Annotated in this window: 52 protein-coding genes and 2 pseudogenes (2 of these 54 only partly in view); 18 read left to right on the top strand and 36 right to left on the bottom strand. The window is 63.9% G+C overall.

The features are described from left to right. Positions 1-561, top strand: partial view of a sigma-70 family RNA polymerase sigma factor gene (locus MKZ91_RS01105; RefSeq protein ID WP_336167117.1) — the 3' portion only. Its footprint begins 297 nt before the window's first position; 561 of the gene's 858 nt are visible here — the last part of the coding sequence; its start codon lies beyond the left edge, outside the window; the stop codon is at positions 559-561. A gap of 71 nt (positions 562-632) precedes the next feature. Here MKZ91_RS01105 and MKZ91_RS01100 read toward each other — a convergent pair whose 3' ends face one another. Then, positions 633-1,055 carry a RidA family protein gene (locus MKZ91_RS01100; protein WP_336167116.1) on the bottom strand — a complete coding sequence of 141 codons (423 nt, stop codon included), beginning with the start codon at positions 1,053-1,055 and terminating at the stop codon, positions 633-635. 170 nt (positions 1,056-1,225) lie between these two features. Between MKZ91_RS01100 and MKZ91_RS01095 the strand changes: the two genes are divergently transcribed. Beyond that, the gene (locus MKZ91_RS01095) at positions 1,226-1,816 is read left to right on the top strand and encodes a TetR/AcrR family transcriptional regulator (RefSeq protein WP_336167114.1); all 591 of its coding nucleotides are present in this window, start codon (positions 1,226-1,228) and stop codon (positions 1,814-1,816) included. A 26-nt stretch (positions 1,817-1,842) separates the two neighbouring features. Here MKZ91_RS01095 and MKZ91_RS01090 read toward each other — a convergent pair whose 3' ends face one another. The 6 genes from MKZ91_RS01090 to MKZ91_RS01065 form a co-directional block, all read right to left on the bottom strand. Then, positions 1,843-3,747, bottom strand: coding sequence for an adenylate/guanylate cyclase domain-containing protein (locus tag MKZ91_RS01090; protein WP_336167112.1), 1,905 nt, complete (start codon positions 3,745-3,747; stop codon positions 1,843-1,845). A gap of 148 nt (positions 3,748-3,895) precedes the next feature. Continuing rightward, positions 3,896-4,501, bottom strand: coding sequence for a nucleoside deaminase (locus MKZ91_RS01085; RefSeq protein WP_336167110.1), 606 nt, complete (start codon positions 4,499-4,501; stop codon positions 3,896-3,898). A gap of 143 nt (positions 4,502-4,644) precedes the next feature. Continuing rightward, positions 4,645-6,168 (bottom strand): nucleobase:cation symporter-2 family protein, encoded by a 1,524-nt coding sequence (locus MKZ91_RS01080; RefSeq protein ID WP_336167108.1) that lies wholly within the window; start codon positions 6,166-6,168, stop codon positions 4,645-4,647. A gap of 350 nt (positions 6,169-6,518) precedes the next feature. Continuing rightward, on the bottom strand, positions 6,519-6,959 hold the full coding sequence (locus MKZ91_RS01075) for a hypothetical protein (RefSeq protein WP_336167107.1): 441 nt from the start codon (positions 6,957-6,959) through the stop codon (positions 6,519-6,521). A 171-nt stretch (positions 6,960-7,130) separates the two neighbouring features. After that, positions 7,131-7,469 carry a hypothetical protein gene (locus tag MKZ91_RS01070; RefSeq protein ID WP_336167105.1) on the bottom strand — a complete coding sequence of 113 codons (339 nt, stop codon included), beginning with the start codon at positions 7,467-7,469 and terminating at the stop codon, positions 7,131-7,133. Positions 7,470-7,576: 107 nt separating this feature from the next. Continuing rightward, entirely contained in the window at positions 7,577-8,215 is a 639-nt protein-coding gene (locus tag MKZ91_RS01065) for a glutathione S-transferase family protein (RefSeq protein ID WP_336167103.1), read from the bottom strand. Between the two features lie 231 nt (positions 8,216-8,446). Here MKZ91_RS01065 and MKZ91_RS01060 point away from each other — a divergent pair, with 231 nt between their 5' ends. Together MKZ91_RS01060 and MKZ91_RS01055 are read left to right on the top strand one after the other, a co-directional pair. After that, positions 8,447-8,803, top strand: a complete 357-nt coding sequence (locus tag MKZ91_RS01060) for a hypothetical protein (protein WP_336167101.1) — start codon at positions 8,447-8,449, stop codon at positions 8,801-8,803. Positions 8,804-8,949: 146 nt separating this feature from the next. Then, positions 8,950-9,369 (top strand): annotated as a pseudogene (locus tag MKZ91_RS01055) (LysR substrate-binding domain-containing protein); the annotation flags it as partial. 37 nt (positions 9,370-9,406) lie between these two features. Here MKZ91_RS01055 and MKZ91_RS01050 read toward each other — a convergent pair. Continuing rightward, positions 9,407-9,583: pseudogene (locus MKZ91_RS01050) on the bottom strand (efflux transporter periplasmic adaptor subunit); the annotation flags it as partial. A gap of 159 nt (positions 9,584-9,742) precedes the next feature. Between MKZ91_RS01050 and MKZ91_RS01045 the strand changes: the two are divergent. Beyond that, positions 9,743-10,756: an aldo/keto reductase gene (locus MKZ91_RS01045; protein WP_336167100.1), complete on the top strand. Its 1,014-nt coding sequence runs from the start codon at positions 9,743-9,745 to the stop codon at positions 10,754-10,756. Between the two features lie 113 nt (positions 10,757-10,869). Here MKZ91_RS01045 and MKZ91_RS01040 read toward each other — a convergent pair whose 3' ends face one another. After that, positions 10,870-11,802 carry a LysR family transcriptional regulator gene (locus MKZ91_RS01040; protein ID WP_336167747.1) on the bottom strand — a complete coding sequence of 311 codons (933 nt, stop codon included), beginning with the start codon at positions 11,800-11,802 and terminating at the stop codon, positions 10,870-10,872. Between the two features lie 213 nt (positions 11,803-12,015). On the opposite strand from MKZ91_RS01040, the gene MKZ91_RS01035 reads away from it, so the two are divergent. Beyond that, on the top strand, positions 12,016-13,308 hold the full coding sequence (locus tag MKZ91_RS01035; protein ID WP_336167097.1) for an MFS transporter: 1,293 nt from the start codon (positions 12,016-12,018) through the stop codon (positions 13,306-13,308). 104 nt (positions 13,309-13,412) lie between these two features. Here MKZ91_RS01035 and MKZ91_RS01030 read toward each other — a convergent pair whose 3' ends face one another. Continuing rightward, complete coding sequence (locus MKZ91_RS01030; protein ID WP_336167095.1) at positions 13,413-13,571, bottom strand: hypothetical protein; 159 nt, start codon at positions 13,569-13,571, stop codon at positions 13,413-13,415. Here MKZ91_RS01030 and MKZ91_RS01025 point away from each other — a divergent pair. After that, positions 13,570-13,746 (top strand): hypothetical protein, encoded by a 177-nt coding sequence (locus MKZ91_RS01025; protein ID WP_336167093.1) that lies wholly within the window; start codon positions 13,570-13,572, stop codon positions 13,744-13,746. The two genes, MKZ91_RS01030 and MKZ91_RS01025, sit on opposite strands and share 2 nt — an antisense overlap. A 115-nt stretch (positions 13,747-13,861) precedes the next feature. Here the strand turns inward: MKZ91_RS01025 and MKZ91_RS01020 are convergent, their stop codons facing one another. The 3 genes from MKZ91_RS01020 to MKZ91_RS01010 form a co-directional block, all read right to left on the bottom strand. Further along, positions 13,862-14,176 carry a hypothetical protein gene (locus MKZ91_RS01020; RefSeq protein WP_336167092.1) on the bottom strand — a complete coding sequence of 105 codons (315 nt, stop codon included), beginning with the start codon at positions 14,174-14,176 and terminating at the stop codon, positions 13,862-13,864. A gap of 105 nt (positions 14,177-14,281) precedes the next feature. Then, positions 14,282-15,856, bottom strand: coding sequence for a M81 family metallopeptidase (locus MKZ91_RS01015; RefSeq protein ID WP_336167090.1), 1,575 nt, complete (start codon positions 15,854-15,856; stop codon positions 14,282-14,284). 504 nt (positions 15,857-16,360) lie between these two features. Further along, positions 16,361-17,152, bottom strand: coding sequence for a transporter substrate-binding domain-containing protein (locus MKZ91_RS01010; protein WP_336167088.1), 792 nt, complete (start codon positions 17,150-17,152; stop codon positions 16,361-16,363). Between the two features lie 242 nt (positions 17,153-17,394). On the opposite strand from MKZ91_RS01010, the gene MKZ91_RS01005 reads away from it, so the two are divergent. Continuing rightward, the gene (locus MKZ91_RS01005) at positions 17,395-18,348 is read left to right on the top strand and encodes a LysR family transcriptional regulator (RefSeq protein WP_336167086.1); all 954 of its coding nucleotides are present in this window, start codon (positions 17,395-17,397) and stop codon (positions 18,346-18,348) included. A 30-nt stretch (positions 18,349-18,378) separates the two neighbouring features. Here the strand turns inward: MKZ91_RS01005 and MKZ91_RS01000 are convergent, their stop codons facing one another. Continuing rightward, the gene (locus tag MKZ91_RS01000) at positions 18,379-20,337 is read right to left on the bottom strand and encodes an elongation factor G (RefSeq protein WP_336167084.1); all 1,959 of its coding nucleotides are present in this window, start codon (positions 20,335-20,337) and stop codon (positions 18,379-18,381) included. Positions 20,338-20,691: 354 nt separating this feature from the next. On the opposite strand from MKZ91_RS01000, the gene MKZ91_RS00995 reads away from it, so the two are divergent. Further along, positions 20,692-21,372, top strand: a complete 681-nt coding sequence (locus tag MKZ91_RS00995) for a glutathione S-transferase family protein (protein WP_336167082.1) — start codon at positions 20,692-20,694, stop codon at positions 21,370-21,372. Between the two features lie 379 nt (positions 21,373-21,751). On the opposite strand, the gene MKZ91_RS00990 is transcribed toward MKZ91_RS00995, so the two are convergent. After that, a complete protein-coding gene (locus tag MKZ91_RS00990) occupies positions 21,752-22,729 on the bottom strand; it encodes a SphA family protein (protein ID WP_336167080.1) in 978 nt (325 codons plus the stop codon). A 231-nt stretch (positions 22,730-22,960) separates the two neighbouring features. On the opposite strand from MKZ91_RS00990, the gene MKZ91_RS00985 reads away from it, so the two are divergent. After that, on the top strand, positions 22,961-24,010 hold the full coding sequence (locus tag MKZ91_RS00985; RefSeq protein WP_336167078.1) for an aldo/keto reductase: 1,050 nt from the start codon (positions 22,961-22,963) through the stop codon (positions 24,008-24,010). Positions 24,011-24,083: 73 nt separating this feature from the next. On the opposite strand, the gene MKZ91_RS00980 is transcribed toward MKZ91_RS00985, so the two are convergent. Both MKZ91_RS00980 and MKZ91_RS00975 read right to left on the bottom strand, forming a co-directional pair. Beyond that, the gene (locus MKZ91_RS00980; protein ID WP_336167076.1) at positions 24,084-24,896 is read right to left on the bottom strand and encodes an isochorismatase family cysteine hydrolase; all 813 of its coding nucleotides are present in this window, start codon (positions 24,894-24,896) and stop codon (positions 24,084-24,086) included. Between the two features lie 139 nt (positions 24,897-25,035). Then, on the bottom strand, positions 25,036-25,734 hold the full coding sequence (locus MKZ91_RS00975) for a TetR/AcrR family transcriptional regulator (protein ID WP_336167074.1): 699 nt from the start codon (positions 25,732-25,734) through the stop codon (positions 25,036-25,038). Positions 25,735-25,927: 193 nt separating this feature from the next. Between MKZ91_RS00975 and MKZ91_RS00970 the strand changes: the two genes are divergently transcribed. The 3 genes from MKZ91_RS00970 to MKZ91_RS00960 all read left to right on the top strand — a co-directional run bounded on the left by MKZ91_RS00970 (position 25,928) and on the right by MKZ91_RS00960 (position 27,630). After that, complete coding sequence (locus tag MKZ91_RS00970; RefSeq protein ID WP_336167072.1) at positions 25,928-26,416, top strand: RidA family protein; 489 nt, start codon at positions 25,928-25,930, stop codon at positions 26,414-26,416. A gap of 123 nt (positions 26,417-26,539) precedes the next feature. Then, positions 26,540-26,944: an antitoxin Xre-like helix-turn-helix domain-containing protein gene (locus MKZ91_RS00965; RefSeq protein WP_336167070.1), complete on the top strand. Its 405-nt coding sequence runs from the start codon at positions 26,540-26,542 to the stop codon at positions 26,942-26,944. After that, positions 26,941-27,630 carry an RES family NAD+ phosphorylase gene (locus MKZ91_RS00960; RefSeq protein WP_336167068.1) on the top strand — a complete coding sequence of 230 codons (690 nt, stop codon included), beginning with the start codon at positions 26,941-26,943 and terminating at the stop codon, positions 27,628-27,630. Before MKZ91_RS00965 ends, MKZ91_RS00960 begins: the two co-directional genes overlap by 4 nt. A gap of 308 nt (positions 27,631-27,938) precedes the next feature. Here MKZ91_RS00960 and MKZ91_RS00955 read toward each other — a convergent pair whose 3' ends face one another. Both MKZ91_RS00955 and MKZ91_RS00950 read right to left on the bottom strand, forming a co-directional pair. After that, positions 27,939-28,709: an adenylate/guanylate cyclase domain-containing protein gene (locus tag MKZ91_RS00955; RefSeq protein ID WP_336167066.1), complete on the bottom strand. Its 771-nt coding sequence runs from the start codon at positions 28,707-28,709 to the stop codon at positions 27,939-27,941. A 112-nt stretch (positions 28,710-28,821) separates the two neighbouring features. Further along, complete coding sequence (locus tag MKZ91_RS00950) at positions 28,822-29,709, bottom strand: LysR family transcriptional regulator (protein WP_336167745.1); 888 nt, start codon at positions 29,707-29,709, stop codon at positions 28,822-28,824. A 125-nt stretch (positions 29,710-29,834) separates the two neighbouring features. On the opposite strand from MKZ91_RS00950, the gene MKZ91_RS00945 reads away from it, so the two are divergent. Then, a complete protein-coding gene (locus MKZ91_RS00945) occupies positions 29,835-30,191 on the top strand; it encodes an antibiotic biosynthesis monooxygenase (protein WP_336167064.1) in 357 nt (118 codons plus the stop codon). Positions 30,192-30,342: 151 nt separating this feature from the next. On the opposite strand, the gene MKZ91_RS00940 is transcribed toward MKZ91_RS00945, so the two are convergent. The 10 genes from MKZ91_RS00940 to napE form a co-directional block, all read right to left on the bottom strand. After that, on the bottom strand, positions 30,343-31,782 hold the full coding sequence (locus MKZ91_RS00940) for a DUF1254 domain-containing protein (RefSeq protein ID WP_336167062.1): 1,440 nt from the start codon (positions 31,780-31,782) through the stop codon (positions 30,343-30,345). A gap of 346 nt (positions 31,783-32,128) precedes the next feature. Beyond that, on the bottom strand, positions 32,129-32,977 hold the full coding sequence (locus MKZ91_RS00935; protein ID WP_336167060.1) for a hypothetical protein: 849 nt from the start codon (positions 32,975-32,977) through the stop codon (positions 32,129-32,131). 538 nt (positions 32,978-33,515) lie between these two features. Beyond that, on the bottom strand, positions 33,516-33,938 hold the full coding sequence (locus MKZ91_RS00930) for a YciI family protein (RefSeq protein ID WP_336167058.1): 423 nt from the start codon (positions 33,936-33,938) through the stop codon (positions 33,516-33,518). 262 nt (positions 33,939-34,200) lie between these two features. Then, entirely contained in the window at positions 34,201-35,190 is a 990-nt protein-coding gene (locus MKZ91_RS00925; protein WP_336167056.1) for an alpha/beta hydrolase, read from the bottom strand. A gap of 128 nt (positions 35,191-35,318) precedes the next feature. Next, a complete protein-coding gene (locus tag MKZ91_RS00920; RefSeq protein WP_336167055.1) occupies positions 35,319-36,011 on the bottom strand; it encodes a NapC/NirT family cytochrome c in 693 nt (230 codons plus the stop codon). A 4-nt stretch (positions 36,012-36,015) separates the two neighbouring features. After that, on the bottom strand, positions 36,016-36,552 hold the full coding sequence (locus MKZ91_RS00915) for a nitrate reductase cytochrome c-type subunit (RefSeq protein ID WP_442892169.1): 537 nt from the start codon (positions 36,550-36,552) through the stop codon (positions 36,016-36,018). After that, entirely contained in the window at positions 36,519-39,026 is a 2,508-nt protein-coding gene (gene napA / locus MKZ91_RS00910) for a periplasmic nitrate reductase subunit alpha (RefSeq protein WP_336167050.1), read from the bottom strand. Before napA ends, MKZ91_RS00915 begins: the two co-directional genes overlap by 34 nt. Next, positions 39,016-39,306 (bottom strand): chaperone NapD, encoded by a 291-nt coding sequence (locus MKZ91_RS00905; protein ID WP_336167049.1) that lies wholly within the window; start codon positions 39,304-39,306, stop codon positions 39,016-39,018. The genes napA and MKZ91_RS00905 overlap by 11 nt, the downstream gene beginning before the upstream one ends. After that, the gene (gene napF / locus MKZ91_RS00900) at positions 39,299-39,793 is read right to left on the bottom strand and encodes a ferredoxin-type protein NapF (protein ID WP_336167047.1); all 495 of its coding nucleotides are present in this window, start codon (positions 39,791-39,793) and stop codon (positions 39,299-39,301) included. The genes MKZ91_RS00905 and napF overlap by 8 nt, the downstream gene beginning before the upstream one ends. A gap of 8 nt (positions 39,794-39,801) precedes the next feature. Next, positions 39,802-39,987, bottom strand: a complete 186-nt coding sequence (napE, locus tag MKZ91_RS00895; RefSeq protein ID WP_336167044.1) for a periplasmic nitrate reductase, NapE protein — start codon at positions 39,985-39,987, stop codon at positions 39,802-39,804. Between the two features lie 389 nt (positions 39,988-40,376). Between napE and MKZ91_RS00890 the strand changes: the two genes are divergently transcribed. Beyond that, on the top strand, positions 40,377-40,742 hold the full coding sequence (locus MKZ91_RS00890) for a DUF4180 domain-containing protein (RefSeq protein ID WP_336167042.1): 366 nt from the start codon (positions 40,377-40,379) through the stop codon (positions 40,740-40,742). A gap of 109 nt (positions 40,743-40,851) precedes the next feature. On the opposite strand, the gene MKZ91_RS00885 is transcribed toward MKZ91_RS00890, so the two are convergent. Next, a complete protein-coding gene (locus MKZ91_RS00885; protein ID WP_336167040.1) occupies positions 40,852-42,300 on the bottom strand; it encodes an MFS transporter in 1,449 nt (482 codons plus the stop codon). A 324-nt stretch (positions 42,301-42,624) separates the two neighbouring features. Here MKZ91_RS00885 and MKZ91_RS00880 point away from each other — a divergent pair, with 324 nt between their 5' ends. Continuing rightward, positions 42,625-43,566 carry a LysR family transcriptional regulator gene (locus MKZ91_RS00880; protein WP_336167038.1) on the top strand — a complete coding sequence of 314 codons (942 nt, stop codon included), beginning with the start codon at positions 42,625-42,627 and terminating at the stop codon, positions 43,564-43,566. Between the two features lie 180 nt (positions 43,567-43,746). Here the strand turns inward: MKZ91_RS00880 and MKZ91_RS00875 are convergent, their stop codons facing one another. From MKZ91_RS00875 to MKZ91_RS00865, 3 genes are all read right to left on the bottom strand, one after another. Then, positions 43,747-44,100: a response regulator transcription factor gene (locus MKZ91_RS00875; protein WP_336167036.1), complete on the bottom strand. Its 354-nt coding sequence runs from the start codon at positions 44,098-44,100 to the stop codon at positions 43,747-43,749. Between the two features lie 88 nt (positions 44,101-44,188). After that, positions 44,189-44,875, bottom strand: a complete 687-nt coding sequence (locus MKZ91_RS00870) for a response regulator transcription factor (protein WP_336167035.1) — start codon at positions 44,873-44,875, stop codon at positions 44,189-44,191. An 11-nt stretch (positions 44,876-44,886) separates the two neighbouring features. Then, positions 44,887-46,716 carry a sensor histidine kinase gene (locus MKZ91_RS00865; protein ID WP_336167033.1) on the bottom strand — a complete coding sequence of 610 codons (1,830 nt, stop codon included), beginning with the start codon at positions 46,714-46,716 and terminating at the stop codon, positions 44,887-44,889. A 368-nt stretch (positions 46,717-47,084) separates the two neighbouring features. On the opposite strand from MKZ91_RS00865, the gene MKZ91_RS00860 reads away from it, so the two are divergent. Further along, the gene (locus MKZ91_RS00860) at positions 47,085-48,731 is read left to right on the top strand and encodes an arylsulfatase (protein WP_442892168.1); all 1,647 of its coding nucleotides are present in this window, start codon (positions 47,085-47,087) and stop codon (positions 48,729-48,731) included. A 250-nt stretch (positions 48,732-48,981) separates the two neighbouring features. Here the strand turns inward: MKZ91_RS00860 and MKZ91_RS00855 are convergent, their stop codons facing one another. Then, positions 48,982-51,288, bottom strand: a complete 2,307-nt coding sequence (locus MKZ91_RS00855) for a rhodanese-like domain-containing protein (RefSeq protein WP_336167031.1) — start codon at positions 51,286-51,288, stop codon at positions 48,982-48,984. 218 nt (positions 51,289-51,506) lie between these two features. Then, positions 51,507-53,243, bottom strand: a complete 1,737-nt coding sequence (locus tag MKZ91_RS00850) for an adenylate/guanylate cyclase domain-containing protein (protein ID WP_336167029.1) — start codon at positions 53,241-53,243, stop codon at positions 51,507-51,509. Positions 53,244-53,586: 343 nt separating this feature from the next. Between MKZ91_RS00850 and MKZ91_RS00845 the strand changes: the two genes are divergently transcribed. After that, positions 53,587-54,510, top strand: coding sequence for a bifunctional helix-turn-helix transcriptional regulator/GNAT family N-acetyltransferase (locus MKZ91_RS00845; RefSeq protein ID WP_336167027.1), 924 nt, complete (start codon positions 53,587-53,589; stop codon positions 54,508-54,510). 42 nt (positions 54,511-54,552) lie between these two features. On the opposite strand, the gene MKZ91_RS00840 is transcribed toward MKZ91_RS00845, so the two are convergent. After that, a protein-coding gene (locus tag MKZ91_RS00840; RefSeq protein WP_336167025.1) for a Na/Pi cotransporter family protein crosses the window boundary here: on the bottom strand, positions 54,553-55,441 show its 3' portion. The gene runs 794 nt beyond the window's last position; only the last 889 of its 1,683 coding nucleotides appear in the window; the start codon falls outside the window, past its right edge; the stop codon is at positions 54,553-54,555.

Genomic DNA, 55,441 nt, shown 5'->3' with positions numbered 1-55,441 from the left:
GTCACCCTGCCGCTGATGCTGGCGCTGGAACGGCTGTCGCCACTCGAGCGCGCCGCCTTCCTGCTGCACGACGTTTTCGGCCAGAGTTTTGACGAGGTCGCAACAACGATCGATCGCGACGCCGCTGCCTGCCGGCAACTGGCTGCCCGCGCCCGCACCCATGTGCGTGACGAACGGCCGCGCTTTGAGATCGAGCAGCAACGCGGGCTCGAACTCGCCAACGCCTTCTTTGCCGCATCGAGAAGCGGCGACATGAGGACGCTTGGCGCCATGCTCGCAGCCGATGTCAGCGTGCATTCCGATGGCGGCGGCAAGCGCCCGGCCGCGATGCAGCCGATCCTTGGATTCGACGCCGTGATGAAGGTGCACGAGCAACTGGCGGCCCTCTTTGCCAAGCACGGCTCGACGCTGGTGCGAGCCGGCTTCATCAACGGCCTGCCCGGCTTTGTGACCCGGGAAGCCGATGGCGAACTGCAGACGACGGCACTGGAGATTAAGGACGGCAAGGTCGTGGCGATCTACGTGGTGCGCAACCCGGACAAGCTTACGCATCTGCATTAGCCCTCCGCCATCATGGTGGCCGCGCACTGCTTCCAAACGGAAGCAGTGCGTCCGGGTACCGGCGCCTGAGCTCAGGCCGCCTGCTCGCGCCCGGCGCCAGCAGCTTGCGGGATCCGCGCGATCACCTTGATCTCGAAGTCGAAGCCGGCGAGCCAGTTGACGCCGATCGCGGTCCAGTTGGGATAGGGCTTTTCCGGGAAGATGCGGTTCTTGACGGCCATGAAGGTCTCGAACTGGTTTTCCGGATCGGTGTGGAAGCTGGTGATGTCGACAATGTCGTCGAATGTGGCGCCAGCCGCCTTCAGCGTTGCCTCGAGATTGTCGAAGGCGCGCTCGACCTGGCGCTGGTAGTCCGGCTCGGGCGAGCCGTCCTCGCGGCTGCCCACCTGGCCGGAGACGAAGAGCAGATCCTGTGACTGGATGGCTGCGGAGTAGCCGTGCGCCTCATAGAGCGCGTGGCGGTTTGCCGGGAAGATTGCGTTTCGTGACGTCATCGGTCTGGTCCTTTCTAAAAAAATCCGGGGCGCAGAAACGGGCGCGCTCTGCCGGCTCGGCAACGCTTCACAAAACCCGCTTCATTTGATATACGCCGCGTATATGAACTAACCAAATACGACGTGTATGTCAAATTCATATACGTGTCGTATGCGAATTTGAGGACAGCATGGCCAGACGTCGCCAGGAGACGATGGAAGAAAACCGGGTGAAGCTGATTGCGGCCGGCCGCAAGGCCTTCGCCGAAAAGGGCTATGCGGCCGCCTCCATGGATGAGCTGACCGCCGATGTCGGGCTGACCCGCGGCGCGCTCTATCACAATTTCGGCGACAAGCGCGGGCTGCTTGCCGCCGTGGTCACTGAGATCGACGGCGAAATGGCCGCACGCGCCAAGGAGATCGGCGCAGGCGCTGGGGATCACTGGCAGGGCATGCTTGCCGAGGGTGCCGCCTATATCGAGATGGCGCTCGACCCGGAGGTCCAGCGCATCGTGTTGCTCGATGGCCCGGCCGTGCTCGGCGATCCCTCGAAATGGCCAAGCCAGAACAGCTGCCTGGTGGCGACGCAGCGCTCGGTCGAGCAACTCCTGGAAAAGGGCGTGCTGAAGCCGGTCGATCCGGAGGCGGCAGCCAGGCTCTTGAGCGGTGCCGCGCTCAACGCCGCCCTCTGGGTCGCTGCCAGTGACAATCCCAGCGACGTGCTGCCAAAGGCAATCGACGCCTTTCAGACTTTGGCTTCGGGCTTGCTGGCGGCTCGCTGAACCGGGGGCCGCCGACGTCAGCGCCGCTACCCGGCCCTTTCCCCCACCAGCTCCCAGAGATCGATCTTCGCCGCGCGGCCCTTGACCTGCACCGGCCCGATCGCACGGAAATCGAAGACGTCGGCGGCGGCCTGATGCACGTCGCCGCTGACGAGGATCGAGGTGTTGTATTCCTTGTTCAGCCCTTCGAGCCTTGAGGCGACGTTGATGGTGTCGCCCATCGCCGTATATTGCTGGCGCGAAACCGCGCCGATGCTGCCGACGACGGCCGGGCCGGTGTGAAGCCCGAAGCGGGTGAAAAGCTCGGGCCGGCCCGCCTGGCGATTGCTCGCATTCAGGCGGTCCACACCCGCCTTCATCGCCAGCGCGCAACGACAGCCATTCTCGATGTGTCTTGGATCCTCGACCGGCGCGTTCCAGATGACGAAGATGGAATCGCCGAGATACTGCACCACGGTCCCGCCGTGCTCTTCGGCAATGGCGTTCAAGAGCTCGAAATAGGCCGAGAGAATATCGACCACGTCCTCCGGCGAATGCTGCTCGGAAATGGTGGTGAAGTCGCGGATGTCGGTGAAGAGCGCCGTCACCTCCTGCCGCCTGCCCTTGACCACCGCCCCGCCTTCGGGGTCGATAATCCGCCGCACCACTTCGCGCGGCACGTAGAGCGCAAACTGCACGATGGCGCGGCGACTGGCGGAAAGTGCCGCCCCGAGTGTGTTGATCTCGGTGATCCAGGAATGCGCTACGCCCTTGCCGGCAAAGTTCAGGTCGCCGATCCGCCGCGCCTCGTCGGCCAACCTGTAGAGCTTCTGGCTGACCACCCGCGACAGCATCAGCGAGCCGAGCACGCCGGCCACCAGAAAGCCGGCGGCAATCATGAGGTTGCGCACGAGCAGGCGGTTCGCCTGCGACACGAGATCATCAAGCGGCACGACGATGGCGACCGAACTCCCCTTGAACAGGCCGTCAAGGCTGACCGGGGCGACCTGCGCAAGATAGCTCTCGCCATCCAGATCGATCTCGGCAAGGCCGCCATTGGCGTAGCGCGGATCCTTGCGCAGGCGCGCCACAGCTTGCACCTCCGAGTCGCGACTGCCTGCATCGGCACTGCGACCGCCTGACCAGGTTCCGAGGATCCGGCCCATGATCGACGGATCGGAATGGGCAACCAGCATGTCGCCTTCGCCGATGATGAAGGAGCGGGCGCGCGGCGAGATCTCTCGCGGATCGAGCAGCCGGCTGACGGTCTGCAGGTGGATGTTGACGCCGACGACGACCCGGCGGTCATCCTTCATCGAGGCCGCCAGTGCAAGCGTCGGAACCTTCACCGTGCCGGTGACGAAGGGCCCGACGGAGACCGGCCCGCCACTTTGCAGCGCGGCCTGATACCACGGGCGCTGGCGCGGATCGAAAGATGTCGGTTCGGACTTCGGCTCGCCGATCGGCCTCGTCTCGCGGTCCAGGAACTGAAGGGTCGACAGAGCTTGCAAACCCTGCCTCGGCGTGATCGTCCTGATGGCAAAGTTCGCCTCTGCCGGCGCTGAAAGGCTCTGGCGGACATAGTCCCTGCCGGTGTTGATCAGCTGCAGGTAGGAGCCATCGGGATAGCCGGCATAGATGCTCGTCGCGTTCGACACGCTGCGCAGCACCTCCACGAAGAACTGCCGCTTTTCCATGAGATCCGCAGGCGGCGCGGAAATGAGTTGCGGCACCGTCGATCCGAGCCCCACGGCCTCATGCCCGCCTTCGAGTGCGTTTCTGTAGCCCTCGATCAGCCGGAAGCTCATCTCGCGCATGTGCTTGGCGCCGGCAAGGACTGCCGCCTCCCGGCCCTGGCTGAACGCCATCCAGATGATCGGCATCGCCGTCATGAGAAGCAGCGCCACGACGAGAACGCTGAGATGCACTCTAAGGGGCCTGGACCACTGCACGCGACGTTCCCCAAACGCGACCTTGTTTTCAGGGACCGTATCACCGGAAGCTGCCGGCAGGAATGTGCAATGTTTCAAACAAATAGGCCATTTCGTTTAATCAGGGAGACCACGAAATGGCCCGATACGAGAGGTGGATTTCCGGGTCTTAGTTCAGCGGGATGGCGTTGCCGTCCTTGCTGTCCTGGTAGACGGAGGAGAGTTCGTCATATTTCGCCCGGATGGCATCGGCGCGGGCCTTCAGCTCGTCCCGCTGCGCCGCGGGCAGACCGTCGATCAGCTTGTGGATCGACTGGCCCTTCCAGAAGGCGTTGGTGCGGTTGTAGCCGCCCGGCTCCAGCGTGAAGACCTCTTTCAGGATCTTCAGGTCGTGCGGGATGGAGAATGCGTCACGCGAATCCTCGTGGCTGAAGAAGTAGTAGAAGTTATCGAAGCCCGCCCAGGTGATGGCTGACAGGCACATCGAGCAGGGCTCGTGGGTGGAGAGGAAGATGAGGTCGCGGCTCTCCGGCCGCTCGGTGCCTTCGATTTCGTAGAAGCGCTTCAGCGTGTGCACCTCGCCGTGCCAGAGCGGGTTTTCCGTCTCGTTGTTGGTTTCGACGAGCACGGTCGAAAGATCGGATTTGCGCATCAGCGCGGCGCCGAAGATCTTGTTGCCGGCAGCAACGCCCTTCTCCGTTGCCGGGATGATGCCGCGCTCCATGGTGGCAAGCAGCGCGTCGAGCAGTTGGTAGTTGTCGGTCTCTTGTGTCATTCCCAATGTCCTTTTGTTGGGTTTTTCAATCAACGCCAGGAAAAACAGGAAATGGCTTCCTGCCCGGAATGGCGGGGGTTAAATCAGCCCCAGAAGGCGCCTGAAGCGACGCCTGCCGGGGATTGCGCGACAAGGCGACGGGTCTAGTGCGCCTCCGCCGCAATCAGCGGCACCTCGGTGCCCTTGGCATCGTAGAGCTTGCCGTTGAGGAAGTAGTCGCCGTCATGCAGCCGGGCGATGTCCTGGTAGCGGATCGTGCGCTCGGTTGCAGCGACAAACACCGACTGCTGGTCGGAATTGCCTGTCGTCAGGTGGTTGAAGAGCAGGTTGAGCGCGATCGCCATCAGGGCTGCCGACGAGATGCCCGAATGGAAGATGGTTGCGACCCAGGCCGGGAAGTGCTCGTAGAAGCTCGGCGCTGCGATCGGGATCATGCCGAAGCCGATCGAGGTCGCGACGATGACGAGGTTCATGTTGTTGTTGTATTCGACCTTCGACAGCGTGCGGATACCGCTTGCTGCCACCGTGCCGAAGAGTACGAGGCCGGCGCCGCCGAGAACCGAGGTCGGAACCGAAGCAACGATGCGGCCCATGATCGGTAGCAGCCCGAGCGCCACCAGGAACATGCCGCCGGTCGCCACCACATAACGGCTCTTCACGCCCGTCACCGCCACAAGGCCGACATTCTGGGCAAAGGCGCTCTGGGTGAACGAGCCGAAGATCGGCGCCAGGATGCTCGACAGCATGTCGGCGCGCAGGCCGTCGCCGAGGCGGCGCGAGTCCACCTTGGTCTCGACGATCTCACCGACGGCGAGAATGTCGGCAGACGTCTCGACCAAGGTCACCATGATGACGATCAGCATCGAGATGATGGCGGCGAGTTCGAAGGTCGGGTAGCCGAAGTGGAAAATCTTCGGAAACGCAAAGACCGGACCGTTTGCGACCTGCGAGAAATCGGTCATGCCGGCGACATAGGCGATGCCGGTGCCGATGACGATTGCAAGCAGGATCGAAAGGCGCGAAATCGACGCGCTGCCGAGCTTGCTCAAGAGCAGCACGATGATGAGCGTGACGGCTGCAAGCTGGATGTTGGCAGTGCTGCCAAAGTCAGGTGCGGCCTTGTTGCCACCCATGGCCCAGAGGGCTGCGACCGGCATCAGCGTGAGCCCGATGGTGGTAATCACGATGCCGGTGACGAGCGGCGGGAAGAAACGCGTGACCCGCGAAAAGACCGGCGTGATCAGAAGGCCGATCAGCGATGCGGCGATGACCGCTCCGAGGATCGCCGGAATGCCGCCATTGCCGGAAATGGCGATCATGGTCGCCACGCCCGAGAACGAGACGCCCTGCACCAGCGGCAGGCGGCTGCCGAAGAACGGCAGGCCGATCGTCTGCAGGATGGTGGCAAGGCCGCCGGCAAAAAGCGAGGCGGTAACGAGCAGGCCGACATCGGTGGAATTCAAGCCCGCCGCCTGGCCGAGGATCAGCGGAACGGCAACGATGCCGCCATACATGGTCAAGACGTGCTGCAGGCCATAGGCGAGGTTCGCGCCGATGCTCAGCCGTTCGTCTTCGGGGTTCTGGACGGGGTTCTGGGCCGGATTCTGGGCCAAATTCTGGGTATGCGTAGTGTCCTCTGAAATGCTTGCCAAGGGTATCTCCTCCATACCATTGCGATATGTCCCGTCTCCAGCGGGACAACCAGAAGGGTAATGAAGGGCGGCAAATCTCGCTTTCCTAAAAAAGGCGAAACACCTTTCGTTTTTTCGGCGGGAATGGTTGGAGCGGAAAAATCGCAGAAATCGGCCGATTTTCGGCGTTTTCAACCGCAATTGGTCGCCTGAAAGGCACTCGCGGTGTCGTCAACGGTACATAGAGAGGAGAGCAGAGATGATTGCATTGCGCAATAGCCGCCTGGTCGCAGGCGCCTTCGTTCAGAAGGCGACGCCTGTCGAATAGGCAGAGTCCGGGCACGAACTGGCGTCAGCAGCCAGGCGAGAGCGGCACGTCTTCGCTCTCACTTGGCGGCGTTCACGGCGCCAAGCAGGTAGCCGCCGTCCCAGTGCCAGATCTGCTTGTCGTCGACCGTGACCTTGACGATCGCCTGGAAGCCGGCGAGCGTCCCGCTGCCGGCATGGAACGCACAGGTTCCAAGCGGCGGGCTGGCCGTGTCGTAGACCACGCAGTAGCCGACCGCCGAGTCGCCGTTTCCAACAGAGATGACCGCCGTGCTGCTGCTGAAGATGGGATTGGTGAGCACCGGCCCGTAATAGAGGATCTTGGTGCCCACCGGGATCGCCGCGAGGTTCGATTCCGTAATGGTGCAGAAGCTCGGGGTTTCGCCGCTGAACTGGCTGCATTCCTTGGCGATTTTCAGGGGTTGCGTGGCCGGTGCAGCAAACGTCACGGACGTTACTGCCAGGATCGCACCAGCCGACAGGATCAAGAGTCTGCTCATTGCCTACTCCCTACGGTCGAGTTGAAGCGCGGGATTCTACTCTCTGTCCCTCACCCCAGCAATTCGCCCTTCCGGGCAAGGCCGTGCCGTCGCCTCGCCGCCACCGGCAAGGTTCAGCCGACCCGAACCGAGACGGCGACGATCACCTTTTTGTTGTTGCTAAGCTGGCCGCTAGAGGCTGCAGCCCGGATGTTTGTAGAGATCGGCCTGCGAGAGATCCGGCGGGCATTCCGTGGTCTTGCCGCCTGCTTGCCCGCAGGCCGAAAGCTTGATCTGCGAGATCGCCGAATAGTGCCCCTGCGACACATGCACCCGGACGCAGGTCTTGGTGCCGTCGTTCCACCAGGTATTGTTGCCGCCGACGTCGACATAGCCGCGCGACTGCATTTCGCTTTCGGCGCCGGGGGCCCGCGCACCGACGAGATCGGCGATATCGGCCGGTGATTTGGCAAGGGTGGCGGTTGGCAGCAAAATCGAGGCTGATGCGATGATCATGACACTGATGCGCATGAGATCAATTCCTTCCGTGGCAAGAAGACCCGGTTAGCACGTCGATGTGGCAGTCTTAGCAGAGACGAAAGAGAAGTGCGACAGGTCACACTACTTCAAGATGCACCTCACCCTGGCAGCGGCGGCAGTTCCGGCGCCACCAGCCCGCGGAAGGGATCGCGCCAGGCGGCAATCTCTTCCAGTTGCGCGTTCCAGCGTGAAAGCGCCGGATAGTCGCCGATCGGCAGTCGCGCGGCGTCGTTATAGGGCAGGAACGTGCCCATGCGGAAATCGGCAAAGGAGACCCGGTCGCCGACCAGCCATGGGCGATTTGCAAGCTCGCGCTCGAGAATGGCCGCGGCCTTGTGGAAGGCGCGCAGCCCCTCCTCCGCCATCTCCTCGTCGCAAGGGCCGATGCCGTAGCGCAGCTTGGTTCCGCGCTCCCAGTGCACCATGTCGCAGGCCCTGACGAAGTTCTCCTTGCCCCAGCTGATCCAGCGGATCATGTCGGGCTCGTCGTCATCGGTGCGCCAGAAGGTCGAGCAAGAAGCGCGCGAGAGAAAACAGGCGATGGCATCGCATTCCCAAAGCGAGCGGGAGCCAAACTCCAGGATCGGCAAGAGCAGGTTCGGGTTGAGCGCCTCGTAGCGCGCCCGCTCGCTCGCCGCCTGTGGCGCGGCAAATTCGAACTCGACCTTAGCCTTCAGAAATCGGGCGGCGGCGACCGCCAGGCGAGGATTGGGGTTACGGCTGAAATAGAGCTTCATTCGGTGAGCCTCCGTTCGTGACCTTCCAAGGACGAACGAAGGCGGTTGATCCCGACACCAGAAAAAGCAACGCACAATACATGGCCGTTTAAGCCGGACTCACCTATAGCGAGGCGCACATTGCCTGATGATCGACGCTACCCGGCATCTTTCGTCGCGTGAACAATTCCGTTCTGGCTGCGTTCATAAATACGAGCGCTAGATAAGACCGCCGCTTAGGAGGTGACATACATGAAGAAGTTCGTTGCAATCAGCCTGCTGCTCGCATCGTTGATGCCGGGCGCAGCACTGGCCCAGGGCGTAGAGCTCTACATCGATGGCGGTGGCCCACGGTACGACGATGGGCGGCGGTATTACGACGAGGACTATCGCGACCGCAATTATCGCGACCGCTACTACCGCGATAACCGCGCCGATCGCCGCTATTGCACGCCGCGCCGCGCGCTGGCGATCGCACAGGCAGAAGGCCTGCCGGGCGCACGGGTTGGCCGAACCACCAATCGCTGGATCGAAATCCGCGGGACGCGCGGACGATCAATCGTCTTTGGCCTGTCACCGCGCTGCCCGATCCTCGGCTATAACGACTGACACTGAGACTGGGACTGGCACCCGGGCCCTTCCGGGTGTTTCCGTCGACGGTTTGGGCGATCCCCGCCCTCACCGTGGCGGCGCCTCTCCCTCCGCCCCGCCCGATTTCGGGAGCAACACGGGGGCAGTAGCATGAGCCTGGACTACGACATGATCGCGGCCCGGACCGGCGGCTCGTGGCCGTGGCATCGCCTGGATACTTCGCCCGGCATCCGGCCCCCGAGACCCCACAGGATCTGGTGCGGCACAATTGCATCAACCACCGGCAGGCCGGATCCGGCGGGCTTTGCGCCTGGGAGTTTACCAAGGACGAGCGCGACCTTCGGGTGCGCGTCGACGGGCCGCTCACCTTCAACACCTCCTATGCCATGGGCGATGCCGCAATCTCCGGCTACGGCATCGCCTATGTGCCCGAAGATCTGGTGGCGGACCACGTGCGTTCGGGGCACCTGGCGCAGGTACTCGATGAGTGGTCACCCAAATTTTCGGGCTACCACCTCTACTATCCGAGCCGGCGCCAGAATTCGCCCGCGTTCAGGATCGTGGTCGAGGCCCTTCGCGTCTGAGCGCGCCGCCGCCAGACCTGCCGCCCGCTTTGCCGGCTCAGAACGGAACCATGTCGTTGGTGATCGCGATCTGGCGCAAAAGCACCCGACGGATCACATGCGTCGCCTTCACCCGGTCGGTCAAGATCGCAGCATCTCCCGCAGCACCGGCCGGCAACCTTGCGGCAAAGGCCTCACTATCCAGCTTGATGCGCACGACGAACGGTGCACCCGACGTCGCCGCTCCAGCAGGCGTGCCTTCCCGGCATCTGTGAATTCGCTTCCCATATCCTGCGAAACCGATCCGGCTACCGCTCTCCCGGGTCTGACCTATTTGTTTGTGCAACGGCGATGCGACCAACCGCTCATCGCTTCGACCAGAAAGGACAGGACTATGGCACTGAAAGACATCCTCCCCGGCAAGCTTGGTTTTGGCGCAGCCCCACTCGGCAACATGTTCCGCGACATCCCCGAGAAGGAAGCGCTCGGCACCGTCGAGGCCGCCTGGAACGACGGCATCCGCTATTTCGATAACGCCCCCTTCTACGGCGCCGGCCTTGCGGAGATCCGCATGGGCGAAGCGCTTGCCGGCCGCCCGCGTGACCAATACGTCATCAGCACCAAGGTCGGCCGGGTGATCCTTGACGAGATCGAGGATGTCAGCGCCCGCGATCTCGGCGAAAAGGGCGATGTCTTCCGCTATGGCCGCCCCAACAAGATCGTCAACGACTATTCCTACGACGCGACGCTGCGCTCGATCGAGGACAGCCTGAAGCGCCTGAAGACCGACCGGATCGAGATCGCCTTCGTCCACGACGTCGCCCAGGATTTTTACGGCGACGAATGGCTCAATGTCTTCGAGACCGCCCGCAAGGGCGCCTTCAAGGCGCTCGACGGCCTGCGCGACGAGGGCGTGATCAAGGCCTGGGGCTTGGGCGTCAACCGGGTCGAGCCGATCGAGCTGCTGCTTGCGCTCGAAGGCCCGCGCCCGGACGGCTTCCTGCTTGCCGGCCGCTACACGCTGCTTGACCATGACCGTGCGCTGCAGCGCGTCATGCCAGCGGTTGCCGAGCGCGGCCTCGGCATCGTCGTCGGCGGCCCCTACAGCTCGGGCGCGCTGGTTGGCGGGCCCAACTTCGAATATGCCCCGGCCACATCAGCCATCATTGAGAAGGTGGCAAACATCAAGGCAATCGCCGACCGCCACGGCATCTCGATGAAGGCGGCCGGCCTGCAATTCGCGCTTGCCAATCCGGCCGTTGCCGCCGTCATTCCCGGCGCCAGCCAGCCGAGCCGTATCGCCGAGGATCGCGCCGCGCTCAACGAGGTCATTCCCGCCGACTTCTGGCGCGAGCTCCGCGAAGCCCGCCTCGTCAACCCGGCGGCTCCGCTGCCGGTTGCCGGCTAAACCAGTCCCGACGGTGGTTGTCCTTCGGAAATTGTCGCTGCGGGCATGTCGCGCAAAAGTGCTTGAGCGGTCTCGACAGGCAACACCTCAACGGGAACCACCGGCCCTGCCTGTCATGCGACAGGCGGGGCCGCTTCTGTCGGCTCCTCGGCCAGAAAGCGCTGCAGCCGCGGCACGACGAAATCGAGGAAGGCGCGCACGCGGGCGGGCAAAAGCTGCGCACCGCGAAACAGCGCATGGATCTCGTCGGCCTCGGTGATCGCGCTGTCGGCCAGCACCTCGACCAGTTCGCCGCGGGCGATCGGGCCGCGCACGTGATAATCGGCAATGCGCCCGATGCCGACGCCGGCGAGCGCCATGCGGCGGATGGTTTCGCCATTGTTGGTGAGCAGCGAGCCGCTCAGCATCCGCTCGACGATCCGCCCGCCCTCGCGCATCGGCCAGACCGGATTGGCCCGGCGAAAATTGAAGCCAATGCAATTGTGATTGAGCAGGTCCTCCGGCGTTTGCGGCACGCCGCGCCTTTCGAGATAGGCGGGCGAAGCCACGATCCGGCGCTTGGTCTCGCCGATCTTGCGCGCAACGAGGTTGGAATCCGGCAGCCGCCCCACCCGGATCGCCACGTCGGTGCGCTCGAGATAGAGGTCGACCACCTCGTCCGACAACGAAAGGTCGATGACGATCTTGGGATAAGCCTCCCAGAAGGCGGGCAGGATCGGCTCCAGCGCCGTCGCGCCGAAACTGACCGACGAATTTACCCGGATCAGCCCCTCGGGCTCCGCGCCCCCGTGGGCGATCTGCTGCTCGGTCTCGTCGAGATCGGCCAGCAGCCTTTGGCTGCGCTCATAATAGAACTCGCCTTCCCGCGTCAGAAGCAGCCGCCGCGTCGAACGCTCGACCAGCCGGATGCCGAGGCGGCTTTCCAGCCGCGCGATCAGCTTCGACACGGTCGACGGCGTCATCATCAGTTGGCGCGCGGCTTCAGAAAAGCTGCCGGCCTCCACCACCTGGACGAAAACCATCATCTCGCCTGCCCGGTTGTCCATGACGCCGCCTGATTTGAATTCATAGATCTGCCGCCAGATTAGCGCGGAAAACCCGGCTTGTCGCGGCGCTGCAGCGTGTCTGCGGCCCATCTGTGAATTTTCTTATCAGATCCTGGGAAGCCTCGCCGTCTACTGCCGAACCGCCCGTCGTGAGATCTCTTGTCTCAAGCAAACCGTCCAGTCCCGCTTGAGCGACAAGAAAGGATCACCGAGATGTCCAGCACCGCCGAAGCCACCCTCGCCCCGCAGACCGCCGCATTCGATTTTTCCAGCCTGCGCCAGCAGATCGGCGGTGCGAAGATCGTGACCCGCAAGCGCGTCACGCCGCCGGTCGCTAAGACCTCGACGAAGCAGAACAACCGCCTGACGCTGCTCGCCCTGGCGCTGGGCAGCTTTGCCATCGGCACGTCGGAATTTGCCAGCATGGGCATCATCCAACTCTTCTCGCAAGCGATGAACATCGGCGTGCCGGAGGCAACCAGCGCGATTACCGCTTATGCCTTCGGCGTCGTCATCGGCGCGCCGCTGGTGACACTGGCGTTAGCGAGGATGAACCGCCGCACGCTGCTTCTGGCGCTGATGGCACTCTTTATCCTCGGCAACGTGCTTTCGGCGGTCGCCGCCAACATGGGCATGCTGATGGCCGCCCGCTTCATCAGCGGTTTGCCGCAGGGCGCCTATTTCGGTGCCGGCGCGGTGGTCGCATCCTATGTCGTCGGCCCCGGCCAGGCCGGCAAGGCCTTTGCCATCGTCATGACCGGGCTCACGGTCGCAACCATCGTCGGCTCGCCGCTTGCCACCTTCCTCGGCCAGACGCTCGGATGGCGCGAGACCTATCTGGCGATCGCAGCCTTTGCCGTCCTCGCCTTCCTTGCGATCTGGGCCTGGGTGCCGCGAACCAGGGCGCTCGACGGCGTGCCGGTCGTCCAGGAGCTCTCGTCGCTCAGCAAGCCGCACGTCTGGGGCGTGATGCTGGTCGCAGCCACCGGTATCGCCAGCATCTTTGCGGTCTATACCTTCATCGCCCCTGTCGTAACGGATGTCACCGCCCTTTCGCCCGCCATGATCCCGGTGGCGCTGGCTCTCTTCGGCATGGGCATGACGGCCGGCAACCTCTTGGGCGGCAAGCTCGCCGACCTCTATCCCGCCCGTGGCATCGCCCTTGGATTTGCCGCCGCCCTCGTCACGCTCGCCGTGCTCGCACTCGGCGCGGCAAACCCGTGGGTGCTCTTCCCCACCCTCTTCGGTGTCGGTGCCGCAACCATGGCCGCCATCCCGACGATCCAGGTTCGCCTTACCCGCTTTGCGCCGGAAGCCCCGAGCCTGATGGGTGCCATGAACCTTGCAGCGCTCAATGTCGCCAATGCCGTGGGCGCCGAAGCCGGCGGTGCTACGATCGCCGCCGGGTTTGGCCTGCTCTCGGCCGTCTGGGCGGGCTTTGCGCTCACTCTCCTCGGCCTGATCCTCTTCGGCCTCACTTTGTTGTCGAAGAAGGCGCGGCAGTAAGCAGATCCAGGAAAGGTGTGAAGCGGTTTTCCTCCGAAGGCAGACACAGGATCGGTGTGCCGGCGGTCTCATCAGACCGCCGGCACATTTCGCGTTTGCCGATGTCAAAAGTTCATTGCTCCGGTGATCCGTTCGCCTGTTCCCAACGTAATGTGGCCAAGCGAAAGGACCGGCCACGTGCTTGGAGAGATCGGCAGGAAACGGCTGATGTTGCGATTGCCGCATTTACGGGCGGCGATCGCAACAACGATGTCGGACAGCATGATCGAGCTGTTCTGCGGCTACGAGCTCGCAGTCGACATGCGCGACGCGCTCACGCTTGCCGGTAACCGGCCGGATCTCGCCGAGGAATACCGCCAGATCTGCCTGGAACTGGAGGAAGAGGTCGAGACGATGCTGTGCGCGGCAGCCCTCGCACGGCGGCGCAAAGGCCGGTAGCAGGCAAGGCCGCCCCACGCCTCCTGCCCCTATTCCACCGATACATACGGCCGAAGCGCCTCGACGAGATCGGTTTCGCCCCGACGAACCTCGCCCCCGCCCCGCTCGATGTCGATCAGCCCGCCCCGCTCGTGGGCGTCGTAAATGCCGACCAACAGGCCGGCAACGCGAGCTCTCCGGCGACGCGCGTCATCAGCGCGGGCTCAAGGCTGAGCCACAAGATCCGGCAGTCCGCATCATCCTCCCAAGAGCCTTCGACGCCCGCCGGCACGATGTCGATATCCCCCGCCTTCTGCACCCGCCGCGACCGCTTGCCGCCACACGTACAATCCGCCCTGACCGGCGGACCGAAATGCATGCCGAGCCGATGCATCGCGCCGCCAGGCACATGCACCCGGCCGCGCGGAATGTGGATGAAATCGGCAGACAAGCCGCTCCACCGCCTGCCCGCGCTGGTGAACAGGATTTGCGGTGTCGGTTGGATCGACGAAGAGAGTGTCATGGCGGCTCGGGTCCGACACTGTGGAAACCGATGCTACGTCCCCATCACACCTTTAACAACGGTCGCGCCCCCACTGAAAGCGCCGTCCGGTGCTCCGGCATCCGCCACGATCTCCCGTTCCCCATCCAGCGGATAGACGGGTCGCCGCACCCGCTGAAAGTTGCGCGCGCCGATATTGGCGCTGCTCAGGCCCGTGCCGTCGATCTCGACGATCTCGGACGCGATCGGGCCGAAGGCGGCGCGGAAGTGTTGCTGCGACTTGACGACGACGATTTCATAGTCTGATGGCTCGATGCCGACGGCGCGGAAGAGGTTGCGGTCGAGCATCTGCTGACGCTCGCTGCAAATGAGGATGTCGATGCCCTCGACATGGAAGCGTACGCTCGGGCCCATGGTCGCAGGCAGGCCCTGAAACATCGGCCCCTCAAAGACGATCCGGCCATGCGAAATCGCCTGCACCCGGCCCGTGACCGTGATCGGCCCGCCGCCGACGCTGGGGTCGATCTTGCAGCCGAGCGTCACTTCACGCGTCGCACCCATGCCGGCGGCAATCAGCTCTGCTGCCACGTCAGGATCGCAGAGCGCGCCAAAGGCGGCATTGCTGACCCCGATATCGAGAAGGGCGCTGAGCACGCAGGTGGAATCGCTATAGGCGCCGCAGCCGGGATTGTCGGAGAAGTCGGCGATCACCAGCGGCCCATGCCGCTCCTTGCCAGGATGCGCCGCGACAATGGCCGGCAGCGCAGCGAGCGGCAACTGCACGTCCTGATGTTCCCGCCTGTCCCAGATCTCGCGGCAAAGCCGCCCGGCTTGCGCTTCCGCCACCGCAGGCTGAACCCGGTTGCGGTCGTAGCAGATGACAGCCGATGGCCCGGTGTTGACGATGTCGGCATCGTAGAAGCCGGCATTGATGGAGGTGGCGAGCATGCCCTCGCTGGCGGCGATCTCGTCGGCAATCTCGAGAAGTTCGGTCATGGCGCAGGCATGGGTCGTGCGCCCGTCATTGCATCCGTTCAGCATCGGCGGCTGGCGGATGGCGATCGCCGGACGGATCTCGCCGCGCATGGCACGATCGAGCAGCGCGCCCGCCTTATGGGCACATTCGGCCATATCCACATGCGGATAGGTGCGGAAGGAGACGGCAATGTGGAGCAGGCGGGCCATCTCAGGCGCGGAATTGGCGTGCAGGTCGAAGGTGGCCGCAATCGGCAGGTCCGGACCGACAAGGCCGCGCACCACCTCCAGAAGCTGAGCCTGCGCGTCGTCGGCGGTCTCGGTGCACATGGCGCCGTGGAAGACGATGAAGACGCCATCGAGGCTCTGGCCTTCGAGCGCCTGCGCGAGATCGGCGACGAAGCGCTGCCGCATCGCCTCCTCGATCCGCCCGCCGGGCTCGGCGCGCGCCGCCACCGTATAGACCGGCTGCCAGCCGTATCTGTCGCAACAATCGATGAAACCGCCGAGCTCCGAATTGGTGCCGCGGCAATGCCGCTCGATTTGCTCGCCGAGGAAGTAGTGACAGGCTTCGAAAGCCTTGAACCCCGTCGTGAGCTTCGAAAACGTATTGGTCTCCTGGTTGAATTCGAGAACGGCCACTCTGAAGCTCATCACATGCACTTTCATGTTTGGAATGGGAGATGAGACGGGCGCCGGAGAAACGCGAAAACTCCGGCGCCGCGCCTGTCGCCTGCTGTGCGATGCGGCGAGCGCAGCACACTGCATGCGAATTCGTGGGCGGGTGGAGTAAGCCTCCGCAGCCCCTGGGCGTGGGTGTGCCACTCGCCCAGCTCGAGGCAGTTTCTTGACCTTTCGGTCTCGGCTGCCTCTTACCGCTTGGATCCGGAGTTGCCCCTCACCCTAACCCTCTCCCCACAAGCGGGGAGAGGGAACGCGGCTAGACCGCTGACCTGTCACCTCGCCCACGCCACCGGAGAAAGCCACGGGGCGTGGAGGTTTTGGGCGAGCGGGTGCCACACCCTCCCTTCTCCCCGCACGCGGGGCTAAGGTGGCCGGCAGGCCGGATGAGGGGCGCTGGCGCATTGGGGGATGCAGAGGAGATGAGGAACTGCGCGCTACGCCTTCAATGCGCGCGGACGCGCCCGCCCCTGGCCTCTAGCGGAAGTATTCGCTGGTGGTCTTCGGCTTCGCCATGATGTCGAAATCGAAATACTGCTTGCGGATCCGGTCGTAGGTGCCGTTTTCCATGATCGTCTTCAGCCCGGCGTTGAGCTTGGTGAGTAGCGCCTCGTCACCCTTGCGCACCGCCATGGCGTTGCCTTCGGCCGTGTCGAGCACGAAGCTGTCGCCGACGAAGGCGCAGCAGCCGCTCTGATCCTTGGCCAGCCACTCGGTAAAGGCCATCTGCCCCTCAAGGATCAGGTCAAGCCGGCCGTTCTCCATGTCGAGAAACACTTCGCTGAGCGTCGGATAGAGCTTCACCTCGCTGTCGGGAAAGAACTGCTGCAGTGCCTCCACGGCAACCGAGCCAGACTGCGTGCCGATCACCTTGCCCTTCAGCGCCTCGGGCGAGATCTCCGTGAGACCCAGATCCTTGCGGGCGACGAAGCGCATGGCGTTGAAGTAATAGGGTGTGGTGAAATCCACTTTCGTCTTGCGGTCCGGGTTGATCGCCATCGAGGCGATCATCACGTCGAACTTCTTGGCCTGCAGCGCCGGAATGATGCCGGACCACTCGTTGGTGCTCCAGACGCAATCCACCTTGATTTCGGCGCAGACCGCCTGGCCGATATCATAGTCGAAACCCTTGATCTCGCCGGCCGACGTCACATAGTTGAACGGCGCATAGTCTCCCTCCGTGCCGATCGCCAAAGTCTCGGCGCAGGCGCCGCCAGCCACCAGCGAAGCGAGCAACAAAGCCGTCGCAGTCATGAACTTCTTTTTCATCTCGTTCCCTTTGTCCTTCGTTCCGGCAGGCCCTGAGCCTTGGCCGAAGAGGCACCCACCGGGCTCCCGCCCGATCGACCTTTCGCCGATTTTCCTGGATTTCCTGCCGATCTCGCTTGCGTTTTCGCTTTATTATGCATCGACAATGCGGGACGATACGGCCCTTCGCAATGTGAAAGAAATCATTCCAGACATCGAAAAAATTCATGTAGGCTGTGCACCGTGCGACCGCCGGAGAACCCATGCGCGACCTGCCGAGCCTCAAATCCCTGCGCGCCTTCGAGGCGGCCGCCCGCAATGGCAGCCTGACGGCCGCCGCCGACGAACTGTGCATCGGCCAGGGCGCGATCAGCCACCAGATCAGGATCCTGGAGGAGCATCTCGGGCTTCGGGTTTTCGTGCGCAAGCAGCATGGCGTCGAGCTGACGCCCGAGGGCGGGCTGCTCTACGCCTCCTGCCAGCGCGCCTTTGATGATCTCGAGGGTGTGGTCCAGCACATCCGGCCGCGCACAAGCGGCAAGATCCTGCGCGTGCGGGTCGGCCCGTTCTTCTCGATGAAGGTGATCGCGCCTCGGATTTCCGAGTTCCTCGCCGCCAATCCCGGCGTGCAGCTCCACCTTTCGCACCTTGAAACCATGACGGCAGGCACCGGCCCCGCCGACGTGATCATCGACTATTGCCTGCAGCCGCCCGCTGGCCGCTTCTCCCGCAGGCTCCTGCGCGAACGCCTGGTGCCGGTCTACGGCCGCGTTCTCTTTCAGAACGCCGAAGACAGACTGGCGCTGCTATCAGGCAACCGGCTGCACTATCGCGGCCTTCAGGAATGGCAAAGCTGGATCGCCTCCTCGGGCCTCGCGCTGCCGCGCAGCCGCCAGGACCTGATCTTCGACGACCAGCACATCATTCTCGAAGCGGTGAAGGAGGGCCAGGGCGTGGCCCTCATCGACCGCACCATGGTGGAACACGAGCTGAAATCCGGCCAGATCTGCCTGGCGCACGAGCACTTCTACGAACCGCCCGAAACCTACCAGTTCGTCTGCCAGGAAGAACTGTTGCGCACGAAGCCGGTGACGAAGAGCTTTCTCAACTGGCTGATCGCCGAGATCGAGGAACGTGAGCGACAACTGGCGGGAAGCCGGAACAGCACAGACGAGGCAAATCTCCGACTTTCACACGCATCCCGCTCTGCCCAATAGGCAGGGCACGCTCGAAGAGCCTGCCTCCCCTCACCCCGCCTGTTGCGTCCCATGCGCGTGGATCACCGCATCGGCCTCCTTGCCGTAGAGCTCCTCGAAATGATCGAAGCTTTTCGAGAAGTAGCCGATCCCTTGCGTTGCCGCGCGCAGCGCCCTCGCAAGATCGTCGAGGGCCGATCCCGGCACGAGCGCGCGAAAAATGTCCCAGCCCTTGGCGGTCTCGTCACGGTCGAAGCCGAGCACCTGGCCCTTGTAGGTGGAGACGATCGGCACCAGGCTGCCGGAATAGATCGAGGGAATGTGGATCTCGATGCGGATGACCGGTTGCATGAGCACGGCAGACGCCTGGGACAGCGCCTGGCGCACGCCCATCTTGGCGGCGGCGCGGAAGGCGAAGTCGTTGCTGTCGACCGAATGGTGCTGGCCGTCGGTCAGGGTCACGCCGACATCGATCACCTGGAAGCCGAGTGGCCCCTTTTCCATCGCTTCCCGCGCGCCCGCCTCGATCGCCGGGATGAAGTTGCGTGGCACAGCCCCGCCCTTCACCGTCTCGGCAAAGGAGAAGCCGGCGCCGCGTTCGTTCGGGTGCACGCTGAGCTTGACGTCGGCAAATTGCCCGGCGCCGCCGGTCTGCTTGCGGTGGCGATAGTGCACGTCGGAGGGTTTCAGCACCGTCTCGCGATAGGTCGGGCTCGGATGCTTGTCGGTGACACCCACATGGAAGACATCGGCAAGCGTCTTGCAGAGATCGCGCAGGTGCATCGGCCCCTGCACGCAGACGAGTTGGGCGCCGGTGCCCTCCTCCTGCATGACGAAGAGGGCGCGGTCGGTCTCGGCGAGCTTGGCAAGCGTGCCCGAAAGCTTGGTCTCGTCACGCTCGCTGTCAGGCACCAGGATGCGCTCCAGCATCGGCGTCGGCGGCACCGTCCAGTCCGGCGCTTCGGCGCTGGTATTGGCGGCCAAGAGCGCCGGCACCGGCAGATGTTCGGCCTTGACCGCGGCAAAGATCGCGCCCGCCTCGGGCGTGGCATTGGGCAGCGGCTTGCCGGTCGCCGGGTCCTGCAACGAACCGATGCTGCCGCCGCCAAGGGTCGAACCCTGCTTGATGCCCGATGTCAGCGCCCGAACCAGCACGGTCTTGCCGACATTGGCCTTGTGGTAGGCGTGGAAGCTGACGGCCGAAAGCGCGCTCTCGGCGATTGCGCCGGCTGCCCCCAGTCGTTGTCGAAGCGCATCGACGCTTGGCGCCTCGTGGCGCAGCGCCTTCATCAGCCTCAGAATTCCGTTGGCGTGGCTCGCCGAACCGACCAGCACCGGGATGATGCGGTTTTCTTTCAGCAGCCGCGAGGAGATCGCATAGATCGTGTCGCTCGCGGGCAGCCGGTCCTCGATCAATTCGCCGAGCAGCCAATCGTCAAATTCGGAGAAATGTTCGAGCAGTTCGGTGCGCGCCTCCTTCTCCCGCTCCATGGTGGTATCGGGGATCTCGATCAGCGCCGAGGTCTGTCCCTCGCGGTAGCGCCAGGCGCGCTCGGAGATCAGGTCGCAGGTACCGACGATCTTGTCGCCTTCGCGGATCGGCACCTGGCGCATCAGCAGCATGTGGCCGGAATAGTCCTGGAGAGCAGCGATCACGTCGCGCAGCCGCCCGCGCGGCTCGTCCATGCGGTTGATGAAAAGAATGCAGGGCGTGCCCGAGGCCTCGATCGCTTTCAGGTAGGGCGCGGCAAGCACCGCCTCTTCCGGCGCCGGCGAAACGCACAGCACGCAGGCGTCGCTGGCAATCAGCGCATGCTGCGCATGGCCAAGCGCCTCGGTACCTCCGGGCGCGTCGAGCGCACACCAGGGTTCGCCGCCGAATTCGAATTCCGTCAGGTTCAGTCCATAGGGTGAAGCAGCTTTTCTGGAGGCCCCCTCCAGACCGGCCAGCTTGTCTACCAGCGTGGTTTTTCCGGTCTGTGAGGGCCCAAGTACCGTGAAGCAGCGCATCGGCAATCCTCCCCTGTCGCGATGACGACGGGCGCCGAGCGTTGCGACGCCCTTGTTCTATTAATTCTAGGGCAGCTTTTGCGCTTTCAATGGTGCTCAAGCCGGAATGAGCGCAAGTGTTGGCAGTTTTTGCGTCAAATCGGCCGAGATTGGCTGGCGGGACGCCGTGCAGGTCGGGCGACCTCGCCATTGAGGTCGGTCCCGGCGCCCAAGATTCTGATTGCAAAAATAGAGCAGTCTTGCGACGATCACGCGGATCAAACATCGAGCCGACCCGCCCTGTCTCAGGCAGGCTATCGGGCGGGCAATCAGGACGCGCGCAGCTTCAGGCCACCAGCACCGGAGATCATCTGCATGTCGCTTACGCTTTACCAGCATCCGCTCGCTTCGTTCTGCCACAAGGTGCTGATCGCGCTTTACGAGAACGACACACCGTTCAAGAGCAGCCTGGTCGACCTGCTGGATCCCGAGGAAGCCGCCCGTTTTTCGGCCCTCTGGCCGGTCGGCAAGATGCCGGTCCTGACCGACAGCGGCCGCGACGTGGTGATGCCGGAAACCTCCATCATCATCGAATACCTCGACCGCCACTATCCCGGCAAAGTGAGGCTGATCCCGGAAGACGGGGACAAGGCGCTGAAGGCCAGGCTCTGGGATCGCTTTTTCGATCTCTACATCCACGTGCCAATGCAGAAGATCGTCACCGATACGCTGAGGCCATCGGGTGAAAACGACCATCGCGGTGTTGCCGATGCCCGCGCCAATCTGGCCGTCGCCTACCGCATGGCCGATGACCACTTCGCCACCCAGCCATTCGCCGCCGGCGACAGTTTCAGCCTTGCCGATTGCGCCGCCACGCCGGCTCTCTTTTACGCCGGCATCGTCGAGCCCTTCGACGAGACGCACCCGCATCTGGCCGCCTATTTCGAGCGCCTGCTTCAGCGCCCGTCGGTGCGCCGGGTGCTGGCCGAGGCGCGGCCCTATTTCCACATGTTCCCCTACCGGAGCCTGATGCCCGAGCGGTTTTTCGAGATGTAGGCGGCGACGCTTTTCTCAGCCGGAACAAGGCGATCGAGCGCCCTGGTGAATCGGATTGGCAAGTGTTCTCGCGTGCTTGAACGCCGCCATCCGACCGAGGCGCAAAATTGCCCCTCACCCTAACCCTCTCCCCGCACGCGGGGAGAGGGAACGAGACCGGATCGCGCTGTCATAACACGTCCGATGCCGAAGTTTCGCTCAAGCATCGAATGCCAAAACTGCGGGATTGGATGAGATCGCCGTGAACGCGAGCGGCCGCCACACGTCCCTTCTCCCCGCTTGCAAGAAGGTGCCGGCAGCGGGATGAGGGGCGCTCCGCTCCTCACCGCGCGGATGAGGGGCACATCCCGCGCAAATGAGCGACTGCGCCGGGCGAACCCTACTGCACCGCCGCCGGTGGCGTGCCGATCGGGAAGGCGATGGTGACGAAGCCGGCGGTGCCCTCCGGCCGGTTCTTGGCGGCAAATTCCTGGAAGACCTTGAGCGTCAGCGAAACCGGCGTTTCGGCCACCTTGAAATTGTAGCCCATGGTGCCGCCGATGGCGGCGATGCGGCCCTTGAAGTCACCAAGACTTGCGCCGGGGCCGCTGTCGCCGGTCACCTGCTGGTAGAAGTAGCCGGCAACACCGGCGGAAAACTGCGGGCTGAAGTGCTGGGTCACCGCCCATTCCGCGTGGAATTCCGTACCCGTGCGATAGTCGGTCGCCGGGTTTTCGCCGTTGAAGGTGAAGCCCACGGCGCCCGAGAGATCAAGCCCGGTTTCGGGCCGGAACCAGGTGCCGGCAAAGGTCAGGTCGCCGGCCCAGCGGTTGAAGGAAATATTGGCAAGCTCGCCCTTCCGGTAGTCGCCGATCGGCACGTTGACGGTGGCGTTCGCCGTCCAGTGGAAATCGCCCTCATGCCAGCCGAGCGTGGCGCCGACCACCGGGTCGCCGATGGTGAAAACGGAGTCGCTGGCCGACGCCGATCGACCGGCGCGTGGCGCAGACAGCGTCACATCGACATTGGGCCCGCCGAAGGGCACGACCGCGGTAAAGCCGAGATTGCCGCCGAGCACCTCCTCGGGCATGACCCAGAGCCCGGTGCCGAAAACGCCGACGAGCGTCGCGTCGACTTCGCCGACGATCTGGCCGCCGAGCGGAAGCTGCTTGTTGCCCTTGAGCTCACCGACATAAAAGTAGTTGTCGTTCTGGAAGTAGGTTCCGGGCGGCGCGAGCAGGCCGGCCAGCGGACCGCGGGCACCCAGCAGATAGAAGCCGGCGCCGTTTTCGGCGGCCTTGGCCGCCGACGGTGCGATCGCCAGGGTCAGGCCGGCAGCAACAGCCGACGCGCAAGCCAAGCGTTTCGCGTAGACCATGAAAGTGATTCCCCTCGTCTCTCGGACCGAACGATACCACTTCGACCTGTTCAAGCCAGCCCTGACAAATCGCTGGGTTGCATCGGCGTCATCCGAATGCCGGACCGAGCGAGACGCCGAACCTTGCGCCAACGGCCCTTGCCGCTACTTTGTCTGAAGCGGCGTCTCCGCTTCACGCGAGACCTGTGCCGCCACGGCTGATCCACACGCGAAAGCAAAGGACGCGAGACCATGGAATACCGGCTGCTCGGCCGCTCCGGCCTGAAAATCTCTGTGATCACCATGGGCACGATGACGATCGGCGGCCGCGGCAAGTTCGCCGAGGTCGGCAATGTCGGCCTCAAGGACGCCCGCCGCTATGTCGATCTCTGCCTCGACGCCGGCGTCAACCTGATCGACACGGCCGACATCTATTCGACCGGCGCCTGCGAGGAGATCATCGGCGAGGTGCTCGGCGGCAAGCGCAAGAACGGCGTGCTCGTCGCCACCAAGGCGCGGTTTTCCATGGGACCGGGCCCCAATGACGGCGGCCTGTCGCGCCAACACCTGATCGCCGCCTGCGAGGCAAGCCTGAAGCGGCTGAAGACCGACGTGATCGACCTCTACCAGGTGCATGAATGGGACGGCCTGACACCGCTTGAAGAGACCATGGAGGCGCTCGACAGCCTGGTTCGAAGCGGCAAGGTCCGCTACATCGGCTGCTCCAACTATTCCGGCTGGCACATCATGAAGGCGCTCGGCATCAGCGCGCTCGAAGGCCGCCAGCGTTTTGTCAGCCAGCAGATCCACTACACGCTCGAGGCGCGCGAGGCCGAATACGAACTGATGCCGATTGCGATCGACCAGGGGCTCGGCGTGCTCGTCTGGAGCCCGCTTGCCGGCGGACTTCTCTCCGGCAAGCACCGGCGCGACGAGACGCCCGATGGTACCCGCCAGCTTGCCGGCTGGAAGGAGCCGCCGATCCGCGACGAGGAGCGGCTGTGGAAGATCGTCGACATGCTGGTTGCCATATCCGGCGAGCGCGGCGTGTCCACGGCGCAAGTGGCGCTTGCCTGGCTGATCGGCCGCAAGGGTGTGACTTCCGTCATCATCGGCGGCCGCACCGAGGCGCAATTTTCCGACAATCTTTCCGCCGCCAATCTGAAGCTCTCCGACGAGGAAAAGGAACTGCTCGACGCCATCAGCCTGCCGCCAGTCCTCTACCCCTATTGGCACCAGCTCTGGACCGCCAGGGACCGGCTCGGCGAGGCAGACCTGTCGCTGCTGGGTGCGCATCTTTGACGGTTGCGGCGATCGCCTGTCCAGGCGATCGCCCTTCTTGCAGCTGAAGCGTCAGCCACGGGCGTTCGAAATCCTAGCTCTGCAGCATCCCGACGGTTTCGTCCGTCGTCCACAGGCCGTTTGCCATGTAGCGGAAGTTGATCAGCGCCGCCAGGTAGCCATCGCCTTCGGGCAGTTTCGGTGCGGCAACGGCATCGCGCACCACCGCCACCTCGAATCCCTGTTCGAGGAATTCGCGCAGATGCGATTCCACGCACATGTTGGCGAGCATGCCGGCAAGGATGATCTGGTCGACGCGCTGTTTGCGCAACTGGAGCGGCAGGTCGTTGGCCTGCGGACCGTAGAGCTTGTGCGGCGAGCAAATGATCGTCTTGCCATCCTCGATATATGGCTTGAACTCCGGCAGGAAGTCCGCGCCCGACCCTCTGAATCCGTCCGTCGTATAGGGTCCCTTTCGGTCGAATATCCCGACCTGGTGCTGGAACACTTCGAGCGGCCCCTGGACCTTCCAATCGTGATCCCAGCTGTAATAGTGGTGCGGCGAGATCGCGACCACCATGCCATTGGCCTTTGCGGCCTGAAACAATCGCCCAAGGTTTGCAACGACATTGTGTTCGGTCACGCTCTCGCCAACAACCGGCCAGGCCTTGCCCTCAGGGCTCATGAAGTCGATCTGGGGGTCGATCACGACCAGCGCTGCCCGCGAAGGGTCGAGCTTCATGTTGCCCTTCTCGAGCGCCGGGCTGGCGGGATCGGCATAGGCGCCGGGCGTGGCGGCCCGGGCGGTCGATGCGCCGGCCGCAGCGAGCGCGGATGCCGCCGTCAGGCCGGCAAAGGTCTTGAGAAAGGTGCGTCGATGCGACGTGCAGCAATCGTCATCCTGCATGGGATATTCCTCCGGAAATTTCCGCCTCGTGCCAAAGCGGAATGTCTGCGGAGCGTAGTCCTCAGCATGATCGCCGACTACCTATACCCATTCATACCTAGCCGCCAAAGCCGTCCCATCTCCCGGCCGAAGGCAATGTTCATCGATTTGCCGTGAGGCCATCGAGCAGGAAGTCCAGGCCCTTCGTGAAGGTCCCGTCCCAGTCATTGTCGAGAAGCAGGCGGGAGCGCTCGATCGTCGGGTAACGCTCGCTGAGACCGGCAAGGCGCATCTGTGCGGCGGCCTGGTCGTCATCCGTCAGATCGAATTTCGCCCGGGTGATGGTTGCACCGATCACATGGTTCCAAAGCGACCAGATCGCGCCGTTCAAGTCTGCGTCGGCGACACCGGCCGAAGAGAGGGCCCTGCCCAGCAGTTCCAGACGAACAAGCATGTTCGGGCCGAGCGCGCGGCGCGGCAAAAGCGCGGCCGACCACGGATGGCGAAGCATGGCAGCGCGCCAGTCGAGGAGCAGATGGATCACCTGCCCGCGCCAGTCCTCAGGCTCACCGACATCAGGCGAGCGGCGGTACTCCAGCACCGTGTCGAGCGCCAGGTCGAGGACCTCTTCCTTGTTGTCGACATGCCAATAAAGGCTCATGGCGCCCGCGCCGAGGCGGTCGGCGAGCCGGCGCATCTTCAATCCGCCGAGCCCTTCGGCATCCAAGAGCTCGACCGCGGTCGCCACGATCCGCTCCAGCGAGAGCGGCGGCTCGCCGCGCGGTTCCGCCCCCGACGGGGACGACACATCATCCCGTTGCGGCCGTCTGTTCTGAGCACCACTGCGTTTGGCTGCCATGCGCCTTCCCTGCTGATGATGCCATCGGTTTAGGCCGACATTCACGGAATGTCGATGCCGGGCAATTGACTCATACACCGTACGATGCCATTTTCTCGTACATTGTACGAGTCAATTCTACGGGCGATGCGCTGACGGTCGATCCGGCCGGCCGGGAAGGCGTCGTGCGCGACCCAGCCAGGAAGGAACAATCATGTCGCGCGCCATCAAGCATCTCATTTCAGGAGGACTGATCATCATGACCATGAAGGTATTTACACCCGCGACGGCAACCGAGAGCGATCCCAAGCTCACCATCGTCAATCCGCCGCACCTCTACGACCCCACCCCCAACGGCTACAGCACCGCAGTGATTGTACCCTCAGGCGCACGGGTGGCCTATATCTCCGGCCAGGGCGGCCAGGACGCGACCGGGGCCCTGTCGCCCGATTTCGCCGTCCAGGTCAAACAGGCCTATGCCAATCTCGGCGCCGCACTCGATGGGCTCGGCGCCAGGCCGGACCAGGTTGCCAAGCTCACGGTCTTCGTGGTCGACCACGACATGTCCAAGCTTGAGGTGCTGACCCGCAACGTCAAGGAGATGTTCGGCGCGGCACTGCCGGCACAGACGCTGGTGCCGGTGCCCAAGCTCGCCATCGACCCGATGCTCTTCGAGGTCGAAGCCGTCGTCGTCCTGAAATAGCCGCGCAGATCAACTGCAGCCATTCGTGTCAGGGGCAAGGACGACACGCCCTGCCCTTGACTTCTCGCTCATGCGGTCCATTTATATCATATGATACAAATTTGCATCGCATAGGAGAGCGAAGTGGCAAGCGCGCAACCGGTTCTCGCGACTGACCGGGAGACTGCCCGGCAGGAGGAGGCTGTCATCGTCAAGGCGGTGGTGAAGGCCTGCGAGCTCTGGAACCTCACCAACAAGGAAGCCGCCCAGCTCTTCGATGTGCCGATCGCCACCTGGAACCGGATGAAGGCCGGCGACTTCAAGGGCAGGCTCGACCAGGACAAGCGCATGCGTGCCAGCCTGATCGTCGGCATCTTCAAGGGCTTGCGGCTGTTCTTCAACGGGCCGCTCACCTATCAGTGGCCAAAAGCCGCCAACACCGGACCGCTGTTTTCCGGCCGCTCGCCGGTCGATCTGATGATCGAGGGCGGCATTCCTGTGATGCTGAAGGTGCGGCGCTACCTCGACGGACTGCGCGGCGGCCTATGATCCCTGAGATCGATTTCAACGATCCGGCGACCGTCCGGCTGATCTCGACCGCCTATATCGACGAGCCGGCGGTCAAGCCGCTTGCCGATGACGACGATGAGATCGAGATCCTCAACCGGCTGGAAGCGATGACCTCGGCGCGGCTGAGCCCGCTTGCCCTTCCCGCCGGCGTCGACCCGGCCGAACTCCTCAACGAGACCTTCGGCTATGGCTGGTCGCTGATCAACGCCGCCTTCTGCCATGCCCGCCCGCCGGGCAACCGCTTCAACGGCGAGGAGCGCGGCGCCTGGTACTGTGCCTTCGGCCCGCGCGCGCTTGAAACCTGTCAGGCGGAGATCGTCTATCACCGCACCCGGGCGCTGCGCGAAGCCGGCAGCTTTGTCGACATCGGCCGCTACCGCGAGCTGATCGCCGGCTTTACCTGCCGCTTCCACGACGTGCGCGGCGAAGAGGGTGCCACCTATCTCGATCCGGATACGGCCCGCGCCTACCCCGCCGGCCAGGCGCTCGCCGCCACCATTCTGGCTGAAGGCGGCAATGGCCTGATCTACCCCTCGGCCCGCGATCCTGAAGGCGAATGCCTCGCCGTCATCAGGCCTTCGGTCATTCAGAACATCCGCCAGGGCCGCACCATCACGTTTCAATGGTCGGGCACGCCGGAGCCAAATATTCTCGTCGCGGATTGAATGCGCCATCACCTGGCAGTTGGCCGCAATCTTGCGGCAATGCGCTCTGCCGACAAGGGCGCACCGCTCCGGATTTCCGCGCTCGAAAAAAACCGCCCCTCACCCTCCCCCAATTTCGTGCGCGATCTCTGGTTCTAGATCCGCCTGGAAGACGGCTTCGGCGCAGGCACACGGCCACAAGCGGCCAGGCCTGCGCTGACACTTCCAAACTGCGCGACAGCCTTTGGCCGCGCGATCGCGTAGTGATCAGCGGACGCGGCTGGAAATGGGGCCTTGTCGCCACCGGCGTCAGGCGGGTCGACTGAGCCTCAGTCGCGCTTCACGATCACCCGCGCCTCGACCGGCTGGTCGAGGCCTTTCAACGTCAGGAGCCGCTGCGCGGCACCCGCCACCGATGCCCCGGCCTGAGCGGCGGTTTCGGATGAGATCAGGATCTCGCCTGCCTGCGCCTGGGATTCGAGCCGCGACGCCAGGTTGACCGTGCCGCCGATCGCGGTGAAATCGCTGCGGAAGCTCGAGAACTCGCCGATCTCGACATCGCCCGAATGAATGCCGACACCGACGCCGAGCGGCTGGCCCTTGAGATCGTCGAGCTGCAGGCTGCCAAGGGCTTTTGCGCAATGCCGCTGGATATCGAGCGCCGCCAGGATCGCCGCTTCCGCGTGACCCTTCCTGACGATCGGAAAATTGAAGATCGCCATCAGCCCGTCGCCCATCGTCTTGTTGACGATGCCGTCATGCGCCCAGATCGCTTGAGCACAGCGATCCTGAAACAGGCTGACGATCTGGCTGAGCCTGACCCGCTCGATCTGCTCGGACAGATGCGTGAAGCCGCGGATATCGGCAAAGAGAATGGTCGCACTTGCCGCGACGTGACTCTGCTTCTTCACGTAACGGAAGGAGCGCTCGCAGATGGTGCAGATGTTCGGGTTCATCTTGCTGCGGGTGATGCCGAAGGCACGAAACGGCAGCGCCAAAGCCCCGCGGATCGGGATCGGCACATGCATCTGGTCCCAGCACCCACGGCAGATCCTGGCATCGCCGCTCCGGGTCGGCTGGATGGTGGTGGCTTCAGTCATGGTCGGCATCGGCTCCGGCTCGCATGGCCCGAAGGGCATGGGCGGAGCTTCTGCCATTTGTCGCGCTTTAGCAACGGCCGCAATTATACGAAGGCGCCGGCCGTGCCCGGCATTATTCGGCAAACAGGTTCGCGGCCATAAAGTCGACGAAGGCGCGGACCTTTGGCGAGAGATATCGATTGGTCGGCCACAGGACGCGGAACGTGCCCGTTTCGCGGAGGTAATCCTCCAGCAGCGATACCAGCTTGCCTTCCGCCAGTTCCGGTGACACGGCGAACGGCGGCAGACAGGTGATGCCGAAGGATCGCTCCGCCAGGAAGATCAAGGGCTCGAGCGTGCTCGCAACCGTGGTCACGGGCAGATCGAGCTTAACCTCCCGTCCGTCACGTACGAGCGGCCACGGCTCGAGGCGGCCGGAGTTCGCATAGCGGTGATGAAGGCAGCGATGCCCGAGCAGGTCCTCCGGTACCTTCGGTCGACCATGCGCAGCGAGATACTCCGGCGCCGCGACGATCCTGTGCCGGAACGTCCCGAGCTTGCGGCTCATGAGGCGCGTATCCTTGATCTCGCCTGTTCGGATGACGGCATCGAAACCCTCCTCGATAACGTCGACCAGCCGATCCGTGAAATCGAGGTCGAGGTTGATCAACGGGTGGGCCCTCATGAAATCCGAAATGGTCGGCATCAGGAGCATGCCGGCCAAAGGCAGGCTGACGCGAAGCTGCCCGCGCGGTGTCGCGTGCGACCGCGACAGCTGCGCCTGGGCCGTTTCGAATTCGGACTGGATGCGGCGGCAGGTGTCGAGAAAGAAGCTCCCGTCCTCGGTCAGCGCCATGCTTCTCGTCGACCTGTTGAAGAGACGCACGCCCATTTCGTCTTCGAGCCGCGCGATGGCCTTGCCGACCGCAGACCCCGAAAGGCCCAGGCGGTGACCGGCGGCCACGAAGCTGCCGGCCTCGGCGACCTGAATGAAAATGCTGAGCGTTCCGAGCTTGTCCATCATCTGCCGATTGCGGAATTGTTTTCCGAAGTGATCAGAATACACGCTCGTTTATCCGCTATTTCTCCCCCGATATCCAGATGTCGTCGCAGCCGATGCACTGCGATGTTCAAACGGAGAGCCCCATGAATACGAGCCTTACCCCCACGTTCACAGCGTCCCCCGCCCCGACCACCTTTGTCGTCAACGTCATCCACGCCCACACCGGCAAGCAGGAGGAAGCCTTCGCAATCATCCAGGATGTCGTGCACTACGTCGCCGAACGGAAGGAAGGGTTTCTGTGGAGCACCCTGGCGAAGAGCACGGACGGACAGACGGTCGTCAATGTAGAGGCGATCCAGGGAACCGGGAGTGTCGACGAATTCTTTTCGGATCCGGTGTTCGTGGAGAAGTTCCGCAAGCTGGATGCGGTCTCAATGAGCGAGTTTCACACCTACTCGGTCGGCGACCTCGTCCTGCCCAAGCGCGGATCCGCGGCCTGATCGCGACTGCATGTTTCCTTTGATCGTACCTGGTTAAGGGACAAAACATGCAGCAATTCAAAGCGCTACAGCGACCCTTGCGCTTCTGGCAGGACGTGTGGCGCTGAAGTCCTGGCGCCTTCGCGCGAAGGCGCCAGGCAGGTCGCAGATGTCACCCCGCCTTCTTGACCGCCGGGATCCCCCAGGAGCCGTCGAGAATGGAGGGCGGGCTGTCGTCGGGCCAATAGAGCCGCATCATCAGGATGAACTTGCCCTTCGGCGCCGGCAGCCAGTTGGACTCCAGGTCCTTGCCGGGTGATTCATTCTGGACATGGATCTCCGTCGATCCGTCCGGATTTGCCTTGAGGCCCACGCGCGCACTGATCGAATAGCGGTTGAGCGGATTGTCGACGAAGAAGTAGTTCTGGTCATACATGGTGATCGACCAGAAACCGCGCACCGGCGGCAATTGCCCCTTCGGGAAGGTAATGACGTATTTGTTGGCGCCGTTATAGGCGCGGGAGAAAAGGCCGTCCTTCGATTTCAGCGACGTCGGATAGATCGCATCCTGCGGGCGATTGGCGCCGAGCCCGATCGCCGTTATCAGCGCGCGCTGCAGATAGCCCGTGCCGTAGATGCCAGTCTTGGTCGTAAAGCCCCAGCCGTTGATGTCCTGGATATCACCGTCGCTGAACTTGAAATGCAGCATGATGCGATGAAACGCGGTCACCGGAATGCGTGAGACGAAGGCGGCGTCGAGCTTGCTCTTGTCGAAATCCTGACCCGGCACGATGCCGATCTCGGCGAACTTGGCGATCGCTTCCGCATCCGCAGCGGTCGGCGGGTTGGTCTTCATCAGTTCGCACAGCAGCGTGAAATACTCGACTGCGTCCATTCGGTTGACCTGCTCGCGCACCGCCGTCTTCATGTCGATATCTGGGTCGACCTTGCCGGGCGGTGGCGTCCAGTCCTTGCCATAAGAACTGAGCGGCGAAAGCTTGCACTCGTCCTGCAGCGCGTGAACGGCTGCATAGTCCTCCGGCGAGCCGTCGCAATAGATGCGGCCGAGGATCCAGACGATGCTGGTCGGCGACTTGTACTCGGTCACGCCTTCCGGAAGGCTGCCCTGCCAGCCGGGGCCGGTGATCGCGTAGGACTGTGCCCCACCGCCGGTCGTGCGCTTGCCCGGCACCTGGAACACCGTCGTCCAGCCGTCGAGCATCGGAAACAGGAAGTAGCGATCCTTCATGTCCGGGATCGACAGCACCCAGGGTTCCTTGCCCACGTCGACGAAGGCGGTCGTGTAAAGCGTGTCGGCATTCGGTGCGGTGACATCCTTGAAGGATGCGTTCGGATATTCGCGAAGCTTGATGATGTGGCCCATCGGCCCCTTGGTGCCGACAGGCTTCTCGACATTGGTGACGACGCGCCGCGTCATTTCCGTCGTCACCAGCGGATAGCCGTAGATATAGGCCTCCACCGCCAGCCAAAAATCATCAGCCGCTTCAATGGGATCGATGAGCGGAGATTCCAGAGCGTTCGCTTGAATGAAGGAAACCGTTGTAAGCAGGCCAGCGCCTCCCAAAGCAACGGCACGACGTGTCATGTCCATGTCTACCTCCCTCTTGCCTTCATGGCGGGCGAAGGTTAGCACGCGCCAAACAATACTACCAGACATTGCGGGGCGCTGAACTTCACGTTGAGCCGCCATACCGGGCCGCGACTGGCCGTCAGGTCGCCGAAACGGCGGCGCCGAAGACCGGGCGGAGTTCGATTTTGCTTGGGTCGGCATCGGGTTCGGGCAGCGCGTCGCCGAGGCCTCGTCCACGTGCCTGACCGTCCGGGTCCGCAAGCCGAAGACCGGTCTCGACCTGCTGGCCGTTCATTTACCCGGTTGAACGCCGACCGCCGCCCCGCATGGCAGGGCGGCAGGATCACTACAATGGCCAGGGAGCCGATCAGAACGACAGGCGGTTGCTGGACCAGACCGGGCCGAGGCGCTCTTCTTCCTTGAGCGTGGCGGAACCGTAGGAGAAGCGCAAGCCGCCGAAGATGGTGCTCGTGTCGCCGGAGACCGACGCGCCGAGGCCCGAAAGCTCCTCGTTGGTATATTTGTAGCCGGCAAAGAGCGTCACGGGCACGACGTCCAGACGGTAGTTCGCCGTCAGCTTCAGGCTGCGCAGATCGTAGTCGACGTCGTCCTCGGTGATGCGGTGGAGCGAGCCATCGACGTCGAAGCGCAGGTTGTCGGTCGCGTAAATACGGGTGCCGAGTGCGCCCATATAGTGGTTGGCGTCGATGTCGTCGAAGTCTTCCACGCTTGCCTGGCCATAGCCGAACGCGCCGTGCAGCGTCCAGGTATCCATGAAATACGCCAATTCGACACCGCCCATATAGTCGTTGAGGTCGACGCCGATGCCAGGGTCGAGGCGCGCACCCTGCAGGAAGGCGCCGGCCGCGAAGAGATGGTTGCGGTAATAGCCGTGCAGCGCGCCGTCATAGCTGTCGGCATCGACGTCCTCGTAGGAGGCGCGCGTGTAGCCGAGATCGACCTGCAGGTTCATGCCGGCGCCGGCATCGATGTTGATGGCCCCGCGCAGATCCCAGGCATCCGCATCGATATCGCCGGGTGTATCGACCGCTGAGCCATAGGAGCCTTCGATATAGCCGGCGACGCCGCCATAAGGTTGCTCCACCGGCACTTCGTAGGCGTCCTCAGTCCCGACCAGCGGCGCATCGATATCGGCGGCGACCGCGAACTGAACGCTTGAAAGAAGAAAAATGACGAAGCCGCTCGCCCTGACCATTGCCCCACTCCGGTTGAAACCCCTCAAAGATAGGTAACCGAACATGGTTAATACAATCTCTACGGGAAACGGACGGAGCGGATCGCTGACGGCGGCTTGGTCCGCACTGGGCAGCGCATCCCAGGGCTACGTTCTCCCCATTCACCGCTGAAACCTTGAAGCTGCCTTCATCTGCCCTTGGAGGGCTTGCCCTCATCCACCCGGTGAGGGCTTGCCCCTCATCCGGCCTGCCGGCCACCTTCTCACCGCACGCGGGGAGAAGGACACGCGTGGCGCGCGCTCGCCGCGACAGCAAGCGCCTCAGTTTCACTCCGGCTATTGGTTTGCGGCCGACTAAACCCCGTTGACCCCTGACTGCGGCCGCGTTTGCAGACGCCGCGAACCGGGTTCGTCCCCTCTCCCCGCTAGCGGGGAGAGGGTTAGGGTGAGAGGCAAGCAGGGCGAGTCCTCGGGTTTAACCCGAAGAGAGGGGCAAGCAGGGTTAGTCTACGGGTTAAACCCAAGCGGCAAGCCCCCCCCAAGGTTCGGCAAAGAGCCCTTACTGGTTGGCGAGCTTCTCGCGCAGGCGCTCGTCCTGGGCGGCGATCTCGGGGGTCAGCGCGTCGCCGAAATCGGCGGCTTCGAAGACCGGGCGGATTTCGATTTCGCTCGGGCCCGGCATCGGGTTCGGGCAACGCTTCACCCAGGCGATCGCCTCGTCCATGTCCTTGACGTTCCAGATCCAGAAGCCGGCGACCAATTCCTTGGTCTCGGCGAACGGCCCGTCGATGACGACGCGGCTTGCCCCGTTAAAGGCGACGCGGGCGCCGCGCGAGGACGGATGCAGGCCTTCGCCGGCCTGCATGATGCCGGCATTGACCAGCTCCTCGTTGAACTTGCCCATCGCTTCCAAAAGCTCGGTCGAAGGCATCTTGCCTGCTTCGCTATCCTCGGTCGCCTTCACAAAAACCACTACGCGCATTATCTACTCTCCTCTGTCACGCCGGCCCCGGTCCTCGTGACCTCTGGGGGTACCGGCGTGGTGAAACCCAAATAGGTAGAGCAGGTTGCGGGCGCCAGACCCACGCGGACTTTTTTCCTATCCCGCTCCGGTGGAGGAAGCCGTTTCGGCCTCCTTGCCCAAATGACGAACGGGAAACGACGGTGCCGACAGGGGGCTTTGATTTTTTTCGCGAGAATCGACAGCGCCCCGTCTTCAAGGGCGTGATGACGGCTGCTCCCGCTCAGCGGCGCGCCCTTTCCGCAAGAAAGGCCGACAGCCTTTCCAGCGCCATGGCACCGGCCTGGGTATCGAGATCGAACTGGTATTCGTGGTTGAGCGGCGGCTGGAAATCGTCCGGGAAAGTCAATTGATCGACCTGCGCTCCCGCCGTCCGGAGCGCCTCGGCAAGTGCGCGCGTCTGCGGCGCCAGAGGGTCGGCATTGCCGACTGAAAGAAAGGTCGGCGGGAAGGCGCCCGTGACGTGGTTGCGCACGGAAAAAGCTGCAAGCCGCGGATCGTCGCTCAGTTGCTTGAGCCCGAAATAGGACCAGAGGACCGTCTTCAGGAATCCGCCGAATTCCCCTTGCGTATTCATGCCGCCAAGGTCGTAGACGCCGCAAAAGAGCACGACACCGGCAAGCGCAGACCGCGGCACTGCCGCAACGATGCCGACGCTTTCGGCGTAGCCCGCATCACTGACGATCGCTGCCGTCTGTGCGGCGATCTGCGCGCCGGCGGAATCGCCTGCAAGAAAGATCCGGTCCGGGTCGATGCGCAGCCGTTCGGCATTGGCAACCAGAAATGCCAATGCCCGGTTGACCTCGACGACCGGCGCCGGATAGCGGGTTGAAGGCGCCAGCGGATAGCCGACGGCAACCGTCGTGTAGCCGCGCGCCGAAAGGATGCGAAGATAACCCGCCACATCCGCCCGGTCCCCTGCCACGAACGCCCCGCCATGCACCCAGACGATGGTCGGCAGCGCGCCGGTGCCGGCGGGTTGGTAGACATCAAGAAGCCCGCTCGCGCCATCGCCATAGCGCTCGTCCCGAAGCACCGTCACCCCCGGCGGAGCATGCTTTTCCAGGGCGCGATTGCGCGCAACCGCATCCTTGTCGAAGGCGTTGCGAATGACGAGAACCGACGGCCAGGGGCTGAACGCGAAGGCGGCATAGCCGGCCGCCACGACGACCAGAACGAAAGCGAGCGCATAGCCGACAAATCGGAGCTTCATGCAAGGAGGCTACCGTAAATCCGGCAAGGGCGCGATGCGGCTCTTTTAGTCCCGCGCAGGCGAAATCCCCGACATCGCCTTGCCGGGAGATGCGACGGCCCAGATCAACCGCCGGCACCGCAGCCGCTCTATTGCCTATGCAACTCCGCCAACGCCTGCCTCAGATCGTCGATCGGCGTCTGGCCCGCCATCCTCTTGCCTTCCAGCTCCGGCGGCATCTTCCAGCCGGGATCGATGCCTTCCATGTTGGGCAGTTCATGTGCGATGCCCTTGTGGCAGTCGATGCAGGTTGCCTTGCCGGAAAGCAGGTAGCGGGTGTGGATCTCGGCGGCGCGCTGCGTCTGCTTCTGCAGGTCCATGGCAACGGACGAATGGCAGTTGCGGCATTCCAGGCTGTCATTGGCCTTCATGCGCGCCCATTCGTGCTGCGCCAGTTCCAGGCGTTTTTCGAGGAATTTCGAGCGCGTATTGATCGTGCCGAAGATCTTGCCCCAGACCTCCTTCGACGCCTGCATCTTGCGGGCGATCTTGTCGGTCCATTCGTGCGGCACATGGCAGTCCGGGCAGCTGGCGCGCACGCCCGAGCGGTTGGAGAAGTGGATGGTGCGCGTCAGTTCCTGGTAGACGTTGTCGTGCATCTCGTGACACGAGGTGCAGAACTTCTCGGTGTTGGTGATCTCCAGCGCCGTGTTGAAGGCGCCCCAGAACATCACGCCGCCGATGAAGCCGCCGAGCGTGAGGAAGCCTAAGCCGAGCGTGCCGGCCGGCGTCGTCATGATGCCCCAGGCCCAGAGGATGATTTTCCTGATCCGTGCGATCATGTCGTCACTCGCTTCCGGCCGGCTTGAAGCCCAACTCGCTCATATCCTTGAAATTGCTCGGCACCAGCGGGCTGGTGTCGGCCTGCGGCACGTGGCAGGCGGTGCAGAAGTAGCGCCGCGGCGACACGTCGGCGATCATCTGGCCGTCGCGCGTCATGTAGTGGGTGACGCTGATCATCGGCGCGCCGGAATCCTGGGTGAATTCGCGCTTGTGGCAGGAGAGGCAGCGGTTGGCATTGACCGAGAGTTCATAGCCCTCGATCGAATGCGGGATCACCGGCGGCTGGTCGGGATAGGCGCGCATCTTGCGCTTGTCGTCGACCACCCATTTCGGCAGCGGTGCGGCCGCCCCCGTCGCCATCTGCGGCGTCGGGCCTTCGAGCTGCGGCACCAGCTTTTCGGCAACTTGAGCCACCGCGGCCGTGGTGACGAACACCAGGAGGCCGGCGGCAATAGCCATCCATGCGGGGCGCTTCAGGAAGCTTCCTTTAAAGCTGCGCAAACGCTCTAGAGCGTAACGGGAACGATCTTGACCGCGCATTTTTTAAAATCCGTCTGTTTGGAGATGGGATCGGTGGCGTCGAGCGTAACCTTGTTGATCAGCTGGCTGGCGTCGAACCAGGGAACGAAGATGACGCCCGGCGGCATGCGGTTGCGGCCGCGGATGTCGACGCGCGAACGGATTTCGCCGCGGCGCGAGACGATGCGCACTTCCATGCCCTGGTTGATGCCGCGCTTGCGGGCGTCCTCGGCATTCATGAAGACGCGAGCACCCGGAAACGCCTTGTAGAGCTCCGGCACCCGCATGGTCATCGAGCCCGAATGCCAATGTTCGAGCACGCGGCCGGTGACCAGCCAGGTGTCGTATTCATCGTCGGGGGATTCGGCCGGCGGCTCATAGGGAACGGCGAGGATCACCGCCTTGCCGTCCTTGTTGCCGTAGAACTTCACGCCCTCGCCCGGCTTCACATAGGGATCGAAGCCCTCGCGGTAGCGCCAGCGTGTCTCCTGGCCGTTGACGACGGGCCAGCGCAGCCCCCGCACTTCGTGGTAGGTGTCATAGGGCGCGAGATCATGGCCGTGGCCGCGGCCGAATTCCGCGTATTCCTCGAACATTCCCTTCTGGATGTAGAAGCCGAAATCCTTGGCTTCGTTGTTGTCATATTCGGCGCTGACGTCGGTCAGCGGATAGCGATCGACCTCGCCGTTCTTGAAGAGAACGTCGAACAACGTCTTGCCACGATATTCGGGGCTGGCATCGAGGATTTCCTTCGGCCACACCTCGTCGGTCAGGAAGCGCTTGGAAAACTCCACCATCTGCCAGAGGTCAGAGCGCGCCTCTCCGGGCGCCTGCACCAGCTGGTGCCAGACGTGGGTGCGTCGCTCGGCATTGCCATAGGCGCCTTCCTTCTCCACCCACATGGCGGCAGGCAGGATCAGGTCGGCGCTCATCGCCGTGATCGTCGGATAGGCGTCGGAGACGACGATGAAATTGTCCGGGTTGCGATAGCCCTGCCAGGTCTCGTTGGCGGTGTTCGGCCCGGCCTGGACATTGTTGTTGACCTGCACCCAGTAGAAATTGAGCTTGCCGTCCTTCAGCATCCGGTCCTGCTGCACGGCATGATAGCCGGGCTTTTCCGGGATGATGCCGTGCGGGACGCGCCAGATCTCCTCGGCATGCTTGCGGTGCTCGGGGTTGGTCACCACCATGTCGGCCGGCAGCCGGTGGGCAAAGGTGCCGACCTCGCGCGCTGTGCCGCAGGCGGAAGGCTGGCCGGTCAAGGAGAACGGGCTGTTGCCGGGCTCGGAGATCTTGCCGGTCAGAAGGTGCAGGTTGTAGACCATCTGGTTGGCCCACACCCCGCGTACATGCTGGTTGAAGCCCATGGTCCAGAGCGACATGACCTTGCGCTTCGGGTCGGCGTAGAGTTCGGCCAGCTGTTCCAGGAATTCCGGCTCGACGCCGGTCATCTCGACGGTCTTTTCCAGCGTGTACTCTGAAACGAATTCCTTGAACGCTTCGAAGTCCATCGGCTCGGTCTTGCCCGGATCCTTGGAGTTGGCGGCGTTGACCTCGACCGGATTGTCGGGTCTGAGGCCATAGCCGATGTCGGTGACCCCTCGGGCAAACTTCGTGTGTTTGTTGACGAAGTCCTCGTTGACGCGGTTGGTCTTGATGATGTGGTTGGCGATGTAATTGAGGATGACGAGGTCGGTGCCCGGCTTGAAGACGACGGGGATATCGGCCAGATCCATGCTGCGATGGGTGAAGGTCGAAAGCACCGCGACGCGCACATGCGGCTGGCCGAGGCGCCGGTCGGCGACGCGGGTCCACAGGATAGGGTGCATCTCCGCCATGTTCGAGCCCCAGAGCACGAAGGCGTCGGCGTTCTCGAAATCGTCATAGCAGCCCATCGGCTCGTCCATGCCGAAGGTGCGCATGAAGGCGACGGCGGCCGATGCCATGCAGTGGCGGGCATTGGGGTCGAGGTTGTTGGAGCGGAAGCCCGCCCGCATCAGCTTGGTTGCCGCATAGCCCTCGAAGATCGTCCATTGGCCGGAGCCGAACATGCCGACGGCCGTCGGCCCCTTCTCCTTCAGCACCTTCTTTGCCTGCTCGGCCATCACGTTGAAGGCCTCGTCCCAGCTGACGGGCTCAAATTCGCCGTCCTTGGCATAGGCGCCGCCGCGCTTGCGCAGGAGCGGTGTCTTCAGCCGGTCCTCGCCATACATGATCTTGGAGAGGAAATAGCCCTTGATGCAGTTGAGGCCGCGGTTGACCTCGGCCTGCATGTCGCCGTGGGTGGCGACCACCTGCCCCTCCTTCACCCCCACCATCACGCCGCAGCCCGTGCCGCAGAAGCGGCACGGCGCCTTCGACCATTTGATCTCCAGCGCGTTGACGCCGCCCGGCACCGGCTGGGCGGCCGCAGGAAGGGCAATGCCCGCCGTGGCCGCGGCAATGCCGGCAGCATGGGCCTTCAATATCTCGCGCCGCGTCAGTTCACCGCTCATGGCCCTGCCCTTCCTCTTCCATCTCGACATGCTCGAAAACCATGTTCGCCGAGATCACGCCGTCGATGAGCGAGATCTGCGTCAGGCAGTCTCCGAGTGCGCCGGTAGTTGCGCCCTCGATGACGACGACGATCTTGCCGCCGCCGTGACCATGGATTTCGACGTTTTCCATTCCTTCGAGCGCTGCAAGCACAGCCTCGGTGCTTGCGGGCATGGTGGCGACCACGGCGCTCGAAATGTGATAGGGCCTGCCCGCCTTCGCGCCAGCTGCCTCAGACATGAGTGACCTCCGTCACCTTCACCGCGATTGCGCTGACCGGGCAGCCGCCGAGGCAGGCGCCGCAGCCGGTGCATCGGGCCTCGTTGATCTCCGGCAGGAACGGCCCGCCGATGCGGGGGCGAAAACGGATTGCCTGTTCGGGGCAGGTTTCGCGGCAGGACTGGCAGGCGACGTTTCGCCGTGCCAGGCAGGTGTCGGTAATGGCGGCGACATGGGGAAAGCGCTGCACGTCCTCCGCCACGAACACCGGCTCGGGACAGGCCGCTTCGCAGGCGCCACAGAAGGTGCATTCGCCGCGCGCGAAATCGACGAAAGGCAATCCGTCTAAAAGACGGATGATGCCGGTCGGACATCGCTCGGTGCAGAGGCCGCAGCCGGTGCAGGCAGCAAGGCTCGCCTCGGAAGCACCCGGCGGCCGGATGCGCACCGGTTTTGCGGCAGTGCGGCCGGTCAGGAGTTCACGGCGGGAGAGAGGCGCGGTGCCCATGGCGGACCTCAATGCCCCGGAGGACCGGGCGGCCCGAAGATGATCTGCAACATCCAGACGAGGAAACCATAGCCGCCGACCACGCCAACGGCGACGATCGGCCAGATGCCGAAGGCGAGCACGAAAAAGGTGACGAGCTCCGCGCGCCGCGAGCGCGGCGGCCTTTCGACCTGTTGCTGAACGATCCCTGACATTTCAGCGTCCCCCAACACAATCTACGGTAAGATGTGCCACCCGAAGTAAAAATCAATCCCGCGACGTCAGCATGACAGGATTGCACCTGCCTCCAGAGTAGATGCCGTTTGGTGCGGGGCATTGATCTGTGTCAATTCGGCAGTATTCCCCAGTCGAAACCGGCAAGGATTCTCGGATTCGCGCCAAGATAACTTGCGAAAAGCGATCAACTTTGCAAATACGATATGTTTGTTGAAACATATCGATTATCGGGCTCGTCACCCAGATTGGTCCGGTAAGCGGCCGTACCCGACCAGCAACGACCCCGCGCTTTCGCCAGCGACAAGGCCAGTCCTGATCGCCCTTGCAACCCAGGGCTTCATCCCCTAATTCTCGCCGCATGACACAGATGATCCAAATCGGAAACACACTCGTCCTGAGGTCTGCAAAGGGTGGTCCGCTCTTGGCAGCGCCGGGCGACGCCAATGATTTTCTTGGCGATGCCTGGGCGCATGAGGCCGACATGCTGGCGATCCCGGTGGAGCGGCTTGGGCCCGATTTCCTCGACCTTTCGACCCGTGTCGCCGGCGAAGTCTTCCAGAAATTCGTCAACTATCGCATGCGCTGTGCCATCGTCGGCGACATCGAGGCGAAGCTCGAAGGCAGCAAGGCGCTGACCGATTTCGTGCGCGAGACCAACAAGGGGGAAGCCATCTGGTTCGTGCCGGATTTCGAAACCTTGCGTGTGAAGCTCGAACGCATGGCCGCCGCCTGATCATCCAGGCAGCGTCTCAACACCAGCGCTGCCCATTCGGACGCCCCCTGTCATTCGGACGCCCCCTGTCATTCGAACGCCCTTTGTCATTCGGGCGCCCTGCCCTGTCTCAGGGCACATCGTGCACGCCTGCGGCTGGCCGCCAGAACATCCGGCTTGCTGCCACAATCCCGAGGGCGAGCAGGGTCAATAGCTCCGCGACCGCGAAGGTTGCCTTGAGGCCGGTCGCCACGGCTGCGGGCGAGGCCGTTGCCATGTCGCTTGCCGAAACCGCAAAGGCAAAGACCGCGCCCATGAGCGAAGCGCCGGTGACGAGGCCGAGATTGCGCGACAGGTTGATGAGGCCGGAAACGACGCCGCGCCGGTCGGCTGCAACATCCGCCATGACCGCCGTGTTGTTGGCCGCCTGAAACAGTTGGTAGCCCGGCGTCAGCATCGCGATCGCCGCGATGTAGCCGGTTACACCGGCAACACCGGGCAACAGCGCAAGGGCGAGGCAGCCGGCAACCATCGCCGAAAGCCCCACGATCACCACCGAGGCCGCACCCAGGCGGTCGACGATGCGGCCGGCAACCACCCCGCCAAAGGCGGAGATGACCGGGCCGACCGACATGACGAGGCCGACCTGCGCCGCATCGAGCCCGGCCCCGCGCGAAAGATAGAACGGGCCCACCACCAGCGTCGCCATCATCACCGTCGAGACCAGCGCATTGGTCGAAAGGCCGGCGCCCAGGGCCGGGTCGCCAAACATCGAGAGCCGGATCAAGGGCGAAGCAACCCTCGCCTCCACCTTGAGGAACAGCCAGAGGCCAAGGGCGGCCGCGGCGAGAAGCGTGATATTGGTGAGGCCAAGGCTGCCGCGCCCCGCCGTCATCGCCAGCGCATAGGCGCTAAGGGAAAGCGCCAGCAGCAAGGTTCCGGGAATGTCGAACCGCGCACGCACCCTGCCCTCAACCTGCCGGTCGGCCGGCAAATGACGGCGTGCAACGAAGAGGGCCACGAGCCCAAGCGGCACGTTGACGAGAAAGATCGCCCGCCAGCCGTAACCGCCAATCAGCGCGCCGCCGAGCGAGGGGCCAAGCGCCGTGCCGATCGCCGACATCGTGCCGAGCAGACCCATGGCGCTGCCCGTCCTTTCCTTGGCCACCGCCTCGCCGACAAAGGCCATGGTGAGCGCCATCATGATCGCAGCACCAAGGCCCTGCACGGCGCGCGCGGCCACCAGCAGCGCGAAGCTCGGTGTTGCGCCACAGACGACCGAGGAAACGGTGAAGAGCGCGATACCGCCGAGAAGCAGCCGTCGGCGGCCAAGGATATCGCCGAGCCGCCCGACGCTGACGATCAGCGTGGTGATCGAAAGCAGATAGGCAAGCACCACCCATTGCACCTGCTGAAACGAGACGCCGAAGACCTCGGCCAACGCCGGCAAGGCGACATTGGCGCTGCTGGTGCCGAGCGAGGAGAGCAGCATCGACAGTGAAAGGCTCGAGAGCACCCAGAAAGCCGATGCTTGCGGCTGCGCGCCGCTTGGCTGCGCGTCATGACCGGTCGATGTCATCGCTCACCTCCCGCGCCCATTGCTTGCTGGTGAGAGGCCACAGCGAAACCACGGCGCGGCATCGCAACCGGACCAGCCAGAAATCGGGAAGAACGGCGGTGTTTGCGGCCGACCGGCTCCGGTTGCTTCCGGTCGGGGCGCATCGCGGGTATCGGGAAACGGCCGAAAGCCGCAGGCGGAGAGCATCGTTTGATCATCGGGAAACCTCCAAATTCGGGTCCCCGCAAACGTAATGGCCGGTCAGATAGCGCGGAAGACGCAGCATTTGCACTTCATTCGTGCGTTTGACGCCATATCACAGGCAAACTCGTGTTATGAAGGGCGATGACCAGACCCGACCTCAACCTGCTCGTAACCCTCGACGTGCTCTTGTGCGAAGGCAGCGTCGCCCGCGCCGCCAGACGCCTCAAGCTCAGCCCCTCGGCCATGAGCCGGGCGCTCGCCCGGCTGCGCGAGGCAACCGGCGATCCGCTGCTCGTGCGCGCCGGTCGCGGCCTGGTGCCCACGCCCCGCGCGCTCGAACTTTCAAGCCGGATCGGCCCGCTCGTCGAGAATGCCGAAGCAATGCTGCGGCCAGCCGAGGCGCTGGATCTCGGCAAGCTGACGCGCACCTTCACGCTCCGGAACCGCGAGGGTTTCGTCGAGAATTTCGGCGCGGCACTGATCGCCCGCGTCGCCAGGCAAGCGCCCGGCGTACGCCTGCACTTCGTCCAGAAGCTCGATCGGGAAAGCAGTCCGCTGCGCGACGGCAGCGTCGACCTCGAAACCGGCGTTGTCAGTGACAGGACGGGCCCGGAACTGCGGGCGCAGGCCCTGTTCCACGACCGCTTCGTCGCCGTCGCGCGCCCCGACCATCCGCTCGGCACCGGCGAAATCAGCGCACGGCGTTATGCGCAAGCCCGCCACATCCAGGTCTCCCGCCGCGGCAACGATGCCGGGCCGATCGACGAAGCGCTCGCAACGCTCGGCCTCAAGCGCGATATCGCCGTCAGCGTCGGCAGCTTTTCCGAAGCGCTTGCGCTTGCCCGCGCCACCGACCTCGTTGCCAGCGTGCCTGAGCGCTACACCGGAACTTTGCGCGAAAACCTCATGAGCTTACCGCTCCCTGCCGCGCTCCCCACAATGACCATATCGCTTCTCTGGCACCCCCGCCTCGACGCCGACCCGGCGCATCGCTGGCTGCGCGGCTGTGTGCGGGAGGTGTGCGGGGTAAGCGGAGAAGCACCGGCTGCCTCGAGCGTCCGGCCCTCAAGTGGAACCACTTGAGGGAAGGAAGATACTCCAGAATCAGAGAGCTACTGCATGTTTCCATTAATCGTAGTCGATTCAGGGATATAAACATGCAGCAGATCAACATGCAGCAGATCAAAGTGCTACAGCGACCTTTGCGCGTCTGCGACGCGCGGCGCTGTAGAGCCTCCTTTGTGCGTTCATATGCATGGCGTTCTAGGCTGGCGAACCCAGGGCATCGGCCAGCGCATCGCGCGACACCGGCTTGTTGAGGAAGACGGCGGCACCGGCCCTTAGACAGCGTTCGCGCGTGCCTTCCTGCTCCGATCCGGTGATGACGATGGCCCTGAGCTCGATCGCGCGGCGGGCAAGCTCCTCCAGCAGTTCAAGCCCGGTCATCCCGGGCAGGTGCAGGTCGATCAGCGCGGCGAAGGGGACACGATCTTCGAGTTCGCGCAGGAAGCTTTCGGCAGACGGGAATGCAAGCGGTTGAAAGGAGAGCGATGCGACGAGGCGCGAAAGCGCGCGGCGAACCAGTTCGTCGTCGTCCACGATGGCAATGGCTGGCATTTCCTCGCTCATGCCATAAGCGTGAGCCGAAGCCGGCCGGCGGTCCAGTTGGACCTAGGGCCAATGGCGGAAAAGACAGGTGCTGCGGCTAGCGTGCGTGCTCGACCAGCCGCACGAGATCGGCAACCGTTCTGACCCCCAGTTTCGCCATCATCCGGGCGCGATGCACCTTGATGGTCTTTTCGACCGTGCCGAGATCGCCGGCGATCTGCTTGTTGAGCCGCCCGGCGACGACATGCTGCATCACCTCGGCTTCGCGCGCCGTCAGGCTCTCCAGCCGGGCAAGGACCAGCGCCTTTTGATGCTCGGCCTCCCTTTCGCCCCGCGTCCGCCGCACCCCCGCTTCGATCGCCGAAAGAAGGGCTGCCTCCTCGACCGGCTTCATCAGGAAATCCACCGCCCCTGCCTTCATCGCCCGGACGCTGGCCGGCACATCGGCGCTGCCGGTGAGAAAGACGATCGACGGGTGCCCGTCCATGGCCGCAAGCGCTTCCTGGACCGAGAGCCCGTCCCTATCCGGAAGGCCGAGGTCGAGCACGATGCATTCCGCTGTCGGAAGTTCGGCCGAGCCGAGCAGCGACCCGGCATCGGCGAAGGGCGTCACCGCATAGCCCGAGATCTTCAGCAACCGCTGCAGGGAGCGCAGCACCCGCTCGTCATCGTCGACGACGAATATGGTCCCGGCTCTCTTCGGCCGGGCACCGATCGACCCGGCCAGGTCCCGCCCGGTGCTGTCTTGCCCAGTTCTGCTTTGCCCGCTCCTGTCCTCGATCATCGGCGTTCCCTCTAGCCGGGCGGCAAGTTGACGACGGCACGGGCGCCGCTCGCCACCTTGTCGTCAAACACGAGCCTGCCACCGCGCGCCTCGACCAGCGAGCGGCAGATGGCAAGGCCGAGCCCAAGCCCGTTCTCCTTGCTGCTGACGAACGGCTTGAACACCTCTTGCATCCGGTCGGGCGCAATGCCCGGACCTGTGTCGCTGACGGTCAGTTGCCGCGCGCCATTGTCGCCGAGGCGCGTTGCGATATCAACCTTGCGCTGCCGCGGCGGCAGTTCGGCCATCGCGTCGCTGGCATTGAGGATCAGGTTGAGGATCACCTGCTGCAGTTGCACCATGTTGGCCTTGACCGGCAGCGGCTCGGCGCTCGGGCTCACCGAAACCTGGGTGCGCCGTGCCACCATCTCGGCATTGACCAGTGCCACGGTCGAGCTGACGGCGTCATTGAGATCGATCGTCTCGACCTTGACTTCGCCCTTGCGCATCATGCTGCGAAGCTGCCCGATCACCTCGGCCGCACGTTTGTTGTCGGCGACGATGTCGTCGAAGATTTCGCCGATTTCCTGGAGATCGGCATCCTCGGCCCTCGCCATTTTCCGCCCCGCTTCGGCATTGGCAAGGATCGAGGTCAGCGGCTGCGTCAGTTCATGCGCCAGCGTGCCGGAAAGCTGGCTGACATGGGAGTGCCGCGACATGTGGGCAAGCTCCAGCCGCTGCGTCGAGACCGTTTCCTCGAGCCTTCGGTTGCGGCGGTTCTGCAGCACGATCGCCGCGATCGAAAGCGCCTGGGCCGCAATCACCGAAAGACCGAGGATGATCGGCAGCCGGAACTGCTCCCATGCGGTCGGCTGGTAATGCAGGATCTCCGCATCCGCCGGCACGTTGCCACGCGCGATACCGCGGCTCACCACCTGTCTCCAGTCGACCAGCGACACCTCCTTCTGCATGACCGGCGGTCCGATGCCCTTGCCATCGAACAGGGTGAGCGCGAGCGACGCCATCGCTTCGCCGATCGCAGCAAAGGTGCCGACATGGCCTGCGAGAATAGTGCCATCGAAAAAGCTGCTATAGACACTGTAGACCGGCGCGCCGGACGATACGGCGATCCGGCCCGCGGACTCGCGCGGAACATAGGAAACACCGTCGGCATCGGCAAAAACGGTAAGGATCAGCAACGCGCTATCGGCCGGCAAGGACGCCGCCTTCACCTTGAACCCCTCAAGCGACAGGCCGCTGATGTAGTCGATGTCAAAGCCGGCATAGTGGTCGCCAACCAGCGCGCGCGCGGTCTCCTCCCAGCTTCGGTCAAACGGCGCCGACCCAGTGAGGATCGTCACCCGCTTCGCGTCGGGCTGCAGCTTGCGGGCAAGGTCGAGCGTTCCGGCCACGTCGAACCGGCTGAGCACGCCGGTCACATCGGCGGGCATGGGATTCTCATTCGGAAATTCGCGAACCGCGCCGAAGATGATCGGCACGCCAGGCGCAAAGCGTGCGCGCTCGGCAAGCGCGAAGCTGAGCGCCCCCGGCCCCACGGCCAGCACCGCGTCCACCGGTTTGCCGGCATACTTTTCCTGCACATAGCGGATCAGCCGTTGTCGATCCCCGTCCGAGCCGAAGCGTGCGAGATCGAGATGCTCGGAATAGAGCTCGAAATGGCGCTTGTCCTCGGCCAGGCGCCGGCGCACCCCCTCGGCAATTTCGATCAGCGCGGGCTGCGTACTCTCGTTCTCGTAGAGAATCAGGATGCGCTCGGCAAAAGCGCTGCCGCCAAGGGAGGCGGCGATGATCGACGCCAGCACGACAGGAACTGCCCAACGAAGCCAATTGCTGAAAGCCATGCGGTGCGTATGCCCTCCCCGGCCGAGACGTTCGATCGAGATCATGGCCGTCCCGGGCCGTGCGCCTCAGGCCCCCTGGATGTTCAGCCACGTTCCCTCGAACGGCAATTCTAGGTTTCCTTCGTCACCTGACAAGCCCGGATCGCGAGCGCTTCGCGCGGCCGGCGGAGACGCACAACCAACTGGCGGTGTTGGCCCTAGGTCCAACTATTCACACCACGAGAATAGGGGACAATATCGCGCTGTTTAGCGACGCGAGAAGCCGCAACTGCCCCCATGCAGCGATGCTGGGCTGTCACGAACACCGGCGGAGAGCAACGCGGCCGGCATGCGAAATGTTTCACCGACCATCCTCAAGGAGAAGTTCAGTGACAGACAAAGCCATCCCCACCGACACCGAGATCACATCGTGCGACACCGCCCAGGCCACCGGTGTCAGCCGGCGCAGCGTGCTGCTTGGCGGCACGGCGCTTGCTGCCACATCCGCCATCATCGCGTCTGGCGGCGCGAGCCCGGCGAGAGCCCAGCAGGCCGCGGCCCCCGCCGGCGGCAAACCCAACATCCTCGTCATCTGGGGCGATGACATCGGCACCTGGAACATCAGCCACAACAACCGCGGCATGATGGGCTACATGACACCGAACATCGACCGCATCGCCCAGGAAGGCCTGGCCTTCACCGATTACTACGGCCAGCAGAGTTGCACGGCCGGACGCGCGGCGTTTCTCGGCGGCAACGTGCCTGTTCGCACCGGCATGACCAAGGTGGGCCTGCCCGGCGCCAAGGAAGGCTGGCAGAAGACCGACGTCACGATCGCGACTGTCATGAAGGCCCAGGGCTATGCCACCGGCCAGTTCGGCAAGAACCACCAGGGCGACCGCGACGAGCACCTGCCGACCCAGCACGGCTTCGACGAGTTCCTCGGCAATCTCTACCACCTGAATGCCGAGGAGGAGCCGGAGAACCGCGACTACCCGAAGAGCACGGAGTTCCGCAAGAAGTTCGGTCCCCGCGGCGTCATCAAGGCGAGCGCCGACGGCAAGATCGAGGACACCGGCCCGCTCACCAAGAAGCGCATGGAGACGGTCGACCAGGAAACGCTCGACGCCGCCAAGGACTTCATCAACCGCCAGCACCAGGCCAAGCAGCCGTTCTTCTGCTGGTGGAACGCCACCCGGATGCATTTCCGCACCCATGTGAAGGAAGCAAACACCGGCATTTCCGGCCCGAGCGGCGACGAGTACCATGACGGCATGGTCGAGCACGACATGATGGTGGGTGACCTCCTGAAGCTGCTCGACGATCTCGGCATTACCGAAAACACCATCGTCTTTTATTCCACCGACAACGGCCCGCACTACAACACCTGGCCGGATGCCGGCACCACGCCCTTCCGCAGCGAAAAGAACTCCAACTGGGAAGGCGCCTATCGCGTGCCGGCCTTCGTTCGCTGGCCCGGCCATTTCCCGGCTGGCAAGACGCTGAACGGCATCGTCGCGCATGAAGACTGGCTGCCGACCTTCGCGGCTGCCGCCGGCGCAACCGACATCAAGGACAAGCTGCTCGCCGGCGTCGAGCTCAACGGCCGCAGCTACAAGAACTACATCGACGGCTACAACCAGCTCGACTATCTCGAAGGCAAGGCGAAGGAGTCGCCGCGCCATGAGTTCTGGTACGTCAATGACGACGGCCAGGTGGTGGCGGCGCGCTACGACGACTGGAAGGTCGTGTTCCTGGAAAACCGCGGCGAGGCCTTCGGCGTCTGGCGCGAGCCCTTCACCGAGTTGCGCGTGCCGCTGCTCTTCCACCTGCGCCGCGACCCCTTCGAAAAGGCGCAGCACAATGCCAACACCTACAACGACTGGTTCCTCGACCGCGCCTTCGTGCTCGTGCCGATCCAGGGGCTGGCGGCTCAGTTCCTGATGACGATGAAGGAATACCCGCCAAGCCAGTCGCCGGGCTCCTTCAACCTGACCAAGATCGAAGCCCAGCTTCGCGGTGTGGGCGGCGAGTAAGCCCTTGCCTGGACGCCCGGCCTCCGGGCCGGGCGTCGCGCCTATCGTGAAAAATGAGGCTGGCCCCGTCACCCGTGTTCCGCACGCGCCGATCACCCCTTTGGGTCCGCAGCGCAACAGGATGCCGCGACAACCGTCGGCGCGCAGATCTCGGGACGCCTGCCACGGCAGGCGCGCCCACCTTCGAGGTTTTGACGGTGTGCGCCCGATGCAGCTCTGGCGACATTTCGTGGCATCTCGGCCCAAGCTATCACCGGACCTCGATCACGAGCGGATAGCCCTCGTCGTACCAGTCCAGAAAGCCGCCGGCGAAATAGTAGACATGCGTGTACCCCCAGGCGACCGCCTTGGCCGACGCGTAAGCCGCATAGGTGCAATTCCTGCCCTGGCAATAAAAGACGATTTCGTCCTCCTTTGCCGCCACCTTGGCGAGGCTTTCCTTCGAAAGGCCGGTGACGAGCGACAGGTTGACGGCCTTCGGGATATGGCCATTGTCATAGTAGAGCGGAGCCCGCACATCGATGAAGAGCACGCCGCGCTGAAGCAGCGCCCTTGCCTCCGCCACATCGACCTTGATCGTTCGCTCGATGCTGAGTTCGGCTTTCGTCTGCGTCATGAGTTTCGCATAGTCGTCGAACGCAAGATCCGTATCCGCCCCCTCGGGCAACCCGGCCTTGCGGATTCCCTCCTGCAGACGTGTGATGTAGGGCCTGTGGTAGTTGAAGGCACTGCCATACCAATCATAGCCGCTTTCCTGGACGGTGAGCGGATCACCCAGCGAGGACGCGGCGAGCTTGTTGTACTGGTCTATCAGCCTCTGAAGGCCCTCCGTGCGTCCAAGGTGCCCGTAGCTCGATATCAGCGTTGCGTAGTCGGCCTGCAGGTCGGACTTTTCTCCGATCACCCGTTCGAAGGCGCCGGCGGCCTCATCGTATTTCTCTTGAGAAAACAACGCGACCGCAAGCATGCGCAGCGTTGCCCGCGCCGGGTGGGGATCGAACCGCATTGCCAGCCGGGCCTCCTGTTCCGCCTCGACCGCGCGTCCCTTCGCGTTGAGGATCCGCGCCAGGCCGACATGGTTGTCAGGATCGTTCGGAGCAAGCTTCATCGCCCGGTCGATGTCAGCGAATGCTTCGTCATAGCGTCCCTGCTGCGCCAGCACCTGCGCCGATATCGCATAGGCAAGCGGCGTCGGCTTCTCCATCGCCTTTTCCAGGTTTCTGATCAGGTTCTTCGAAGCGGTTTCCCGGCGGTAAGAGTCCCAGGACAGGATGCTCGTCCGCCAGTTTGCGGCCGCAAGCGACGCATAGGCGCGGCTATAGTTCGGATCGAGCACGATCGCCTTCTGGAAGAAATCGGTGGCCATGGCCGTTTCGGCCTCGCTGTCCCGGCGCAGGTGATCCCACCCCCGCAACAGCATGTCGTAGGCTTGGGGTTTCATGGTTTCCGCCACCGCGGCGACACTTTTCTCGGCACTCGTCAGCTTGACCGAGAGCGTCGACACGATCTGGCCGATCACCCTGTCCTGCAGGCCGAACACGCCGCTCATTTCACCATCATAGCGCTCGGCCCACAGGTGATGCCCATCGATCGCGTCGATCAGTTGGGCATTGACCCGGACATGGTTTCCCTCGCGCCGAACGCTGCCCTCGAGGATGTAGTGGACCCCCAGTTCCTCGGCCACCTGCTGCGCTTTGGTCGGCTTGCCCTTGTAGGTGAAGGTCGAGTTGCGCGCGATCACGAAGATACCCGACAGCTTCGAAAGCTCGGTAATGAGGTCGTCGGTCATGCCATCGGCGAAGTAGCTCTGCCCGACATCGGAGCTGAGGTTTTCAAAGGGCAGGACGGCGATCGAAGGCGTTTGCGGCAACGGCAGCGCCATCGACGCGACCGACGCAGCGTCGGCGCTTTCGCGCCGCTGCACCAGCCACGTTGCAGCAAGTCCTAGAGCGACCAGGAGGGCCAGGGCCGCCGCAATTCTCCGGCCGCGAACGCTCTTCAGATTGACGCGCCGAGGTGCTGCATTTCCCCCAAACCGCACCCGATAGACGCGGACCGGCCGCTGGATGTTCTTCACGTGATGCTCGCCGATGAACTCCAGCGGCATCTCGAACTTGCCCTGCAGGTGGTCGAAAGCGGTGCCGGAGACGAACAATCCTCCCGGCTCGCACATCTGCTCGAGGCGGGCCGCGACATTGACGCCGTCGCCGAGCAGATCCTCGCCTTCGACGACGACATCGCCAAGATTGATGCCCATGCGCAAGAGAAGCCGATGCTCGGAGGGAACATCCGCCTGGCGTGCGGCGACCGCATTTTGTGACGCGACGGCGCAAGTGACGGCGTCGACGACGGAAGCGAATTCCACGATCGCACCGTCGCCCATCAGTTTGACGATGCGCCCGTGATAGTCCTGCCTGAGGGGATCGAAGATCTCAGAGCGCCATGCCTTGATGGCTGCCAGCGTGCGGGATTCGTCGGCTTCCATCAGTCGCGAATAGCCAACCACGTCGACGGCAAGAATTGCGACCAGCCGCCGTTCTGCGCGAACTGCTTCCATGGCCACCTCTCCCGAAGGTGTAGAAGGCCCCGCTGCTGCACCTTTCCTTCAGTCTTGGCCGATCAAAAGACCAAACTTGCGGCAATTCAAACTGCTGCAGCGCCCCTTGCGAAAAGACACGCGGCGCTGTCGTGCGTCGTCCGGGGTGGAAACCCGGGCCCCCTGGCGGCGAAGCGATGCGTGTTCCCCCGCGGGCCAGAAGGACAGGGGATCGTTCCTCACCCCGCTCCCGCTTTCGTGAGCCCCTCGCGCAAATGCTCCACGTCACTCTCCTGCGCATAGTGCATGGTCGCAAGAAACGTCTCGATCTCGAATGTCGGGCTGAGCGCCTTCACCTTCTCCATATGGGCCCCCGCCGCCAGCGCGTCGCCGCGCCAGCCGTGGCAGGCGGCGACAAAGGCGTGCTGGGTCTCGTCCATGGCCGTCAGGTGCATGAAGGCCTCGATCGCCGCGCCATATTGCCGGGCGGCGAAATGCGCCTTGCCGAGGTGGCTCCAGAAGCGTTCCGGGTGATGCGGGTTGAGCCGCATGGCCTTCAGGATCCATTCCACCCCCTCCTCCGGCCGGCCGAGCCAGGTGAGCAACTCGCCCTGCTGCACCACGACCAGATCATAATTGGGGTTGAGGAACAGCGCCCGCTCCTGGTGGTAGCGCGCCGTTGTCAGCTCGTTGGTGTTGACGTTGACGGCGGCGAGAATCCGGTGCACGTCGGCGTCGTTGTCGTCGAGCGAAAGCGCCCGTTCGAGCTCGGCATTGACCTCCGCCCAGGTGGCATCCTTGTCGGCGCACCAGCCATAGACCCAGGACTGCCCGAGAATGCAGGCCCGCCAGGCATGGGCATGGGCGTAGCCGGGATCGAGTGCCACCGCCCGGTCGATCAGCAACTGCGCCTGGGCGTTGTCGTCGGGGCTGCTGCGGTGGTGCAGCACCTTGGCGGCAAGCGCGCATTCATAGGCCGCCATGTTGGCGGGCTTGGTGCGGGCGAGCTGGTCGCGCTGGGCAGCTTCCAGCCGGCCCGGGAGCGTGGCTGAGATCGCCGCCGTCACCTCGTCCTGAATGGCGAAGATGTCGTCGAGCTGCCGATCGTATTTGTCGGCCCAGATATGGGCGTCGTTGGCAGCGTCGATCAGCTGCACGGTCACGCGCACCCGCTCGCCGATCTTGCGCACGCTGCCTTCCACCAGATATTGCGCCCCGAGGCTCGCCGCCACCTCGCGCACGTTTACCGACTGGTTCTTGTAGACGAAGGAGGAATTGCGCGAGATGACGAACAGTTCGTGCCGGCGGGAAAGCTCGGTGATGATGTCCTCGGTCAGGCCATCGGCGAAGAACTCCTGGTCGGGGTCGCCGCTCATGTTGTCGAAGGGCAGCACGACGATCGTCGGCTTGCCGGGGCCCTTCTTCGCCTCGCTCGCATTGGCCGGAGCCGGCAGGTCCGCGCCTTCAAGCCCGATGCGATAGAGGCGCACCGGGCGGCTGATGTTCTTCAGCATCTTCTCGCCGAGGTCTTCGACCGGCACGTCGAGGCGGTCGGCGACCTGCGTTGCCACGGCAGCCGACACACAGATGCCGCCGACCTCGGCCATCTGCTCGATGCGCGCGGCGATATTGACGCCGTCACCGAAGATGTCGTCGTCCTCGAAGATGATGTCGCCGAGATTGATGCCGATGCGGAATTCGATGCGCCGGTCCTGCGCCACGTCGGTGTTTCGCCGCCGCATGCGGCTCTGGATCTCGATCGCGCATTTTACCGCATCGGTGACACTCTGGAACTCCACCAGCAGCCCATCGCCGGTGGTCTTGATGATCCGGCCCTTGTTCTTGGCAATCGCCGGATCGATCAGCTCAATGCGGTGGGTTCTCAGCCGCGCAAGCGTGCCCGCTTCATCGGCCTCCATCAGCCTGCTATAGCCGGCCATATCGGCCGCCAGCACTGCCGCAAGTCTCTGCTCCATGGGTCTGCCAACATTGAGGAAAGTGGCCCCATCCGGACAATCCGGACCAAGGAGGTTACCCAACAAATACTATCGCACGGCGGCGCGATCGCCTACCTAATTTAGCATCCATCAAACCAAGAGAACCAAGCTCCCGGAAGCAAACCCAGCGCTACCATCTTCATTCGATTGCGGCAGGGAGCGGCAAACCCGGCAGCCGAGGCTGCTTGCGAAAATGGCCTTGGTCAGAGGACATTCCCGTTCAGCTGTTCGCCTATTGGCCGCACGGTGCCGTTACCGCTTGACATTACTTGCCTAAGGCAACTAATTATCTGCTAAAAGCAATATTATAAAGGCATCATCCATGTCTCCGCAGCAAATCGACGTTCGCGCCCTGACGGTGCGGCGTTTCAACCGCTTCTACACCCGCCTGATCGGCCTGCTGCACGAGCACCTTCTCGCCAGCGCCTTCTCGCTGACGGAGGTTCGCATTCTCTATGAACTGGCGCACCGGCAGGCACTGGCGGCTACGGACCTCTGCCGCGAGCTCGGCCTCGACGCCGGCTATCTGAGCCGGGTCATCGCCGGCTTCGAAAGGAAGGGGCTGGTCGAAAAGACCCGCTCGCCAGCCGATGGCAGGGTCACGCAGCTTCAACTGACGGAAGCGGGGCGCGAGACGTTCCAGCCGCTGGAGGATGCCTCCCAGCGCGAAGTCGTCGCCATGCTGGAAAAGCTCTCCGTGCCGGAACAGCGACAACTGGTTTCAGCGATGGGCGAGATCGAGAGCCTTTTGCGAGACCGGCGGACGCCGGGCTACATCCTGCGCGATCCGCAGCCGGGCGACATGGGCTGGGTGATCCACCGTCAGGCGGCGCTCTATACGCAGGAGCATGGCTGGAACGGCGAATTCGAAACCCTGCTTGCCGAAATCGTCGTCAAGTACATGCGCGACTACGACCCGAAGTCGGACCGGTGCTGGATCGCCGAAAAGGACGGCAAGGTCGTCGGCTCGGTGTTTCTCGTGCGGCACGACGAAACCACCGCGAAGCTCCGGATGCTTTATGTGGAGCCGAGTGCGCGGGGCCTCGGCATCGGCCGCCGCCTGGTCGAGGAATGCATGCGCCACGCCCGGCTCCTCGGCTACCGGCGCATGGTGCTGTGGACCAATGCCGGCCTCGATGCTGCCCGCCACATCTATGAGAAGGCCGGCTTCGCCCTGATCGAGGAAGAGCAGCACCACAGCTTCGGCAAGGACCTGACCGGCCAGACCTTCGCGCGGGATCTGTGAGGCCCCTGTTCCCCGCCGCGGCCATGGGATGACCGGGTGACGCTACGGGATGAGGCTTGCCGCTGCCAGATCCCGTCCCTCGCCGCGTCCCAGCAAATGCGCTGCCGAGCGCCAGGCATGGTGTGCCATCCGATCAAGCCCGCGTGCGGCTTCGATCCGGGCAAAGGCGTCGGCGGCGGTCAGCTTCCCCGGGGCGACAGAAGCAAGCGTTGCGGCGCGATGCCCCCGCTGCACGGCATCGAGTTCGGTCGCGGCCGCCTTCGCCGCGGCCAGCGCCGAGAGGACCTCGGGCGAAACGGTCCAGGCAATCGGTGCCGCCTGGGCGCTGAGCGCCGATTCCGCGGCGATCTCGCCGCCGACCGCCGCGGCCGCGCGCATGGCGCCTGCGCAGAGCTCGGCCACATGCCGTTCCGCTGACGCGTCGTTCGGCTCGACCGAAAGCCCGTTAGTCGCCAGCGTTTCCACCAGGCGCGAGGCGTGGTCGAGTGCGTGCAGCGTGCTTGTCAGGCGGTGGTGCTCGGCCTCCGTTTCCGGCGGCTCCTTCAGTTCGGAGAGAAAGTCCCTGACCTTTTCGAGTGCGGATGCGGCCGCCTGCGTGTCCGCGGCGCGCGGCCCCACCCCGCCCGAAACCGCCTCGGCAACGGCGCCTGCCGTCGATGCCAGAATGCCGGCCACGACCCTTCGGGCCGTCTCCACCGCGATCACCGGGTTCACGAGAGCACTCGGATCCAGCGCGCGCTCCAGCGCCGTCTGCCGCGAAGGCAGGATCCTCTCGACGACGCGCGTGAACCATTGCGTCGCCGGCAGCAGCACGGCGACGCCAACGACGTTGTAGGCCGTATGATAGGCGGCCAGCAGCGTCATGCCGTCGATGGTCGCCGAGAAGGTCTTCAAGAGCGGCGCCGTGAACGGAAAGGCCGCCATCGCGATC

This window comes from Ensifer sp. MJa1, from assembly GCF_037026475.1.
Classification (GTDB): domain Bacteria; phylum Pseudomonadota; class Alphaproteobacteria; order Rhizobiales; family Rhizobiaceae; genus Ensifer.
This window is presented reverse-complemented; position numbering and strand designations above follow the sequence as displayed.

Excerpts from the sequence above, each read along its gene's own strand:
- MKZ91_RS01100 (WP_336167116.1), bottom strand. The coding sequence starts at position 1,055 with ATGACGTCACGAAACGCAATCTTCCCGGCAAACCGCCACGCGCTCTAT.
- MKZ91_RS01095 (WP_336167114.1), top strand. The coding sequence starts at position 1,226 with ATGGCCAGACGTCGCCAGGAGACGATGGAAGAAAACCGGGTGAAGCTG.
- MKZ91_RS01085 (WP_336167110.1), bottom strand. The coding sequence starts at position 4,501 with ATGACACAAGAGACCGACAACTACCAACTGCTCGACGCGCTGCTTGCC.
- MKZ91_RS01080 (WP_336167108.1), bottom strand. The coding sequence starts at position 6,168 with ATGGAGGAGATACCCTTGGCAAGCATTTCAGAGGACACTACGCATACC.
- MKZ91_RS01075 (WP_336167107.1), bottom strand. The coding sequence starts at position 6,959 with ATGAGCAGACTCTTGATCCTGTCGGCTGGTGCGATCCTGGCAGTAACG.
- MKZ91_RS01070 (WP_336167105.1), bottom strand. The coding sequence starts at position 7,469 with ATGCGCATCAGTGTCATGATCATCGCATCAGCCTCGATTTTGCTGCCA.
- MKZ91_RS01065 (WP_336167103.1), bottom strand. The coding sequence starts at position 8,215 with ATGAAGCTCTATTTCAGCCGTAACCCCAATCCTCGCCTGGCGGTCGCC.
- MKZ91_RS01060 (WP_336167101.1), top strand. The coding sequence starts at position 8,447 with ATGAAGAAGTTCGTTGCAATCAGCCTGCTGCTCGCATCGTTGATGCCG.
- MKZ91_RS01045 (WP_336167100.1), top strand. The coding sequence starts at position 9,743 with ATGGCACTGAAAGACATCCTCCCCGGCAAGCTTGGTTTTGGCGCAGCC.
- MKZ91_RS01040 (WP_336167747.1), bottom strand. The coding sequence starts at position 11,802 with ATGGACAACCGGGCAGGCGAGATGATGGTTTTCGTCCAGGTGGTGGAG.
- MKZ91_RS01035 (WP_336167097.1), top strand. The coding sequence starts at position 12,016 with ATGTCCAGCACCGCCGAAGCCACCCTCGCCCCGCAGACCGCCGCATTC.
- MKZ91_RS01025 (WP_336167093.1), top strand. The coding sequence starts at position 13,570 with ATGATCGAGCTGTTCTGCGGCTACGAGCTCGCAGTCGACATGCGCGAC.
- MKZ91_RS01030 (WP_336167095.1), bottom strand. The coding sequence starts at position 13,571 with ATGCTGTCCGACATCGTTGTTGCGATCGCCGCCCGTAAATGCGGCAAT.
- MKZ91_RS01015 (WP_336167090.1), bottom strand. The coding sequence starts at position 15,856 with ATGAGCTTCAGAGTGGCCGTTCTCGAATTCAACCAGGAGACCAATACG.
- MKZ91_RS01010 (WP_336167088.1), bottom strand. The coding sequence starts at position 17,152 with ATGAAAAAGAAGTTCATGACTGCGACGGCTTTGTTGCTCGCTTCGCTG.
- MKZ91_RS01005 (WP_336167086.1), top strand. The coding sequence starts at position 17,395 with ATGCGCGACCTGCCGAGCCTCAAATCCCTGCGCGCCTTCGAGGCGGCC.
- MKZ91_RS01000 (WP_336167084.1), bottom strand. The coding sequence starts at position 20,337 with ATGCGCTGCTTCACGGTACTTGGGCCCTCACAGACCGGAAAAACCACG.
- MKZ91_RS00995 (WP_336167082.1), top strand. The coding sequence starts at position 20,692 with ATGTCGCTTACGCTTTACCAGCATCCGCTCGCTTCGTTCTGCCACAAG.
- MKZ91_RS00990 (WP_336167080.1), bottom strand. The coding sequence starts at position 22,729 with ATGGTCTACGCGAAACGCTTGGCTTGCGCGTCGGCTGTTGCTGCCGGC.
- MKZ91_RS00985 (WP_336167078.1), top strand. The coding sequence starts at position 22,961 with ATGGAATACCGGCTGCTCGGCCGCTCCGGCCTGAAAATCTCTGTGATC.
- MKZ91_RS00980 (WP_336167076.1), bottom strand. The coding sequence starts at position 24,896 with ATGCAGGATGACGATTGCTGCACGTCGCATCGACGCACCTTTCTCAAG.
- MKZ91_RS00975 (WP_336167074.1), bottom strand. The coding sequence starts at position 25,734 with ATGGCAGCCAAACGCAGTGGTGCTCAGAACAGACGGCCGCAACGGGAT.
- MKZ91_RS00970 (WP_336167072.1), top strand. The coding sequence starts at position 25,928 with ATGTCGCGCGCCATCAAGCATCTCATTTCAGGAGGACTGATCATCATG.
- MKZ91_RS00960 (WP_336167068.1), top strand. The coding sequence starts at position 26,941 with ATGATCCCTGAGATCGATTTCAACGATCCGGCGACCGTCCGGCTGATC.
- MKZ91_RS00955 (WP_336167066.1), bottom strand. The coding sequence starts at position 28,709 with ATGACTGAAGCCACCACCATCCAGCCGACCCGGAGCGGCGATGCCAGG.
- MKZ91_RS00950 (WP_336167745.1), bottom strand. The coding sequence starts at position 29,709 with ATGGACAAGCTCGGAACGCTCAGCATTTTCATTCAGGTCGCCGAGGCC.
- MKZ91_RS00945 (WP_336167064.1), top strand. The coding sequence starts at position 29,835 with ATGAATACGAGCCTTACCCCCACGTTCACAGCGTCCCCCGCCCCGACC.
- MKZ91_RS00940 (WP_336167062.1), bottom strand. The coding sequence starts at position 31,782 with ATGGACATGACACGTCGTGCCGTTGCTTTGGGAGGCGCTGGCCTGCTT.
- MKZ91_RS00935 (WP_336167060.1), bottom strand. The coding sequence starts at position 32,977 with ATGGTCAGGGCGAGCGGCTTCGTCATTTTTCTTCTTTCAAGCGTTCAG.
- MKZ91_RS00930 (WP_336167058.1), bottom strand. The coding sequence starts at position 33,938 with ATGCGCGTAGTGGTTTTTGTGAAGGCGACCGAGGATAGCGAAGCAGGC.
- MKZ91_RS00925 (WP_336167056.1), bottom strand. The coding sequence starts at position 35,190 with ATGAAGCTCCGATTTGTCGGCTATGCGCTCGCTTTCGTTCTGGTCGTC.
- MKZ91_RS00920 (WP_336167055.1), bottom strand. The coding sequence starts at position 36,011 with ATGATCGCACGGATCAGGAAAATCATCCTCTGGGCCTGGGGCATCATG.
- MKZ91_RS00915 (WP_442892169.1), bottom strand. The coding sequence starts at position 36,552 with ATGCGCGGTCAAGATCGTTCCCGTTACGCTCTAGAGCGTTTGCGCAGC.
- napA (WP_336167050.1), bottom strand. The coding sequence starts at position 39,026 with ATGAGCGGTGAACTGACGCGGCGCGAGATATTGAAGGCCCATGCTGCC.
- MKZ91_RS00905 (WP_336167049.1), bottom strand. The coding sequence starts at position 39,306 with ATGTCTGAGGCAGCTGGCGCGAAGGCGGGCAGGCCCTATCACATTTCG.
- napF (WP_336167047.1), bottom strand. The coding sequence starts at position 39,793 with ATGGGCACCGCGCCTCTCTCCCGCCGTGAACTCCTGACCGGCCGCACT.
- napE (WP_336167044.1), bottom strand. The coding sequence starts at position 39,987 with ATGTCAGGGATCGTTCAGCAACAGGTCGAAAGGCCGCCGCGCTCGCGG.
- MKZ91_RS00890 (WP_336167042.1), top strand. The coding sequence starts at position 40,377 with ATGATCCAAATCGGAAACACACTCGTCCTGAGGTCTGCAAAGGGTGGT.
- MKZ91_RS00885 (WP_336167040.1), bottom strand. The coding sequence starts at position 42,300 with ATGACATCGACCGGTCATGACGCGCAGCCAAGCGGCGCGCAGCCGCAA.
- MKZ91_RS00880 (WP_336167038.1), top strand. The coding sequence starts at position 42,625 with ATGACCAGACCCGACCTCAACCTGCTCGTAACCCTCGACGTGCTCTTG.
- MKZ91_RS00875 (WP_336167036.1), bottom strand. The coding sequence starts at position 44,100 with ATGCCAGCCATTGCCATCGTGGACGACGACGAACTGGTTCGCCGCGCG.
- MKZ91_RS00870 (WP_336167035.1), bottom strand. The coding sequence starts at position 44,875 with ATGATCGAGGACAGGAGCGGGCAAAGCAGAACTGGGCAAGACAGCACC.
- MKZ91_RS00865 (WP_336167033.1), bottom strand. The coding sequence starts at position 46,716 with ATGGCTTTCAGCAATTGGCTTCGTTGGGCAGTTCCTGTCGTGCTGGCG.
- MKZ91_RS00855 (WP_336167031.1), bottom strand. The coding sequence starts at position 51,288 with ATGGAAGCAGTTCGCGCAGAACGGCGGCTGGTCGCAATTCTTGCCGTC.
- MKZ91_RS00850 (WP_336167029.1), bottom strand. The coding sequence starts at position 53,243 with ATGGAGCAGAGACTTGCGGCAGTGCTGGCGGCCGATATGGCCGGCTAT.
- MKZ91_RS00845 (WP_336167027.1), top strand. The coding sequence starts at position 53,587 with ATGTCTCCGCAGCAAATCGACGTTCGCGCCCTGACGGTGCGGCGTTTC.